The organism is Staphylococcus sp. HMSC14D10 (genome assembly GCF_001808125.1).
GTDB classification, from domain to species: Bacteria; Bacillota; Bacilli; order Staphylococcales; family Staphylococcaceae; genus Staphylococcus; species Staphylococcus haemolyticus.
Genome location: NZ_KV792237.1, coordinates 173,014 through 230,684, shown reverse-complemented (window position 1 = coordinate 230,684; position 57,671 = coordinate 173,014). Strand labels below are relative to the sequence as shown.

General features: G+C 31.7%; 57 protein-coding genes and 3 pseudogenes (2 of these 60 only partly in view). 28 read left to right on the top strand and 32 right to left on the bottom strand.

The window, feature by feature from the left end; translation table 11 throughout:
• From arcA to HMPREF3134_RS02930, 3 genes are all read right to left on the bottom strand, one after another.
• Positions 1 to 891, bottom strand: partial view of an arginine deiminase gene (gene arcA / locus HMPREF3134_RS02940; RefSeq protein ID WP_011274693.1) — the 5' portion only. Its footprint begins 345 nt before the window's first position; the window shows 891 of its 1,236 coding nt (coding positions 1-891); its start codon is at positions 889 to 891; the stop codon falls past the left edge of the window.
• Between the two features lie 356 nt (positions 892 to 1,247).
• A complete protein-coding gene (locus HMPREF3134_RS02935) occupies positions 1,248 to 1,712 on the bottom strand; it encodes an arginine repressor (protein WP_011274692.1) in 465 nt (154 codons plus the stop codon).
• 186 nt (positions 1,713 to 1,898) lie between these two features.
• On the bottom strand, positions 1,899 to 2,474 hold the full coding sequence (locus HMPREF3134_RS02930; RefSeq protein ID WP_070440563.1) for an immunodominant staphylococcal antigen IsaB family protein: 576 nt from the start codon (positions 2,472 to 2,474) through the stop codon (positions 1,899 to 1,901).
• A 385-nt stretch (positions 2,475 to 2,859) separates the two neighbouring features.
• Between HMPREF3134_RS02930 and HMPREF3134_RS12150 the strand changes: the two are divergent.
• Positions 2,860 to 2,982: pseudogene (locus tag HMPREF3134_RS12150) on the top strand (YolD-like family protein); the annotation flags it as partial.
• 86 nt (positions 2,983 to 3,068) lie between these two features.
• Here the strand turns inward: HMPREF3134_RS12150 and HMPREF3134_RS12405 are convergent.
• From HMPREF3134_RS12405 to HMPREF3134_RS02915, 3 genes are all read right to left on the bottom strand, one after another.
• Positions 3,069 to 3,317: an EamA family transporter gene (locus HMPREF3134_RS12405; RefSeq protein ID WP_070440561.1), complete on the bottom strand. Its 249-nt coding sequence runs from the start codon at positions 3,315 to 3,317 to the stop codon at positions 3,069 to 3,071.
• A gap of 275 nt (positions 3,318 to 3,592) precedes the next feature.
• Positions 3,593 to 3,874: an EamA family transporter gene (locus tag HMPREF3134_RS12400; RefSeq protein WP_256262258.1), complete on the bottom strand. Its 282-nt coding sequence runs from the start codon at positions 3,872 to 3,874 to the stop codon at positions 3,593 to 3,595.
• A 154-nt stretch (positions 3,875 to 4,028) separates the two neighbouring features.
• On the bottom strand, positions 4,029 to 4,922 hold the full coding sequence (locus tag HMPREF3134_RS02915) for a DMT family transporter (protein WP_176744122.1): 894 nt from the start codon (positions 4,920 to 4,922) through the stop codon (positions 4,029 to 4,031).
• Positions 4,923 to 5,064: 142 nt separating this feature from the next.
• On the opposite strand from HMPREF3134_RS02915, the gene HMPREF3134_RS02910 reads away from it, so the two are divergent.
• From HMPREF3134_RS02910 to HMPREF3134_RS02900, 3 genes are all read left to right on the top strand, one after another.
• Positions 5,065 to 5,784, top strand: coding sequence for an aminotransferase class I/II-fold pyridoxal phosphate-dependent enzyme (locus tag HMPREF3134_RS02910; protein WP_070440556.1), 720 nt, complete (start codon positions 5,065 to 5,067; stop codon positions 5,782 to 5,784).
• Positions 5,774 to 6,385 (top strand): aminotransferase class I/II-fold pyridoxal phosphate-dependent enzyme, encoded by a 612-nt coding sequence (locus HMPREF3134_RS02905; RefSeq protein WP_070440554.1) that lies wholly within the window; start codon positions 5,774 to 5,776, stop codon positions 6,383 to 6,385. The genes HMPREF3134_RS02910 and HMPREF3134_RS02905 overlap by 11 nt, the downstream gene beginning before the upstream one ends.
• Before the next feature lie 99 nt (positions 6,386 to 6,484).
• Entirely contained in the window at positions 6,485 to 7,114 is a 630-nt protein-coding gene (locus HMPREF3134_RS02900; RefSeq protein ID WP_070440552.1) for an NAD(P)-dependent oxidoreductase, read from the top strand.
• A gap of 193 nt (positions 7,115 to 7,307) precedes the next feature.
• Here the strand turns inward: HMPREF3134_RS02900 and HMPREF3134_RS02895 are convergent, their stop codons facing one another.
• Positions 7,308 to 7,604 carry a hypothetical protein gene (locus tag HMPREF3134_RS02895; protein WP_070440550.1) on the bottom strand — a complete coding sequence of 99 codons (297 nt, stop codon included), beginning with the start codon at positions 7,602 to 7,604 and terminating at the stop codon, positions 7,308 to 7,310.
• Between the two features lie 269 nt (positions 7,605 to 7,873).
• Here HMPREF3134_RS02895 and HMPREF3134_RS02885 point away from each other — a divergent pair, with 269 nt between their 5' ends.
• Entirely contained in the window at positions 7,874 to 8,284 is a 411-nt protein-coding gene (locus HMPREF3134_RS02885) for a YolD-like family protein (RefSeq protein WP_000612783.1), read from the top strand.
• 53 nt (positions 8,285 to 8,337) lie between these two features.
• Here the strand turns inward: HMPREF3134_RS02885 and HMPREF3134_RS02880 are convergent, their stop codons facing one another.
• Genes HMPREF3134_RS02880 through HMPREF3134_RS02865 form a run of 4 tightly spaced genes read right to left on the bottom strand, consistent with a single transcriptional unit; the run spans position 8,338 to position 13,259 of the window.
• On the bottom strand, positions 8,338 to 9,708 hold the full coding sequence (locus HMPREF3134_RS02880; RefSeq protein WP_070440583.1) for a hypothetical protein: 1,371 nt from the start codon (positions 9,706 to 9,708) through the stop codon (positions 8,338 to 8,340).
• A gap of 4 nt (positions 9,709 to 9,712) precedes the next feature.
• Complete coding sequence (locus tag HMPREF3134_RS02875) at positions 9,713 to 10,078, bottom strand: DUF6262 family protein (protein WP_000514484.1); 366 nt, start codon at positions 10,076 to 10,078, stop codon at positions 9,713 to 9,715.
• An 8-nt stretch (positions 10,079 to 10,086) separates the two neighbouring features.
• Entirely contained in the window at positions 10,087 to 12,144 is a 2,058-nt protein-coding gene (locus HMPREF3134_RS02870; protein ID WP_070440546.1) for a tyrosine-type recombinase/integrase, read from the bottom strand.
• A gap of 2 nt (positions 12,145 to 12,146) precedes the next feature.
• Positions 12,147 to 13,259, bottom strand: coding sequence for a tyrosine-type recombinase/integrase (locus HMPREF3134_RS02865; RefSeq protein ID WP_000706212.1), 1,113 nt, complete (start codon positions 13,257 to 13,259; stop codon positions 12,147 to 12,149).
• A gap of 193 nt (positions 13,260 to 13,452) precedes the next feature.
• Here HMPREF3134_RS02865 and HMPREF3134_RS11710 point away from each other — a divergent pair, with 193 nt between their 5' ends.
• Positions 13,453 to 13,737 (top strand): YolD-like family protein, encoded by a 285-nt coding sequence (locus tag HMPREF3134_RS11710; RefSeq protein WP_080363937.1) that lies wholly within the window; start codon positions 13,453 to 13,455, stop codon positions 13,735 to 13,737.
• A gap of 110 nt (positions 13,738 to 13,847) precedes the next feature.
• On the opposite strand, the gene HMPREF3134_RS02860 is transcribed toward HMPREF3134_RS11710, so the two are convergent.
• Entirely contained in the window at positions 13,848 to 14,378 is a 531-nt protein-coding gene (locus tag HMPREF3134_RS02860) for an immunodominant staphylococcal antigen IsaB family protein (protein ID WP_011274688.1), read from the bottom strand.
• Positions 14,379 to 14,579: 201 nt separating this feature from the next.
• On the opposite strand from HMPREF3134_RS02860, the gene HMPREF3134_RS02855 reads away from it, so the two are divergent.
• Positions 14,580 to 15,101, top strand: a complete 522-nt coding sequence (locus tag HMPREF3134_RS02855) for a hypothetical protein (protein WP_070440544.1) — start codon at positions 14,580 to 14,582, stop codon at positions 15,099 to 15,101.
• A 93-nt stretch (positions 15,102 to 15,194) separates the two neighbouring features.
• Here the strand turns inward: HMPREF3134_RS02855 and HMPREF3134_RS02850 are convergent, their stop codons facing one another.
• Positions 15,195 to 18,011: a YhgE/Pip domain-containing protein gene (locus HMPREF3134_RS02850; protein ID WP_070440542.1), complete on the bottom strand. Its 2,817-nt coding sequence runs from the start codon at positions 18,009 to 18,011 to the stop codon at positions 15,195 to 15,197.
• A gap of 209 nt (positions 18,012 to 18,220) precedes the next feature.
• Between HMPREF3134_RS02850 and HMPREF3134_RS02845 the strand changes: the two genes are divergently transcribed.
• Positions 18,221 to 20,383, top strand: coding sequence for an amidase domain-containing protein (locus tag HMPREF3134_RS02845; protein ID WP_070440540.1), 2,163 nt, complete (start codon positions 18,221 to 18,223; stop codon positions 20,381 to 20,383).
• Positions 20,384 to 20,463: 80 nt separating this feature from the next.
• On the opposite strand, the gene HMPREF3134_RS02840 is transcribed toward HMPREF3134_RS02845, so the two are convergent.
• From HMPREF3134_RS02840 to HMPREF3134_RS12630, 3 genes and pseudogenes are all read right to left on the bottom strand, one after another.
• Positions 20,464 to 22,038, bottom strand: a complete 1,575-nt coding sequence (locus HMPREF3134_RS02840) for a YfcC family protein (protein ID WP_016930623.1) — start codon at positions 22,036 to 22,038, stop codon at positions 20,464 to 20,466.
• A 363-nt stretch (positions 22,039 to 22,401) separates the two neighbouring features.
• Positions 22,402 to 24,495, bottom strand: a complete 2,094-nt coding sequence (locus HMPREF3134_RS02835) for a hypothetical protein (protein WP_080497793.1) — start codon at positions 24,493 to 24,495, stop codon at positions 22,402 to 22,404.
• Positions 24,496 to 24,611: 116 nt separating this feature from the next.
• Positions 24,612 to 25,224, bottom strand: a pseudogene (locus tag HMPREF3134_RS12630) (metallophosphoesterase).
• A gap of 151 nt (positions 25,225 to 25,375) precedes the next feature.
• Here HMPREF3134_RS12630 and HMPREF3134_RS02825 point away from each other — a divergent pair.
• The 5 genes from HMPREF3134_RS02825 to HMPREF3134_RS02810 all read left to right on the top strand — a co-directional run bounded on the left by HMPREF3134_RS02825 (position 25,376) and on the right by HMPREF3134_RS02810 (position 31,615).
• Entirely contained in the window at positions 25,376 to 26,248 is an 873-nt protein-coding gene (locus tag HMPREF3134_RS02825) for a LysR family transcriptional regulator (RefSeq protein WP_070440538.1), read from the top strand.
• A 330-nt stretch (positions 26,249 to 26,578) separates the two neighbouring features.
• Positions 26,579 to 26,746, top strand: a complete 168-nt coding sequence (locus HMPREF3134_RS12145; protein WP_174165701.1) for a hypothetical protein — start codon at positions 26,579 to 26,581, stop codon at positions 26,744 to 26,746.
• Between the two features lie 301 nt (positions 26,747 to 27,047).
• Complete coding sequence (locus HMPREF3134_RS02820) at positions 27,048 to 29,729, top strand: MMPL family transporter (protein WP_070440536.1); 2,682 nt, start codon at positions 27,048 to 27,050, stop codon at positions 29,727 to 29,729.
• Positions 29,730 to 29,752: 23 nt separating this feature from the next.
• Positions 29,753 to 30,697: a glycine betaine ABC transporter substrate-binding protein gene (locus HMPREF3134_RS02815; protein WP_070440534.1), complete on the top strand. Its 945-nt coding sequence runs from the start codon at positions 29,753 to 29,755 to the stop codon at positions 30,695 to 30,697.
• Between the two features lie 348 nt (positions 30,698 to 31,045).
• A complete protein-coding gene (locus HMPREF3134_RS02810) occupies positions 31,046 to 31,615 on the top strand; it encodes a TetR/AcrR family transcriptional regulator (RefSeq protein WP_070440532.1) in 570 nt (189 codons plus the stop codon).
• Between the two features lie 40 nt (positions 31,616 to 31,655).
• Here HMPREF3134_RS02810 and HMPREF3134_RS12140 read toward each other — a convergent pair whose 3' ends face one another.
• Complete coding sequence (locus HMPREF3134_RS12140; RefSeq protein ID WP_176744121.1) at positions 31,656 to 31,829, bottom strand: hypothetical protein; 174 nt, start codon at positions 31,827 to 31,829, stop codon at positions 31,656 to 31,658.
• 65 nt (positions 31,830 to 31,894) lie between these two features.
• The gene (locus HMPREF3134_RS02805) at positions 31,895 to 33,064 is read right to left on the bottom strand and encodes an MFS transporter (protein WP_176744124.1); all 1,170 of its coding nucleotides are present in this window, start codon (positions 33,062 to 33,064) and stop codon (positions 31,895 to 31,897) included.
• A gap of 233 nt (positions 33,065 to 33,297) precedes the next feature.
• On the opposite strand from HMPREF3134_RS02805, the gene HMPREF3134_RS02800 reads away from it, so the two are divergent.
• Complete coding sequence (locus HMPREF3134_RS02800) at positions 33,298 to 34,350, top strand: LLM class flavin-dependent oxidoreductase (RefSeq protein WP_070440528.1); 1,053 nt, start codon at positions 33,298 to 33,300, stop codon at positions 34,348 to 34,350.
• Positions 34,351 to 34,369: 19 nt separating this feature from the next.
• Entirely contained in the window at positions 34,370 to 34,729 is a 360-nt protein-coding gene (locus HMPREF3134_RS02795; protein ID WP_037538195.1) for a DoxX family protein, read from the top strand.
• A 70-nt stretch (positions 34,730 to 34,799) separates the two neighbouring features.
• Here the strand turns inward: HMPREF3134_RS02795 and HMPREF3134_RS02790 are convergent, their stop codons facing one another.
• The 4 genes and pseudogenes from HMPREF3134_RS02790 to HMPREF3134_RS02775 form a co-directional block, all read right to left on the bottom strand.
• Positions 34,800 to 35,639 (bottom strand): SDR family oxidoreductase, encoded by an 840-nt coding sequence (locus HMPREF3134_RS02790; protein ID WP_070440526.1) that lies wholly within the window; start codon positions 35,637 to 35,639, stop codon positions 34,800 to 34,802.
• Between the two features lie 141 nt (positions 35,640 to 35,780).
• Positions 35,781 to 36,257, bottom strand: coding sequence for a peptide-methionine (S)-S-oxide reductase (locus tag HMPREF3134_RS02785; protein ID WP_070440525.1), 477 nt, complete (start codon positions 36,255 to 36,257; stop codon positions 35,781 to 35,783).
• Between the two features lie 74 nt (positions 36,258 to 36,331).
• Positions 36,332 to 36,684, bottom strand: a pseudogene (locus HMPREF3134_RS02780) (hypothetical protein).
• Positions 36,685 to 36,751: 67 nt separating this feature from the next.
• On the bottom strand, positions 36,752 to 37,696 hold the full coding sequence (locus HMPREF3134_RS02775; protein WP_240565814.1) for a DUF4352 domain-containing protein: 945 nt from the start codon (positions 37,694 to 37,696) through the stop codon (positions 36,752 to 36,754).
• Between the two features lie 217 nt (positions 37,697 to 37,913).
• On the opposite strand from HMPREF3134_RS02775, the gene HMPREF3134_RS02770 reads away from it, so the two are divergent.
• The 3 genes from HMPREF3134_RS02770 to HMPREF3134_RS02760 are packed head-to-tail and all read left to right on the top strand — an operon-like array spanning position 37,914 to position 39,785.
• Entirely contained in the window at positions 37,914 to 38,105 is a 192-nt protein-coding gene (locus tag HMPREF3134_RS02770; protein WP_037538190.1) for a hypothetical protein, read from the top strand.
• Between the two features lie 21 nt (positions 38,106 to 38,126).
• Positions 38,127 to 38,783 carry a response regulator transcription factor gene (locus HMPREF3134_RS02765; protein WP_053036069.1) on the top strand — a complete coding sequence of 219 codons (657 nt, stop codon included), beginning with the start codon at positions 38,127 to 38,129 and terminating at the stop codon, positions 38,781 to 38,783.
• 3 nt (positions 38,784 to 38,786) lie between these two features.
• Positions 38,787 to 39,785 carry a sensor histidine kinase gene (locus HMPREF3134_RS02760; RefSeq protein ID WP_037552131.1) on the top strand — a complete coding sequence of 333 codons (999 nt, stop codon included), beginning with the start codon at positions 38,787 to 38,789 and terminating at the stop codon, positions 39,783 to 39,785.
• 327 nt (positions 39,786 to 40,112) lie between these two features.
• Here HMPREF3134_RS02760 and HMPREF3134_RS12385 read toward each other — a convergent pair whose 3' ends face one another.
• The 3 genes from HMPREF3134_RS12385 to HMPREF3134_RS02750 form a co-directional block, all read right to left on the bottom strand.
• The gene (locus HMPREF3134_RS12385) at positions 40,113 to 40,856 is read right to left on the bottom strand and encodes a glycosyltransferase family protein (protein ID WP_256262255.1); all 744 of its coding nucleotides are present in this window, start codon (positions 40,854 to 40,856) and stop codon (positions 40,113 to 40,115) included.
• Between the two features lie 36 nt (positions 40,857 to 40,892).
• Positions 40,893 to 41,252, bottom strand: a complete 360-nt coding sequence (locus HMPREF3134_RS12380; RefSeq protein ID WP_256262254.1) for a glycosyltransferase family protein — start codon at positions 41,250 to 41,252, stop codon at positions 40,893 to 40,895.
• 829 nt (positions 41,253 to 42,081) lie between these two features.
• Positions 42,082 to 42,564 (bottom strand): GNAT family N-acetyltransferase, encoded by a 483-nt coding sequence (locus HMPREF3134_RS02750; protein ID WP_053036071.1) that lies wholly within the window; start codon positions 42,562 to 42,564, stop codon positions 42,082 to 42,084.
• Between the two features lie 212 nt (positions 42,565 to 42,776).
• Here HMPREF3134_RS02750 and HMPREF3134_RS02745 point away from each other — a divergent pair, with 212 nt between their 5' ends.
• Positions 42,777 to 43,607, top strand: coding sequence for an LPXTG cell wall anchor domain-containing protein (locus tag HMPREF3134_RS02745; RefSeq protein ID WP_070440523.1), 831 nt, complete (start codon positions 42,777 to 42,779; stop codon positions 43,605 to 43,607).
• 129 nt (positions 43,608 to 43,736) lie between these two features.
• Here the strand turns inward: HMPREF3134_RS02745 and HMPREF3134_RS02740 are convergent, their stop codons facing one another.
• The 5 genes from HMPREF3134_RS02740 to HMPREF3134_RS02720 form a co-directional block, all read right to left on the bottom strand.
• The gene (locus HMPREF3134_RS02740; RefSeq protein ID WP_070440521.1) at positions 43,737 to 44,114 is read right to left on the bottom strand and encodes a magnetosome magnetite crystal formation protein family; all 378 of its coding nucleotides are present in this window, start codon (positions 44,112 to 44,114) and stop codon (positions 43,737 to 43,739) included.
• A 458-nt stretch (positions 44,115 to 44,572) separates the two neighbouring features.
• Entirely contained in the window at positions 44,573 to 45,400 is an 828-nt protein-coding gene (gene phnE / locus HMPREF3134_RS02735) for a phosphonate ABC transporter, permease protein PhnE (RefSeq protein ID WP_070440519.1), read from the bottom strand.
• The gene (phnE, locus tag HMPREF3134_RS02730) at positions 45,397 to 46,197 is read right to left on the bottom strand and encodes a phosphonate ABC transporter, permease protein PhnE (protein WP_011274649.1); all 801 of its coding nucleotides are present in this window, start codon (positions 46,195 to 46,197) and stop codon (positions 45,397 to 45,399) included. The genes phnE (HMPREF3134_RS02735) and phnE (HMPREF3134_RS02730) overlap by 4 nt, the downstream gene beginning before the upstream one ends.
• 1 nt (position 46,198) lies before the next feature.
• The gene (gene phnC, locus HMPREF3134_RS02725) at positions 46,199 to 46,972 is read right to left on the bottom strand and encodes a phosphonate ABC transporter ATP-binding protein (protein WP_011274648.1); all 774 of its coding nucleotides are present in this window, start codon (positions 46,970 to 46,972) and stop codon (positions 46,199 to 46,201) included.
• Between the two features lie 276 nt (positions 46,973 to 47,248).
• The gene (locus HMPREF3134_RS02720) at positions 47,249 to 48,208 is read right to left on the bottom strand and encodes a phosphate/phosphite/phosphonate ABC transporter substrate-binding protein (RefSeq protein WP_070440517.1); all 960 of its coding nucleotides are present in this window, start codon (positions 48,206 to 48,208) and stop codon (positions 47,249 to 47,251) included.
• A gap of 309 nt (positions 48,209 to 48,517) precedes the next feature.
• Between HMPREF3134_RS02720 and HMPREF3134_RS02715 the strand changes: the two genes are divergently transcribed.
• On the top strand, positions 48,518 to 50,059 hold the full coding sequence (locus tag HMPREF3134_RS02715; protein ID WP_070440515.1) for a bifunctional metallophosphatase/5'-nucleotidase: 1,542 nt from the start codon (positions 48,518 to 48,520) through the stop codon (positions 50,057 to 50,059).
• A gap of 73 nt (positions 50,060 to 50,132) precedes the next feature.
• Positions 50,133 to 50,696 carry a hypothetical protein gene (locus HMPREF3134_RS02710; RefSeq protein WP_016930610.1) on the top strand — a complete coding sequence of 188 codons (564 nt, stop codon included), beginning with the start codon at positions 50,133 to 50,135 and terminating at the stop codon, positions 50,694 to 50,696.
• Between the two features lie 68 nt (positions 50,697 to 50,764).
• Here the strand turns inward: HMPREF3134_RS02710 and HMPREF3134_RS02705 are convergent, their stop codons facing one another.
• Together HMPREF3134_RS02705 and HMPREF3134_RS02700 are read right to left on the bottom strand one after the other, a co-directional pair.
• Positions 50,765 to 51,934 carry an MFS transporter gene (locus HMPREF3134_RS02705; protein WP_070440513.1) on the bottom strand — a complete coding sequence of 390 codons (1,170 nt, stop codon included), beginning with the start codon at positions 51,932 to 51,934 and terminating at the stop codon, positions 50,765 to 50,767.
• A gap of 362 nt (positions 51,935 to 52,296) precedes the next feature.
• On the bottom strand, positions 52,297 to 53,217 hold the full coding sequence (locus HMPREF3134_RS02700; protein ID WP_016930608.1) for a DMT family transporter: 921 nt from the start codon (positions 53,215 to 53,217) through the stop codon (positions 52,297 to 52,299).
• A gap of 155 nt (positions 53,218 to 53,372) precedes the next feature.
• On the opposite strand from HMPREF3134_RS02700, the gene HMPREF3134_RS12375 reads away from it, so the two are divergent.
• The 7 genes from HMPREF3134_RS12375 to HMPREF3134_RS02665 form a co-directional block, all read left to right on the top strand.
• Complete coding sequence (locus tag HMPREF3134_RS12375; RefSeq protein WP_256262253.1) at positions 53,373 to 53,672, top strand: Rrf2 family transcriptional regulator; 300 nt, start codon at positions 53,373 to 53,375, stop codon at positions 53,670 to 53,672.
• 327 nt (positions 53,673 to 53,999) lie between these two features.
• Positions 54,000 to 54,203, top strand: a complete 204-nt coding sequence (locus HMPREF3134_RS02690) for a helix-turn-helix transcriptional regulator (RefSeq protein WP_053030654.1) — start codon at positions 54,000 to 54,002, stop codon at positions 54,201 to 54,203.
• Positions 54,200 to 54,919 (top strand): DUF3169 family protein, encoded by a 720-nt coding sequence (locus tag HMPREF3134_RS02685; RefSeq protein WP_070440511.1) that lies wholly within the window; start codon positions 54,200 to 54,202, stop codon positions 54,917 to 54,919. Before HMPREF3134_RS02690 ends, HMPREF3134_RS02685 begins: the two co-directional genes overlap by 4 nt.
• A 90-nt stretch (positions 54,920 to 55,009) precedes the next feature.
• Positions 55,010 to 55,855, top strand: coding sequence for an ABC transporter ATP-binding protein (locus tag HMPREF3134_RS02680; protein ID WP_037537568.1), 846 nt, complete (start codon positions 55,010 to 55,012; stop codon positions 55,853 to 55,855).
• Positions 55,855 to 56,490 carry an ABC-2 transporter permease gene (locus tag HMPREF3134_RS02675; RefSeq protein ID WP_053016247.1) on the top strand — a complete coding sequence of 212 codons (636 nt, stop codon included), beginning with the start codon at positions 55,855 to 55,857 and terminating at the stop codon, positions 56,488 to 56,490. Before HMPREF3134_RS02680 ends, HMPREF3134_RS02675 begins: the two co-directional genes overlap by 1 nt.
• A gap of 164 nt (positions 56,491 to 56,654) precedes the next feature.
• On the top strand, positions 56,655 to 57,440 hold the full coding sequence (locus tag HMPREF3134_RS02670) for an arylamine N-acetyltransferase family protein (RefSeq protein ID WP_070440509.1): 786 nt from the start codon (positions 56,655 to 56,657) through the stop codon (positions 57,438 to 57,440).
• Positions 57,441 to 57,488: 48 nt separating this feature from the next.
• Positions 57,489 to 57,671 carry the 5' portion of an ATP-binding cassette domain-containing protein gene (locus HMPREF3134_RS02665; protein ID WP_070440507.1) on the top strand. The gene runs 2,076 nt beyond the window's last position, so only the first 183 of its 2,259 coding nucleotides appear in the window; it begins with the start codon at positions 57,489 to 57,491; its stop codon lies off the right edge, out of view.

The following is a 57,671-nucleotide window of genomic DNA, read 5'->3' as shown; positions in this document are numbered from 1 at the left end:
CATGTTATTTTCTTCTTTGAAAATAGCTGAATGCACTGTGAATTTATCGTAGTCAATCATTGTGAATACTGTATCTAAATGCATGAACGTACGACTATTTGGAATTTCAATCGCAATTACTTTCTTGAATGTCGTAGATTCATCTTTAAATATATTACGTGCTAAGCGTTCAATTGCTTGTGCTGATGTACGTTCAGATATACCAATGGCTAAAGCTTCTTTAGATAGAATTAATTCATCTCCACCTTCGATATTAAATGGTGAGTTTCGGTCTAACCATACTGGTACATCTGCATCTTTAAATCTTGGATGATATTTTAAAATGTATGTCATAAATAGTGATTCTCTGCGACGTGCTCTCCAATACATTCTGTTAATTGTCATACCTCTACCTACTGATGCTTGAGGATCACGTGTAAAGTAAAGGTTAGGCATTGGGTCTAAATAGAATGGATATCTATCATCCATGTATTCAACGAGATGTGTTGTTTTTAGTTCAATTTCTTCTTTTCTCACACCAGCCATAATTTTATCGATTAATTCTTGATCTGATAACTTCGCAAAAAACGTTTTAATTTCAGCTTCATGTCCTAATACTGTTTTTTGAGATTCTGCAAGAATATCGTCAATGAACTGTTCTCGCACATCTTTATCTGCAATTGCTTCAGCTGCTAGTTTTTCTAAATAAACAACTTCCACACCTTCATCACGAAGTGTTTGTGCAAATTTGTCGTGCTCTTCTTGCGCCACTTTTAAATAAGGAATATCATCGAATAGCAAGCCACTTAAGTGATCTGGTACTAAATTTTCTAATTCTTTACCAGGTCGTTTGAGTAATACTGTTTTTAATCTACCGATTTCACTGTTTACTTGAATAGGTCCTTGTGTCATATTCATTTCCTCCTTTATTTATCTACAATTAGAGTATAAAGCGCTTTCAAAAAAGTTTATGTGATTGTTTTCACAAAATGAACGTGTGCTAGTTCATGCTTTCTGGTTATTCAATGCATATTTGTGATTGAATATACAAAATCATTGGGCATTTGGTGCTTTTTATGTATATTCCATTTATTTTCGTATGATAATATTTTTAAGAAAAGTTTTTTATGCATTATTCTGTATTTATAAACACCCGTGATTTGTATCTACAATTATATAACTACTTAGGTTATGAACATTATAAATTAGGTGTGTTACACTCTATTATAGATAATATAAAAAAGTAAATCCACATTATATTTTATACATTAATTTGAATATTTATGATTAAATAATTTATAATGCACATATTTAGCCATTTCTTCAGAATTAGTTAGTACCATCAATGTGTCATTGCCACCTACTGTCCCTAATATTTCATTAATATTCATTCGATCAATGAAATAATTAATGCATTGCGCAAATCCTGGAGATGTTTTGATAAGTATGTAGCTATCTTTTATTATGATACTTTTAATTTCACTGTCATAATAATGTAGCAGTTTCGTTTTAGCATCCATTTGTTGCGTATTATCTAACTTCTTATAATAGGATTGATTACTTACAGCTGGAACTTTAAAAATCTTTAATTCTTTCAAATCTCTTGAAATCGTAGTTACGCTATAGCGCACCCCGAAATGCGTATCAATGTAATCTGCAATCTCTTCCTTTTTGTTAAATCGGTTATTCTTAACTACCGTTGCGATGAGATCTAGACGTTTATTCTTTTTCATATTATAAACTCCCTCTATCCCTATACAGCCTACTGCTATATTTATGTTTTACTTTTAACGTATCATTTTTTTGTCTTTCTTTGTGTGGGGTATTTCATAAAATCTGTTATAAATTTAATTATTTACATAAAAACGCCCCAAAAGTAAGATTTATCATCCAACTATTGAGGTGTCTTTCAAGTTATGCTATTTTGATTCTTTCATAGCTTGTTTTACAGTGCTATAGCCCATTACCACGCGATCAACTTTACCGTTATCTACATCAAACCATACCGTCATTCCTTTTGAATTTGGTTGGTAGAAATAGATACCTGTTGTATTATGCTTTTGGTTATTTACCTTTTGTAAATCTTTACCGTAAGTTTTATTTAATTGATCCAATGTCATTTTACCCGTTACGTTTAAATCAAGTAATGATGCTGTTTTACCATCTTTCGAAACGTTTCTAAAATATTGATCATATTTTTTCACATTTTTAGATGATGTTGTTGCTTTCAATTTAATACCGTTGAATGTGACATTTTCAGCTTTTACCGCATTTTTAAAATGTTTATCTAATACAAAAGATACGTCTTGACCTGCATATCCTTTATAATTGTAATATGCAGATGTCGCATTCGCTTTAGAATGAGTTGTGTTTGTTGTAGCTTTAGATTCAGCATGTGCAATAGATGTTTCCGTCAATGCACTCGTAACACCTACACCAAATAATGTGCTTAGTGCTAATGTCGTTGCGACTAATGTTTTTGTAGTTTTTCTCAAATTAGAAGCCTTCTTTCTTTATAACTAAACATATCATACGCCATTCTTGATTGTTATACAATTTTGGTTAACTAATTAGAAGTGTTTAATATTTGATGTAATGTTGTTTATAATTACACAAAATTAAATTTCACAAATAGTTAAATAATTTTTTATATAAATTATGTTATACTAAATATAGGAGTAACATCCCCATTAACTCCTTCACAAAAAGTTATATTATGTAATAACTATAGCCATAAGTTTACTTCCCCTTTGTTAAACTTATGGCTCTTTTATATAGTCTTTTTTACTTTTCCAAAATAAATATAAAATTACTTTATATTGTAGAAAACCACTTCCAAAATGCGAACATATGTTCTATAATGAATTTGAGGTGGTTAACATGATTCCAAATCCTAATGCGCCAGATGAGTATAAATATGAAACAGATTATCGTAAAATACCAAGACAATATCTAGACGCTAACATTCCTCAAGGACGTGGCATGGTGAAGTGGGCTCCGTTTATTATATGTACTAATTTAATATAGTTACTGAATCTAAAAGACTCAAACATAATTTATATGTATATTATGTTTGAGTCTTTTAGATTTTAAATTTCTTTAGTTTTATCTTCATCTATTTGAGAAAGAATTAGAGATATTAGAACCAAAATAATTCCAATAACTGTATTAACATATAATGATTCATTCAATACTATAAAACCTATCAAGACACCAATTACTGGGACAATATAATTAGAAAGTGAGGCGTACAGTGCATCATATTTATTAACTAATATATTGTAGAGAACAAAAGCCAATGCCGCGTGAACAATACCTAAAATAACAAGCGCCCCCATTGATATACATCAAATTTAATATTAATAGTATTGGGTATTATTATTAATAATAGTAGTAACATTCCTGAAGCACAATAAATAATATATTTTTCATGTGGTGTATTGGTGCATTGCTTTTTAAGTTTTGCATCAATACTAATGATATTGCAAAACTTAATGATGCAAACAACAATAATCCAATAGATATATAAGATTGCATATTTAATTGCTGCGGCGTCCATGAAATAACTACTATACCAACAAAGCCTAAAAAAATTGCAAATGATTCTAATATTTTAATTTTTTTGCATTGTCAATACCATAATTAATAGAGTGAATATTGGCGTTAGTGCAATTATAATTGAAGTTATACCACTGTCAATAAAACGTTGACCTTGCGCAATGAATATAAATGGTATTACTACTTCAAACAACGCAATAAGAATGTATAGTCCATATTGTTTTTGGTATACTGTTTTTTTCAAAAATAAAGTTATAACCCACAAAAAAACAGCGCCAAGTAATGCTTTTATAAACGAAATAATTACCGGATTTGCATCATGAGTAATTAATGCCATAAAAAGGAATTGAGAACCCCAAATTAAACTTAACAAAAAGAGTAACAAATACTTTTCATTTTAAACCACCTTTACTTGCGATTATTAAATTATCTAAATGACTATATAAAATTAAATGTTAAAAGTTCTTTAGTTACATAATAAATCATAAGCCTTATTTACTTTTATGAGATTTCTTATTTACTAATATGACTCCTAATATAATAATAAGTGCACCTATAATGTGATAATAATAAAATTGTTCTTTTAAAATCAAAATACCTGAAAGAATAGTAATTAGCGTTGCTACATTATTAAAAACTGTTACCTGAATAACTGGCAACTTAGAAACGGCGTATATTGAAAGTAAAGATGTCCCAAAAGTAGAGAATACACCTAAAAATATAATAGCAACTAAATAATGTATTTGTGGCATTGATTGAGCATAGCCATAGAATGATCCACCTTTTAAAAAATAAACACTATTGAAGAAAACAAAACCAATTATCATGATATAAATTGTTACTTTTATTGGAGCGATTTTTTGAGTCACACTACGAGATAAAACTTGCCAAATTGCTGTAGCAAATATAGAGGCTATAATCAACATATTTCCGATAAAGTGTAATTCCCCTACACCTTGAGCATTCATTAGTTGAAGGAAAATAACACCCATGATACTTAACAATATCCCAAATATCTGTGCTTTTTTAACATTCTCTTTTAAAAATATGATGCCAAACAAAACTGTGATAGCAGGGGCAATTGCTTGAATAATCCCTGCTTCACTTACAGTTGTTTGGCTTAACCCTAAAATTTGACTGCTAAAAAATATAATTGGATAGAAAATTGAAATTATAAATACTATTAATAATTCTTTATAATTTAATTTTAAATTTATAGGTTTAATAATAATGAATATTAAAACTGCTATAAAAGCAAAGGTAAATCTTTGAGCAAGTACAAGCAATTCATTTTCGTAATTTATGGATATCTTCACAAACATAAATGATAAACCTATAATAATTGAAAAACCCAATGCTGAAAAAATCGCTCTACTCTCTTTCATTAACATAACCTCCTTTGTTAAATAAGGTAACGCAATTTTATTTATTAAAGGAATTTTAATTTCAAATATGTATCGATACATATTATACATTCAAATTATTATTGTAATTCTTTTATGTTACTCTTTTTATAGGGGGAATCTTATGAAAAAATACCAAATAGTTGCTGATCTCTTGATTCAATATATCGATGACGGATATTATACTAGTCGTCTTCCAAATATAAGAGAAATGATGAAATTTTTTGACGTGAGTCAATCAACTATTAATCAAGCTCTCCGTCAACTAATAAAATTGAATAAAATTTATAATAAACCTAATATTGGATATTTTATTATTACTAAAAATCCAAATAATTTTGACACTAATGATTACTTTGATTTTTCTACATCTTCTACTTCTTGGACCGACTTTCCTTTCGAAAGCTATATACAATGCCTAGAAACTTCTTTTCAAAATGAAAAACAACATTTATTTACTTATGGATCAGTTACTGGCAGTAATCTTTTAAAACAATCTTTTAAAAGTATATTAGAAGATGATCAAATTTTTACAAAAGAAGAACAAATTGTCATTACAAATGGAACCCAACAAGCCCTACATATCCTATCTTTAATGATAATAAATAATAATGAAAAAATTCTTGTAGAACAACCCACTTATCACCAAATGAATAACTTAATAGAACGTTTAAACATGAATTATACGATATATAGTCGTAATTTAGATGACATAAATATACTCGAATTTGAGAATGTTATTAAATCAGATAGACCCAAATATGTTTATTTAATGCCTAGACTTCATAATCCTCTAGGAACAACCATGAAAGAAACTGATAAGCCTTCTAAAAATGGCAAATAAATATGATTTTTATATAATTGAAGATGATTATTTAGGAGATTTTGAACAAAAAAACTCCTACAAATCAATTTATGAAATGGATAATAATGAACGTGTAATTTATTTAAAAAGCTTTTCCAAAATTATGTTTCCGGGTCAAAGACTTGGACTTGTTGTGCTTCCTATTAAATTAATTCAAAAATTTTTAGATATTAAAGAAATTGTTGACATCCAAACGAATGTAATTAGTCAATCCATTATGCAAACTTTTATTACTAGTGGATTATATAATTACCATAAAAATAACATCATTGATAAGCATCGACAAAAGGTTAATGTACTACGCCAATCATTAAATAAACATTTCACAAATTACGAATTTAATGATAACCATAAAATGCATACAGTAATTAAATTACCAAAAACAATTAATATGAACTCTCTTTATAACAACCTTTATAAGTCAAAGATTTTAGTCGATGATTATCAAAAAAACTATATTAAAAATTTTAAGAATAACTATAAATTTTTAAAATTAAACACTACTAATATCGCAGAAAACAAGATTGATATTGGTCTACAACTCATCAAAAAGTGTATAAATAGCAGTAAATCGTTTTAATTTTATTTATATATATCGATACAAAGTCCTAAATTTTTCCTGAATTAATACAAATATCTGTCATACTTTCTTTATATTATAATTTTAGGAGGAATATGAATGAAAATTGGTATTTTAGGAGCCAGTGGAAAATTTGGAAACCTTCTCTTAAGAGAAGCAATTAACCGAAAGCATGATGCTACAGCGATTGTTAGAGACGTTAACAAACTTGATTTTCCAATTGAAAATGTTATAGAGAAAGATATAAACTCACTTTCAACTGAAGACATAAAAATATTCGATGTTGTTATCAGTGCTTTTGGAGCACCTATTGGAGAAGAAAAACCTCATGTTTATGTAGGCAAAACACTTATAAATATATTTGAAGAAACAAATGTGAGATTACTAATTGTTGGAGGCGCAGGTAGCCTTTATATAGATAGTTTTAGTAATAAAAAATTGATCGATACAGGTAATTTATCAAGCGATGTACAAAAAACCGCTATAGGACAAGATAAAAATTTAAAAGCACTTAAAGAATCAAATATTAATTGGTCGTATTTTAGCCCATCAGCCAATTTTGACAAAGATGGTTTGAGAACTGGAAAGTATAGGTTTGGAAATAATGTATTACTTAAAAATGACTCTGGAGAAAGTTACTTAAGTTATTCCGATGCAGCGTTAGCTATATTAGATGAAGTAGAAACACCAAATTACATTAAGAAACAATTTACTGTAGTTTCAGAATAAATAAACCCAAAATTAAATTGTAAGAGAATTCAGAACGTAGACGAACTCAATGCAATCATTTGGATTGCGGTTTGTCTACGTTTACTTTCACCTAGTTATTTAACTTTTTCCATGTATTATCTAATTCTTGGTATCCTAATCCCATTTCTTTTTCAAAATCTATTAAGGTATGGATTTTTTCTTATTTTTTTCATCATAATATATTACTTTTAACGAATCTATTCTTTACATTAGTGTCTAATAAAAAGTATAATTCATATTTTTTTATTTCATTTGGCGCAATTATAAAAGAGTAAGAGTCATTATTTTCTAAAGGAATTCTATCTTTTGTGTAGTCATTTATTTGCAAAAAGTTATCTACCTTTTTATTTTTATAAAAAGCAACAATATTAAAATTTCTTATTGTTCTCTTTATTTCTTGAGTATTATGTATTTCAATCCATAAAGGAACTTGTACTCTATATGTTCCCATTTCTTTGAATCTATTCATGGGCTATACTATGAACATGTTTAAAATATATGTTTAACTTACCTCTTCTTTCAAATATGTATTTTACTATAATTTGTATTATAAAAATTATAGTTCCAGTAAAAATAGTTATAAATACTCCCAAAAATATATTTAGAATTTCTTTATTAGTTATAAATTCAATAATTTCATTCAATAATTTTCCTCCTATTACTAGTTAAAAAGTTTAATTTCAAAAAATCCTTGCGATAATAGAACATATGTTCTATTATTGTTTTGAGGTGATTTCTATGATTCCAAATCCAAACGCTCCTGATAGATATAAATATGAAACAGATTACAGAAAAATACCAAGAGAATATTTAAACCCTAGAATTCCTCAAGGACGTGGAAAAATCAAATGGCAGGCTTTTGCTACACTCCCTGAACAGTTTGAAATTTTAAACAAAATAATTCAAAATCAAGATAAAATTGAGAAACCTATATTAACAGAAGATACTTTGGATAGCATCAACTATATTTTTCAGGTAAAAGTAAAAAATGATGAACTATGTTCCATAGTATATTGGGAAAATGGTCATCTTTCTACTTATACAGGAAAAATTTTAAAAATTCATGAAATTAACAATACATTTTCATTTTGCGACTCTAACAATAATATATATAAACTAAATAATGCTAATGTTTGTAGTATTACTTAATATTCAACGATATTAAGTAATACTGTTTGAAATTTTAAATAGTTTATTATTAATTATTTTTTTCGAAATACTACTAGCAAAATCATTATAAGTATCAGACTGATATAAAATATATTATTTTTATCATTGAAAAATATATCTACTACCTGGAAGATTGATAAAAGACTTATTATTAACAAAAGTTTATTTAAATTTTCGCTTCTTTCTTCTTCCTTGTAAGACTGCTCCAATTCAATTAGTGATAATTCTTCTTTATTTAATTCTTCAATATCTTGAGGAGATTTAAAATCATTATTATTCTTTAGATACAAATATAAATATAAACTAGGTAGAAGCTCTGTTCTATAAATAATTGCAATAGATCTCTTGAAATTTAGTATCCATTGTCTAAAATATAGGGCTTCTTTTTTCCCATTTAAATTATATTGCTGATACCCATACAATTGTAATTCATTTAACATAGTTTCTAAGAAAAAGAAATTAGCGGAACTATGAAAATAAAGCGCCATTTTAGAACATTGTTCTAAAATATCTCCTTCTTGCTCATCCATCCAAACTACAAAAACTGATGCTTTATTTAAGAAATTTATATAATTATCGCTATAACCATCTTGCCTAAAATGCTTACTTTTTCCTTCAAATGAAATAATAGGCGCATTTACTAACCACTCTTGAATTTTCACATCTTCATAAAAAGGATCGTCTGCAAATTCATTTTCATTAGCTAAATAATAAACTTCAAACCCCATATTTCTAGATACTTTATATTCAAAGATATCATTACTATTATTTTTAATAATTCTATTAATTTGCCTAGAAACATCTCTAATATTTTTATATTGTCTATGCCCATACAATTGATACTGTCTTTGTCTATTATTATTTTCTTGATTAATTATAGGATATATCTTATCTTCAACAATTGAGAAAGTACTATACAAGTCATCTCCAAAATTTATACTCTCTAAATCTTCAACTATTTCTATAACAAAAGTACCATTGTTAAATATAGTTAAGGTCAAAAAAAATAAATTCAAAGTGTTTTCATGAGTAATTTCAATATATGGAGTGAATATATATTTTTTATATTTGTATCCATGTATATTATTTTGATCAAACAATCCTTTATTAATATTTACATTAGTAGCAAATTTTTCTAAAAATTTTTCTAGTTTTTTGTGATATTCTTTTGTGTACCTCTTATATTTTCCAGGTAAAGCCCAATAATCATAATTTAACGGCTTTTTGTCAGGAGATAAAATACGTATAACTCCTTTTAAATTAAATAGAATTGACTCAATTTTCTCAAACCAAGGGTTCATATTATTATCTTTTATATTTATAGCAGTAGCATATATATATGTCACTTTATAGCCTTTTAAATTATTAATATCTTCAAGAATCTTTTCATTTCTATTGTTCATCATTTTAGATATCCTCATATATCCTAGAATATAAAACGCTAATTTCTTCTTTCAACATTTCTTTCTCTTTTTCTAAAGAACTTACTTTTCTTTTTAAAGAAGAAATTAACGCATCTTTACCGTCACTTTTATTTTTATGAACAAATATTTCTTTGCTTTGTTCACGTAATTTTTCAATTCTATTTCGAATTTTATTATTATTGTATAAAGTAGCTTTAGATACATTTGAATGCTTAGCTACAATATTAAAGTTAATTTCTTCATTTTTTTGAACCAATTCATTTATTGCTTTAGAAACTTTTTGCTCGGTTTTAACTTTTCGTTCTGCATGTAACTGTTTTAATTGCTCTTGTCTATTAAATTTTCCCATCTTAACCTCTATACTTTTATTCTATTACTTCTCCCGAATATAATGTTTCCATCCTTTATATTACCTAATATTTCTTCGTATTTATTCAATATATTAGTATGCTTTTCAACCATATCTTGCCTATTATTATTCTTAGCCAATTCTATAGATTTGACCGTTGATTTGATATGTAATTCATATTTTTCCACATCTAAATCAGAAAAACCAATAGCTAAATCCTTACATGGTTTCCCAGAATTACAAGTTAAGCATGGCGGAGCTTCCATGTATGGACAATCACCACTCAATCTAGCATGACAAGTACCGTAAGGATTATCCATTGCGTTTAATTTATGCTCTTGCCATAAAGAATTCAATGCTTTTTCTGATAGTTCACTACTATGCTGAATATTTTTAATCTTACCGTCAACATCGAAACTAAAAGCCCCTTGATCAATAACTGATTCAAAAGCCTTTCTTTTTGTATCATCAAGTAACTTAGCATATCTGAGAGTCATTTCTGGTGAGGCATGTGCTAATAATTCTTGTATCGTTAATATATCTGCTCCACCATTTAGTAATTTTACTGCATAAGTATGTCTAAATTGATGAGTTTTGAAATGGAAAATTTCTCCTTGTTCATCAACAATATTTTTTGTTTTTGCTAAATGATTTAAGTGTGCTCTGACCATATGTTGTGTAAAAGGCATTCCTTTTCTTTTTCCTTTATAAATAGCAAAAATATAATTATTAGGGTTGTTATCTTTTGTACTTTTAATTTTAGAATTGGCTATTAAAACTGCTACTATATCAGCTAATTCATTATCGATTGGTATCCTATGTCCTTTAACAAAAGTTTTAGCAATATCAGTGATTATTGAAAACTTTCCATTAACTTTTGCAAGGCAATTATTTTTTAATGTTAATACATCAGAAATTCTTAGTCCTGTTTTAAAAGCTATCCAAACTACAGGTATTAAATCTTTGTGCAAATCATTTATATGCTCAAAAAGCTGTTCCAATACAAAATCTGGGATATAATCAATTTGGCTACTATTTTTCTTTTCGTGTTTAGGTAAGTCTTGTGGATAAATTAAAAATCGTATATCTTGGTACGGTGCTATAGCATAGTTTTGAGTTATAATATCGTTTAAGAATCTTCTAATTGTTTTTAATTCTTCTCTCACAAAGTTCTTAGTACTTTGCAAATTTTTATTAGTTGCATATTCAAATAAAAATTCTATATATGCTTCGATATGACATCTATCTAGTTCATTTAAACTATTCCTTGTTTCTTTATTTTTAGATATATTTTGAAAAAACCTAGTTAAAACTCTTATATAAAACCTTGCTGTAGCAAATGCTATATCACCAGTTATCAAACGATTTTTTAAATATATTTTTGCTGCTTCTCGCATTTTAATTGACTCAATTTTTTCAAAGTTCAAATAATTACCAGTTAGTGTTTTATTATAACTCAATCCATATTTTTCTAAATTTCTAATATCCCATTTATCTTTTTCCCATTCTTCTCGCTTATCAATAAATTTATTTAGATTAATATACATATTCTTTAAAAAAGAAGCTAGTGCACTTTTGTATTCATAATCACCAAAAACTATTGTTGATGATCTTCTTTTTATAGGTATATTATTTTTAGTCAACCAACTAAACCAGTACTTTTCTAACATATTAATATCACAATCTAGTAAAGAATTTAAATTTGGATAAACTTCATTAAAGAACTCAGCAATCTTGTTAAGTTTCACTGCTCCAGTATTAAATACATTAGATAAAGACCAATCCTCTTTAACTATAAGTTTCAAAAAAAGGTATTTAAATTCTAAATTTTTGCTTTTAATTCTAAAGAAAATATTTTTTCTTTTGTCTTTATAGTTCTTGATACTATCTTGAAATTGCTTGAACTTGTTAAAAGCTGAAATGTGCCATTCATCATTTTTTAAAAAGTAATCATCATATATTTCAGTTATTAACACTTCTCCTTTTATGTTTATAGTTCTACTTTGTAATGTACATAATTCATTAATCAGAGTACTGTTTGTAGGTAAATTAATTGGTATTGGCATAGTTATTCCCCTTTATTAAAAACTTGAAATTGATGCTTAACTTTATTCCAATCTTCACGTATATCTTCTTCAGTGGGATGAACATATAAATTAATAGTCGTTTGTATATTACTATGACCGAGTCTTTCTTGAACTTGTTTAATATCCTTAGTTTCATTATAAAAAACAGTTGCATGTGTATGGCGAAATAAATGAGGATGAACATTTATAGATGTTTTATGTTTTAGCCTTTTAAATAATGAATAAATATCACTATAATTCATAGCTTCTCCTACATTTCTCCCCTTTATTTTTACAAAAAGATAATCAGAACATATTGAAAGTTCGTCAATTATTTCGTAGACATAATCATCGTATAAATCAATTAACGATTGGGAAATAAATATTTTTCTTTCCCCAGTTTTCAAATAAGTACCATTATCATTAAATCTATTTTTCAAAACTATTTGATGGCCTTTTCTAAAATCAAATTTGATATCACCGATACGTAATGACAACACCTCACCTATACGTAATCCTGTTTCATATAATAATTGTATTAGGAATTTATCTCTAATATTATTAGCTGCTCCTAATAATTCCTTAACCTCAACACTAGTTAACACTTCTAGTTTTTTCTTTGGTTCTTTTACTTTCAAAATATTTTTTAACATTCCATAGTCCTTATTTACGTGATGCATGAAACTTTTATATTTTTTAGAATATTTACTTTCCGTATGTAAAAAATCATAGAAATTAACATCTAATTTTTTGCTCCTATAGAGATAGTCATAAAAATTAGATACTACTGTAATAGTCAGATTAATTGTCTTAGGACTAATGCTTGTTTGTTTTTGGTTATAAGATAGTACATTCTCATATTCAAAAGGTGTTTTCATCCATCTTATAAAATCAACAAAGTTATCAAAATTGACTTCTTTATAGCGTATCTCTTTAATTTCTAAGTATATAAAAAACTTTTTAAGTGCATAGGCATAGGTTTTTTTAGTATTTAAACTCTTCTTAACACTATCCAGATACTTCAAATAGCGTACTGCATCTACTATAGGTTCATTATTATTATCTAAAATCATAAAATTAATGCCATTCTTAGATTTTACTTCTACTATTTTCATAATAATCTCATTTCTAAATTTAATAGTATAAGTATACACTATTTTTTGTTTTTTACATTGACATACTAAACTTATTAAACATAATAAAATAAGACTACTTAATATTTATACTATGTTCATATTTTCTAAAAAATTAATTCATATTAAACAAAATAGTCTATATTTTTCAACATATATATAACCCTTTGCGACAATGCCAGAACAATATCAACGATTGAATGATTTTATTGAGGAACAGAATAAAATTGCCATGCCTTCATTGTCAGATGATCAATTCGAAGATATCAATCGACAGCTCACTTGTAAATTCACACAGCACCAACTGGCAATGATTAGTTATTGGAGAAATGGCTATATCCAATCAATTGCAGCGTATATACGTCGTATCGACTCGCTAAATCGCTGTATCACAATTAGTAACGAGAACGGTTCACAAACGATGAAACTCGATTTTGAGGTTATTTGTAATGTAGAGTAAGTGTGCTGCGTAATTAGTGACTCATATCATTGAAACATGAGTTTTATTTTAACTAGAGATAAATTAAAGCGCATAGATGAGGAAGTCCCATTTATGCGCTCTTCTAAATATTATTTACTTGTTGTAAAGCCTACGTAACTAATATCTACTTCTACAACTTTATTGTTATTAAGAACAAATGATGTTGCTAAACCATCTTTATTTGGTTTATAAACGTAAATACCGCTACCTTTAACATTATTGTTGCCTTTTACTTTTTTCAAATCTTTACCATAAGCTTTTTTAAGTTGACTGTACGTTAAATCGCCTTTAACTATAAATTGTAATTTATTCGCTTTTTTGCCATTGCTTGTTACGCCAGTAAATTTCTGATTATACTTTTCTTTTACAGTTGTGCTATTTGTTTTAGCAAGTTTGATACCATTAAATTTAATGTTGTCGTGTTTGATTGCGTTAATAAAGTTCTTGTCTGTTAAGAATTTAGCGTCTTTATCAACGTAACCATTATAAGAGTAGTAATACCCTTTAGTTTGCGTTGCTGCATGGGCAGTATCTTGTACTGGTAATACAGCGCTACTCACTCCTAAAAGTGTTCCAAATGCTAATGTTGTTGAGGCAATAGTTTTAACTACTTTATTCATGTTAGTCCTTCTTTCTATATTAGAATTACACTTCATTTATATTATCGCACAATACATACAAACATTCACTGTACTTAAGACCTATTTATCAAAAATTTTAGTAAACAAAATTTAATATTATAAAATTGTGTAAATACTATCTATTTTATGAAGTTTTATTATAATAAGATAAAGAAATGAATTAAGGACGGAGGATACACCTTGAAAAAAGTATTGGCAGGTAGCGTCATTTTATTACTTGTTGTTGCTTTAGGTTTTTCAATATTCTTTGCAGCAACTGGTACTAAACAATCAAATTCAAGTGATGATCATAAAACTGAGAAGCATGATAAAAAAGAGAAGAAAGATAAAACGAAAGAAGAACAAACTGATGAGCAATCTACTACATCTGATAATGGAGAAAATGCACAATCAGAACCAACGTCAAACAACACTGTAAACACGCAACAAAGTTATTCTACACAACAAAATAACTCGACAACTCGAACACAAGAATCTAAAACAAAAGAAAGCAGTTCAAGACAAAAGAGTTCAGAAAGTGCTACTTCAGAAAAAAATACTAAAGAAACTCAAACAACACAACAACCAAGTACACAACAACCTTCTACGCAACAGCCATCAACATCACAACCTAGCACACAGAATAAAACGACAACTAACAATAGTTCAACACAAAGTTCAAGTAGTTCTGGTAGTTCAAGTGATTCTAAAGATAAAAATTAAACATAGTAACAATAAATATATAGCACATAAAAAGCATTCTAGCCCATTTATAAGGTTAGAATGCTTTTTATAGTACAAATATCGTTTCCGTAACTACTCAGTTACTTTACTTTCAGCCACGCGCTTAGAAATTTTACGCATAATTGGATCTAAGACTGGTTTGACTAAGATACCTAAAATAAAGAATCCTAGTCCAAATAGTATTAAGATAATCATTTTCGTAATTAAAATTTCTGGTACAATGCCACCTACCGTTTCACGTAAAGAATCTATCACATACGTGAATGGTAAATATGGTGAAATCGTTTGGAAGAACTTAGGTGCAGTTACAACTGGGAATGTTCCTCCACCACCAGCAATTTGTAATACTAGTAAAATGATTGCAATAGCTTTACCTGGGTTTCCAAGTAATGACACGCATGTATACACAATCGTATTAAAGACAATAGCACCACACAGTGCGACTAAGATAAACAATGTCGGCGATTCAACCTGCGCTTTCAAAATAACCAAGTCACCAATCGTTACAATCAATGCTTGAATGATACCCATCATTATAAAGAAAGCACCTTTACCTAAATAAATTTGACGTTTCGTTAACTCATCTTCCAAGCCTTCATGTTTATTATCTACAGACAATAAACTTACTAGTAATAATGCCCCTACCCATATAGATAATGACGTATAGAATGGTGTCATACCTGAACCATAATCTTTAACTGGGAAGACATCTACTTGTTTCTTATGAATAGGATTCGCAACCACATCGGCTTGTTTCTTCAAGTCATTCTTCAACGCATCAATCACTTTATCTACCGCATCATCTTCATCTAATTTTTTAAATATTTTATTCGCTTTGTTTAAATCTTTTTCAATATCTGGCAAACGGTTTTCAGAGAAATTAGCTAAGTTTGCTAACGCTTCTTTCGCACGTGGTTGATTTTGATTTAATAAATCAACGGCATTGTCATACTTATTGAACAATGTCGGTAAGTTCGTATTTACTGTTGCTGTAGCATTCGCAAGTTGTTGCTCTAAATCTGGCAAATCATTACGAACAAAGTCAGCTGCATTCGCTACGTCTTTTTTCACTGTAGGGAAATATTTCTGAGCAGTTTGCATCGCATTAATATAGGTTTGTTCTAAAGCAGGTAATTCGCTTTGAATGTTAGCTATACGATTCTGTCCATCTGTAACTATATCCTGACCAGCAATGATAACACGATTAATCGTATTTAATTTAGATTGAACGTCTGATAACGTATTCTGACCTTTGTTTAATTCTTGTGTAATTTGATTAGATACAACTAACAAACGATTGTTTAAGTCGTTTTTAATGAAATCACGATAATTACCTAACGCTTTATTTAAATCTGGTAACGAACGCAATACGTTAACTGCTTCTGCTTTACCTGAACTACCATTTTTTAGTGCATCAATGAGTTGATTCGTTGAACGTAATGAATCGCTGATACGATTATTGACACTCTCAACTTGTTTAATTTGCGACGATAAATCGACATGTTCTCTTTTTTCTAATTCTTTTAACACGTCTATCAATTGTTGATTACTTTTCGAGCTATTTTCAAGACGTGTTTTTAAATTACGTAACATGTCATTAAATTCAGTCGGTCGATTAGAACCAATAACACCATAAGATATATCTTTTAAGGCTTTAATGTCTGACTGTGTTGCTTTCGCTTGATTATCAGAATTACTTGAAAGTGTTAATAATGCTTCTGCAAGCGCACTATTCATAGACTTCACGTCATTGTTTGAGACAATTTGATTATCATTCACAGTGTCCTGGCTACTATCTGTGCTCAACTTCTGAATTTGATATTGAGGAAGTCCCGACGTACTTTGTTGACGCAATGCACTATTGGCTTGGTTATTTACTTCTTGAGCACGCCCTGCCGCTTCTTGATAATCACCTACGCGTTGCTGAGCAGATGTAAGATAACCTTGTGCATCATTTAAACGCGTATTCGCTAAATCAAGCCCCTCACTAGCAATATCCACGCCTCTATTAATCTTAGGAAATTGTGCCGGTATATCATTAGAAGCTACATCTAATAGTTTCTCAATGTTCGGCATATATTCATTAAGTGCTAAGATGAGTTTTGCCTTTTCGTTAAGTGACGGAATGGCTGCATTCACATCATTAAGCTTTTGTTGGGCGTCTAAAATATCGCCTTTGTAACTACCTAATGCACGGAATTGATTTGCATATTTATCAAGATCATCCTGATGATCATTCAAATATTCAATACGATCCGCAATTTTATTGATTTGTGGTAATGAGTCATGTGCCGCATAAACTGCATTTTTTATTTTATTAATTGTAGGTACTTCATCTTCAAGTTGAATACCCACTTTGTTCGCTTCTTGTAGTAACGCTTTCGTGACGGTTTCGTTGAACTGTTTATTTGCTTCGTCAACGATGACCGTTGACCCTGTATCGGTCATTTTCGGTGCGACGGCATTGATTTTTTGATTAACTTTATATTCGATATCGGCTTTTTGTGGTTTCTTTCTTAATGTGCCAGTAATTTGATGCGAGAATTCTTTAGGTATGTATATGCCAGCATAATATTTACCCATTTTAATTTCATGGTCTGCCTTTTCCCGGCTAACGAATTGCCAATCAAATTTATCGTTTTTCTTAAGATTGTCTTCTAATGTATTACCAACATTAATTTTCTTGCCACGAACTTTGTCACCCTTGTCCTCGTTCACAACGGCAACCTTGATATGACCTGTATGGCTATAAGGATCCCACATAGCCCATAAGTTGAACCAAGCATAGAAAGACGGTAATATCGCAAGTCCTGTTAGTATAACCCAAACTGCTGGCGTCTTAGCAACTCGCTTCAAGTCCGTTATAAATAATTTTAGTGCGTTTTTCATTTTCACACTCCTAAAAATGAAATATTAAGATTTTATCTCAAAATGATATTAAGTATTGTTTTTTTCTTTATAGAGTTAGTATAATACTTTTATTGAGCAAAGTAATAATTAGTTGATACTTATCAACTAAAAATCATAATAAATATTATATCAAATTCTGATATATTCGCATACCACCATAGTTAATTTGATAGGAGGAAAAGAGCGTAATGTCGAAGCATAAATTCATGATTTACTTTTTAACAACAACGCTAGTATTGCCAACATTTACGACTAGCATTGCACATGCTGAAGACACAAACGAAGATGCTAAGATGAAATCATCTAGCACACAAGAAGAACAGACTGATCATAATGAAGATGTAAATGACAATAATACTAATGAACCATCTCAACCAGACGATACTCAGTCCGATAACACATCTTCTGAAGCACCTACTAAGGAAGATTCGAAGAACAAGATAAAACGAGAAAAGTCTAAGTCATCAAATACGTCATCAGAGGAGAAAGATGATGACAACACAAGCGTATCTCGCAGTCATCAAAAGCGTGATAAAGATACAAATAACACTTACCGTACACCCCTTTCTCCAATCTTTGACGCAACTCATTCTAGTGGTTTACCTGCTTCTAACTTTTTAAATCCTGATTTATATCAAAACGGATTTAGCCTAACTCATTTAATTGCATCATTATTTAATTTCGATAGTGATATTTCAGATTATGAGCAACCCGCAAGCACTAATGAAACAGATGATGACACGCATTCTACAAATGAGCAAGATACTGATTCACAAGACCAAGATCAAACAGAACATAGCGCTTCATCTTCTGACACAACGAATCGCGAACATGATGACGTACAGCAAAGTAGTGAGCAAGCTAACCAATCAGATAAGACTTCACGACAAGATGAGATAGATACAAAACAACAATCAACTGCCAATCAAGATAAGGACGATGCAAGTGTTAGTAAAGCGTTAGATGCCATTGATGATTTCGTCTCAGATGAAACAGATGATGATAAAGATAATCAAGGAAGTAATAATACAGATACCACTAATCATCAATCAGATAATGACGACACAAGCACTGACTCAAAAAATGATTCTAGTAAAACATCATCTTCTGATAGTAATAGTCTATCTGAATCTGCCTTAGACACTGTGCTCGATAAGTATAGTGAAGATGCTAAAAAGACGCATCAAGATTTCGAATCATCTAAAAAGGATAACGAAACAAACACATCTAAGGGTGAAAAAACAAAAAACAACACGACTAAAGTAAGTAACCCTCAGTTGCCAACTAAGAAGGAGCTTGAACATAAAACTACACCTGCACAGTCATTTGAAGATGACTTTAAGCAAAGTAATACGCGTTCAACTAGTTTGTTCCAAACATTACCTCAACTTAATGGTAGTGACGTAACGGATGGCGATATAACAGTTGTTGAAAATAAAGGTACGCGTGACTTTATTAAGTCTATCGCTAAAGATGCACATAAGATTGGTCAAGATAAAGATCTTTATGCCTCAGTTATGATTGCTCAAGCTATTCTTGAATCTAGTTCAGGAAACAGTACCTTAGCACAAGCACCTAATTATAATTTATTTGGTATTAAAGGTAGTTATAAAGGACAATCTGTAAACTTTAATACGCTAGAAGCTGGTAGTGACAACAGTATGTTTAGTATTAATGCTGGGTTCCGTAAATATCCAAGTACTAAAGCATCATTGGAAGATTATGCTGATTTAATTAAAAATGGTATCGACGGTAATCCAACAATTTATAAACCTACTTGGAAGCATGAAGCTATAGATTATCGTGATGCGACACGACATTTAAGTCGTACATATGCTACAGACCCTAACTATGCTACTAAATTAAATAGCTTAATCAAACACTATCACTTAACTGATTTTGATAAGAAAAAAATGCCAGATTTAGATCAATATACTAAACAAACATCTAGTGGAGAAGATACTTCAGGTAGTGAGTTTAAATCATTTGAAATCACAGATTCGTCATCACCTTATCCTCAAGGTCAATGTACATGGTATGTATACGAACGTGTTCAACAATTTGGTAAGAAAGTAGGTAGCGACTGGGGAGATGCCCATAACTGGGATAATCGTGCAGAACGTGACAACTATGATGTCAGTCAAACACCTTCTACACATAGCGCAGTCGTCTTTGAAGCAGGACAAGCTGGTGCGCATGATGTATATGGTCATGTTGCCTTTGTTGAAAAGGTAAATAAAGATGGCTCTATCGTCATCTCAGAATCTAATGTCAAAGGTTTAGGCATCGTGTCATATCGCACAATTGATGCTAGCACAGCTGAAGCCTTACACTATATTCAGCCTAAATAATGCTGATGTGAGTTAAATAAGATAACATATAAAAAAGGTGGTGCACCCGATTTGGGTGAACCACCTTTTTAATTCATCTATTATGAATAAATTAATACTTGAGTGATAAGCATGCCACCACCGAAGATGAATACGAAGGCAACGACTGGCCATACGAATTTCAACCAGTGAGAGTACTTCATGTCTAACATTTGTAATGTTGCCATTATCAATCCTGTTGGTGCTAAGAATAACATTGCATATTGACCAAATTGATATGCTGTTACGATAACAAATCTAGGAATACCTACTGTATCAGCAAGTGGTGCAAAGATTGGCATTGCAAGCACTGCTAAACCAGAAGATGATGGAATAATGAAACCTAGGAAGAAGAAGATAATCAACAATATTACAATGAAGATTGGTCCACTTACACCTTGTACAAGTGATGAACTGAAGTTCAAGATTGTATCTGAGATTAATCCATCATTCATAATCATATTGATACCACGTGCCAAACCAATGATTAGTGATACCCCTACCAAACTTGATGCACCTTCTACAAATGCATCGACGACCACTTTCTCGCCAAGTCCATCTTTACCTAATGCTACCATTAACATGATTACAATTGTAAATGCTAAGAACATTGAGGCCATGATTGGGAACCACCAACCTTGTGTCATAACGCCCCATACCATGATTGGGAATGGTAAGATGAATAAAATTAAAATGATTTTTTTGCGTAGTGTAAATGGTTTTTCTCCGCCATCATCGTTAATAACTGACCATTGATTTTCAAATTTAGTTTTATCTTCATATGTGTAAGATGCTTTAGGATCTTTTTTAATTTTTTTAGCGTACCAGTATAAATAACCTACTGTAAATATTGTTGCCACAATTAAGCCAACAATTCTCCAATATAAACCATCTACGAATGTTGTACCTGCTGCATTTGATGCGATAACAACTGAGAATGGGTTAACTGTTGAGAATGTACTACCTACAGAACTTGCTAGGAAGATTGCCCCAACACAGATAATTGAGTCATATCCCATGGCAATAAAGATGGGTACGAGTATTGGATAAAATGCTACCGCTTCTTCTTCAATACCACAAAGCGTACCACCTAGTACCATTAATACTGACACCATGAATACAAGTAAAAATTCATGACCTTTAGTTTTTTTAGTAAGTGCTAAAAGTCCTGATTCAAATGAACCACTCTTTTGTACAACACCAATGAGTCCACCTAATACTAAAATAAATACCATTACATCGACTGCTTCAATTGTACCGTTAACCATGCTTGATGTAATTTGATCTGGTCCAGCAGGTTTTTGTTCTAATCGTTCGTATGTTCCAGGAATTGAGATAGGTTTATTGATGGCACCTGATTTAAATTGGTCTACATCAATTTTTACACCTAATTTATCTAATTGTTCTTGTGTTCCAGGGACTGTTTTTGATTTATTATGAGCATCGACAATTTTAAATTCATGAGCACCGCCATCATAGGATAACTTAGAGTATGCACCAGCTGGTATCATCCACGTTGCCATAACAGCGATTACAGTTAAAATAAATAAAATTGTAAATGCGCCAGGCATCTTAAGCGAGAATCGTTTTTTCCGTCCTTTGCTAGTACTATTAGTAACTTCGTTAGTGTGTGTCATGCTTTTCAACCCCTTTAAGTATTTTTTATCTATGAAAATGCTATACACATTTAAAACGTATACTTTGTGAAAATTTGTTAATTAAGCAACTTTGTGAAAAATTTCTCAATTTCTTTTTCCACTATTAGTGTATGTCTAATGCACTTTACAATCAATATGAATATTAAATAAAATGTAAATATTTTAGATTATTCCATAATTATTTCACATAACTTTACCAATAATTTCTCAAAATTCACTTGCTATTTTCTAGGAATTGTGCAAGCGCTTTCCTAACCGATGTTGAGCCTCTTTTTCAAAAAATAGGCGTAGATAACATAAGTAAGTAATGATTACTCAGTTATCCACGCTTTAAGTTTGTATTTAATGTTTAGTGTTTTGTTGTTTACGACGACCTAACCCTATTAAAGTACCCCCAGCAATCACTAATAACACTGTTACTGGTAGCCAAGACTTTTTAACTACTTCTCCAGTATTTGGTAAAGATAGATTCCCTTCATCATCAAATAAGCCACTTAAAAATCCATCATCATCGCCTAATTGTCCCAATGATAATCCTTGTACAGGATTAGGAATATCTTCAATATTGTCTAACAGACTTCCTCCTGAATTAAGACCATCTAATAGACCACCACCAGTTAGTCCATCTAGTAAATGAGACCCTTGATTAAGAAGATTAGAACTTGATGTACTACCATTAATGCGATCAAATAGTGAAGGTCTATTGGTAATAGGATCTAAGATATAATTCAAATTATTTTTTGCAGTGTCGAGTTTATTTTGCAACTGTAATAAATCTCCACCTGTACCGTTTAATGCATTTTTCACTAAATCTAACGCATCAGCTTTATCCGTTTGAACTCTAGCGATAAGATCTGCCAACGCCTTCGCTTGTGTTTGATTTAACTTTGTAGCTAATAACGTTTCAATGGTTTGTTTAGGGGCTGACGATTTATCTAGTACGTCTTTAAGAATATCATCAGCTGTTACTGACTGATTTGCATTAATTTTTTGCTTCACTTGATTTACTAATTCTGAACTAGATAAATTCTCTTTAGCAAGCTGTTTAGCTATTTGTGATGCTTCATTATTTCCTAAACGTGTTGAAAGCAATGTTTTGATTAAAGCCTCTTTATCAGGTGTTTGATCAAACATGGATGCCAAAATATCATCACTTGTTGTCGTTTTGAGGTTGTCGATATGTTTCATCATTTGATCTGCTATTTGCTTATCTGACTGACCGTTAGTTTTAATCTGCTTGGCTATCTTTTGAGCTTCGTTTTTACTAAAGACACTTCTTAAGATTTGTTCGACTGTTGCTTGCTTATTTGAAGATTGTTCTAAGCGGCCACTTATTTGATCTCGGTTCGCTTTAACATTTTGTCGAACATTTCTAATATCTTTTTCAACATTTTGCTTTTGCTCATTAGTCAAATTGTTGTTTTGCTTTACTTGTTGTTCTAACTGTCTCAATTGCTCAAGTTTATGGTCACTGTAACGTTTCGATGTGTTATTTTGTTTATTTTCAACTTTTGTAATGGCTTGATCAATTTTTTGATTAGCAGATAATTCGTCAGTTAATGCATCAATATGACCCTCTTTTGAATCAATCTTGTTTGACTTATGGCTGATATCATCTTTATCTATCTGTTTGATACCACTTAGAATACTTTTATCTGATGCAGTATTAGTATTATCTTTTGAATGCGATTCTGTTGAATTGTCATCTTGAATGGATGAGTCAGTTTGATCTCGAATATCTTCTACAGATGAATGTGCACTTTCTTTAGTTGATTCTATGTCATTTTTAACATTATCCATTTCATCCAATATTGAGGTATCATCATTTTCTTCATTCATGTGATTCGTAATGTCTTGAGAAGATGCTGATTGTCCACTACTTATTTGGCTATTTTCACTATTATTTGTGGAACCTTGTTCCGACTTCATATCTTCACTTTGTTGATGGGTATCAACCTTTTCAGATAGAGAATCTAAATCGGCTATTATTTTATCTAATTCATCTAGCTTATCTCCTTCATTCGTTGATGATTGCTCAGCAGTTGAGAGTGAAGATTCATTAGAAGTGCTTGCTTTTTCACCAGTTTCTCTAGTACTTTCCTCATTTGATATACGGTCTTCTTCCTGTGCATCCCTTAAAATTTGATCAATTTCAGACTGATTACGTGCATCTTCAATATCTTCTTTATAACTTTTAATATCAGTGGCTTGTAGGTACTTCAAACGGTCAATTTTTGTTTTCGCTTTATCTATCGCTTTATCAAGTTTATTTTGAACAGATGTCATTTCACTTGAAACGTTGTCGATGCGGTCATTTGATTGTGCAACTCCATCTTTGGTAAATCCATAACCCACTAATGTTCCACTCATTAACAACACTGAACATGACACTTTTAAATACGAATTAAATTTAGAATGTTGTCTAAGCTTCTTCACGCATATCACCCTTTTTATTAATATTCCACTTCATTATATAACATTTAATTTAAAACTTATACTTCTGTTTTTTGAAAATTAATTAAAGGTTCCAAACATTGACCAGTCATAGATTTTTATAATTTTATACGTTTAGTGTTGATTTTTTTAGTATCTGTAACCTTAACAGAGTATTGGTACGCATTAGTTAAATCAATAAGAGATAAGAATTTATTATGACCAGCACCTGTATCAATATCTAGTATATTTTTCTTTTTATATAATTCATCGTTTTTTAACCCATAGCGATAATTAGGAATATGTCCATGTATCAAATATTTATTTTTAGGGATGTTTCTATTTAAATTATGGTTATAATGACCAGTAGTATATTCCTTAATCTGTTTATTTAAAGGTTTAGACGTATCTATACCAGCATGCGCAAATATGTAATTATCTATGACCTCGATTGTCGACAATTCTCTTAAAAATTTGTGCCAGCGTTTGATTTTTTTTATCTTTACTTTCTAACCAACGCATCTCATGATTGCCAGCCAAGGCAAGTGCACCTCGACGTTTTAAGCGTTTCACTAACTTCAAAGTCCCAAATGAATCGGGTCCATTATTAACATAATCTCCCATTAAAACGAGTTGATCTTTTCTCACATTAAAATTAACTGCCTTTAAAAGAGTGACGAGTGCCTTCCGATGACCGTGTATATCAGAAACCACAAGTATCCTTTCTTTCATACTTCCTTCTCTCCTAACCTACGACTTATTGCATATTAATATAAAATCACTGTTTAACTAACTTTAAACAAATTATTAACGTGTCCTCAAAATTCTTTATTTATTATAGAAAATAGTATAAACAAAATATATATTTTGGGGAAATCAATTTATGAATACAAAGCAATTACTCATCTTTAAACATTTCGTTGAGGCACAAAACGAAAACGCCGTCGCTGAAAAACTTGGTATCACACAACCAACGGTAACTTTTCATTTGAAAAACTTAAGCAAAGAATGTGGGTTACCTCTATATTTCAAAAAAGGTAAACATTTCAACCTCACTGAAGCTGGTGAATTACTCTATCGGAATGCGAATAAAATGCTTAATTTAATAGAAGAAACAACAGATATGATGGAAGATTTCAAACAATCTAAACGAGGAACTTTAAGAATTGGTGCGAGTCACGCTCCAATCTATAGCATTTTACCGTCAACATTTAAAAACTATATGCATGAACATCCAAATATAGATATTAACTTAACAGTAGATACTGCGCCAATTATTATCGAGAAAGTTAAAGACCGTAAGATTGATATTGCTGTCATAGCTGAAAAAGGTTTTAACGAGGGTGAACTACAAGTCAAACGTCTTCATGAAAATCCATTAGTGCTTGCTATGGACAAACGTCACCCACTTGCTCAAAAAGATCATCTTACTTTAGAAGATATTAGTAGTTACCGTTTTATCATTCATAATAGCGGAGCAACTCGAGACAGTATAGACGAATGGCGTAACAAGAACTTTATCAACTTAGACGTTCACATGGAAACCAATAGTATTAGCAGTATCCTTACAACAATAAAAGATTCAAATTACTTAAGTTTAGTCAGTGAAAATGCTATAAGTCATCATCCAAGCATTATTAGTAAGACTTTGCCTAATGCCCCAACCACAAGTTACATCTCACTCATATACCGTAATGATAGACATCTCACTTCTATTATCCAAGATTTCATCACATTAATATATAACACTAAATAGTTCCTGCAAATTTGAGCAATCACGTTGATTAAATATTTATTAACATGATTGCTCTTTAATACTATCCGTCCTTCTACAGTTACTTTCTGTTTCTTTTCTCAAAATAATTCAAATACGTATAGTTTGAAAAGTCAGTTTATTATTACCTTTATAAAATATTAAGAATGTATAAATTTTGTTAATAAACTTTCCAAAAAGTTATAACAATTTTACAATATATTAATAAATCGCTATAAAAAAATACGCTTACATAATATAATAGATTTGAAAGAAAGATATACATATTAATCAATTTGCTATTTGTACTTTTTTGATTAGGAGGTACGGTTAATGCTCGTTCTTTCCATCATTTTATTACTTTTAGGTCTAATTTTAATCGGTATTAGTAGATTTGTTGCATACCAACATGACATTGACCTCAGAGAAAAAATTTATATTCCTGGCGTAATTTTTGTCTTAATAGGTGCATTACTTCTCCTGTTTTATTTAATGAACTAACTACATCGCAAGTCTACATACCAAATTATTTTCAGGTATACCATCATCACGAGGTTACCTGTTTTCTTATATATCCCCTTAATACACGCTATTTTCACCAACAATTTTTCCAAAGTGTTGCATTTTCCAACGACGTAAAACTTTTAATGGTACCGAACGTGGGTATAACTTGTTACATTATCAAATGTAACATTTTAAATATGCTTAATTTGAGGTATCGATTTAATGTAATTGCTCACAAATCATCAACACATTACCCATACTTTAAGCGATATAAATTAATGAAATAGGGGGAAATGTCTTGGCAAAGCTATTATACAAACTAGGAAAATTTATAGCTAAGAACAAATGGCTAAGTGTTATAGGATGGCTTGTTATACTAGGTGTCATTATCATGCCATTAATGATAAACTCACCGAAGTTTGACAGTGACATCACTATGAACGGCCTTAAGTCATTAGACACAAACGATAAAATTAGTAAAGAATTTCATCAGGACAGTGAGAAAGCCTCGATGAAAATAGTCTTCCATTCTAATAAGAATGATGGACTCAATAATAAAGATACGAAGAAAGATATTGAAGATGCTTTAGACAATATCAGACAAAATGATGATTATATCCAAAATATCTCTAATCCATATGACAGTGGACAAGTTAACGATGAAGGCGATACCGCTATCGCTAACGTAAGTTATGTAGTTCCACAAACTGGATTAAAAGATTCTTCTAAACATATCATCGACAAAGAATTAAAAGATGTAACTGACAACCACAATGTGCAAATTGAAAAAACTCAAGGTGGCGCTATGAATGCTGAACCTGGTGGTACATCAGAAATTGTCGGTATTGTCGTAGCATTCGTAATCTTACTTATTACCTTTGGTTCACTTATCGCAGCTGGTATGCCAATTATTAGTGCAATCATCGGTTTAGGTTCAAGTGTTGGTATCATCGCATTATTAACATATATCTTTGATATTCCAAACTTCACTCTTACACTAGCTGTAATGATAGGTTTAGCTGTTGGTATTGACTACTCACTCTTTATTCTATTTAGATTTAAAGAACTTAAGAAAAAAGGTGTCGATACTGTAGAAGCTATCGCAACAGCAGTGGGTACAGCAGGTAGTGCTGTAATATTCGCTGGTCTTACAGTTATGATTGCTGTTTGTGGTTTATCACTTGTAGGAATCGACTTCTTAGCGGTTATGGGATTCGCTTCAGCGATTAGTGTGTTATTTGCAGTATTAGTAGGATTAACACTATTACCTGCCCTAATCAGTATCTTCCATAAAAGTATTAAAATTAAAGATAAACCATCTAAAAGTAAAGACCCTAAAGATCATCCTTGGGCAAAATTTATTGTTGGTAAGCCAGTTATCGCTGTTATTGTAAGTTTAATTATTTTAATTTTAGCTGCTATACCAGTCAGTGACATGCGTTTAGGTATTCCAGATGATAGTTTAAAACCAACTGACTCATCAGAATACAAAGCCTATAAATTAATCTCAGATAATTTTGGCGAAGGTTATAACGGACAAATTGTCATGTTAGTAAATACAAAAGATGGTGGAAGTAAAAGCACTATCGAACGTGACTTAAATAATATGCGTAGTGATTTAGAAGACATTGATAATGTTGATACAGTTTCAAAAGCACAACTAACTGACAACAACAATTACGCATTATTCACAATCATTCCTGAAAAAGGACCGAACTCACAGTCAACAGAAAATCTAGTATATGATTTACGTGATTATCATAGCCAAGCGCAAGAAAAATATGACTATGACACTGAAATTTCAGGACAAAGTGTTATTAACATCGATATGTCAGAAAAACTAAACAACGCTATTCCAGTATTTGCAGGCGTTATCGTTGTATTAGCATTCTTCTTATTAATGATTGTGTTCCGTTCAATCTTAGTTCCATTAAAAGCAGTACTAGGCTTTATCCTTTCATTAATGGCTACATTAGGTTTTACAACATTAGTCATTCAACATGGCTTCATGGGTAGCTTATTTGGTATTGAAAACACAGGACCATTACTTGCATTCCTTCCAGTAATCACAATTGGATTGTTATTCGGACTTGCCATCGACTACGAGCTCTTCTTAATGACACGTGTACATGAAGAATATAGTAAGACTGGCGACAATGATCATTCAATCCGTGTAGGTATCAAAGAAAGTGGACCTGTTATCGTAGCTGCTGCACTTATTATGTTCAGTGTATTCATCGCATTCGTCTTCCAAGATGACAGTGCAATTAAGTCAATGGGTATCGCATTAGGTTTCGGTGTGTTATTCGACGCATTCGTCGTACGTATGACATTAATTCCAGCATTGACGAAACTCTTTGGTAAAGCTTCTTGGTACCTTCCTAAATGGTTAGGTGCAGTATTGCCAAACGTTGACGTTGAAGGTAAAGCTTTAGAAGAAGATAATCATCACGACACATCTTCTGAAAAAGGTCATGTCAACGATAAAAATAATGAATACTCTAGACAAAACAAAGATAACTATGTTTATCAAAATGACAAACGTAACCACAATCGTAATTATAATGACGAAGATTATAACCGTTCTGTGCATTTAGATAATCATCATGACCAGCATCATCGCCAACACTACTATGATAATCAACGTGATGATATAGACTATGAATCACTTTATACTCAAGATGGCGACCATACTCACCATGATGAACGTAATTATAATGATCGACACTATCAAAACAATTACGATAGAAACGATGATTATCGTCATAACAATCATGATCAACACAATGATAACGATGATTATCATGATTCAAATTTCGATAAAACAACAAACTTATACAAAGAATTAACTGATAGCAATATTGATCAAGATGTATTATTCAAAGCATTAATGTTATACGCTCGTGAAAACAACAAAGGTGTTTACGATAGATATAACCGATCATCTCAACATCGTCATGATGACGAACTTAGAGACTAATATTAAAAAGGAGGAAACACGTTATGTTAAAACGACGTAGTTCGAAATTCTTAGGACTGCTAGCCACACTAGCCTTAGCCATAGTGTTAAGTGCTTGTGGTAATAGTGGTAGCGGTAGTGGTTCATCAGACGATAGTCAAACATCACTTGGTAATAAAGAAATCGAAATACCTTATATCGCGAGTGATAATTCAACACCACGTTCACTAGTTATAGCAGAGGTTTTGAAAAAAGCAGGTTATGATGTAACAACTACACCAGTAACAGCAAGTGGCCCGTTATATGCTACTGTATCAGAGAACTCTGATTCATTCCATGCATCAGGTATCTTCCCTACTACTGATAAAAGTTACTACGATAAGTTCAAAAGTAAATTAACAATTTATGATGATAAACATTTAATTGATAACGCAAAAGTAGGTTTAGCCGTACCTAAGTACGTGCAAGATGTCGACTCAATTAGTGACTTAAAAAACAGTGACTTCGGAAAATCTGTAGATTGGACAATTCAAGGCACAGACGCACGTAATGGCGTTATGCAAGAAACTAAAGATGAACTTGATAGTGACAACTTGGATAAATATAGCTTGAAAGAAAGTTCTGACCAAGACCAATTCAAGAAAATTCAATCTGCTTTTAAACAACAAGAACCTATCGTCTTCACATCAATGGAACCTAGCTGGTTCTCTAAAGAATTAGACGTTAAAATGTTGAAAGATCCAGACAACATTTATGGTAATAATAATCAACATATTGACTTAGTATTTAACAAAGACTTTAAAGAAGCACATCCAGCTGCATACACAATTGCAACACGTATGGCAGATGATTGGAGTAAATCTGAAGAAGACAAATTAGCTAAAAAAATCTTTGTTGATAACAAAAGTCCAGAACAAGTAGCTAAAGACTATGTGGATGATAATGATAATAAAGTAGATGAATGGTTAGAAGGTATTGAGACTAACTAATTGCATAGTTAAGAAAGACAAATAAAGCATATGCTCGTTTGGTGCAGCATATTTAAAACTTATAATGCAAATTTACAGTAGCAAACCGAGTTGAGAAGGCGCTTAAGACAATCTCTTCTCAATCGTAGCTATTATTGCGAGGGAGTGAAACTAAACTCAGTTTCGCTCTCTCTTTTTATATCGCTCTTATAGTATTAAACGTTTCAAATAACTCATTTACTCTTTTTTTATAAACAAATTTAAACGTGGTATCAGTTGTTATGTTTGGAAAAATCAACTTTATTGTGATAAATTACTCTTATTACGTCAGGCTATCTGACTAGATTAAATATATAGGAGAATCAGATAATGCCGTCAGCAAATCAAAAACGTATGATTAAACATATTCATGAAACAGTGTTTATACTTTTACATGACTATCATTTTGATGAAATCACGGTTCAAAAAATATGTGATATTGCAGAAATCAACCGCAGTACGTTCTACAGATACTTCCAAGATAAATATGAATTACTCTACACTTTACCTGACTTTATTACACAACAAATTATAGCTAAAGATGACACATCAGCAGACATTACAACCCCTGAATCATTTGAAGACTTTATCTATTACATTGGTAATAATAAAAAGATTTTCAAACATCTATTAGTTTCGTCTCGACAGGCAGATGTATTTAGAAGTTTAACGAATGTGAGTCGCGAAATGATGTTAAATAACTCAACTCGTAAGCGCGCCCCCTTAGCGCAAAAGATTAGAGAAAGTAAACATCCTGAAATTGTAGCTGATTTTTACAGTAGTGGCGTAATAGAAGTACTACGACGTTGGGTAGAAAATGACTATAACTATACAGTTGAAGAAGTGTTTGAAACATTAAATAATGTGCTTGAAACGTCATTATATTGTTATGATAAATAAAAGCAATCTCACATAAATTAAGAGTGAGATTGCTTTTTTGTCATTTGCGTTTTTTAACGTCTACTGTCTTGTAAACCATAAAAATACTATTAGCTATGATTAATAATGCTAGAATGACCATTGGCCAAATACCTATATTAATCATATTAAATATAATGAGTACTATAATCAAAATAAGATTTAATGCGTTTGAAATCATTAATGATTTATCCACTGAAACCACCTCTTATTACGTTATAACCTAATTCACTAAATTTAATTAGAAATTGGTTACCTCAATTAATATTTCCTACGTGGCATGCATAGTGCAATCATAATAGCGATAATACCAATCATAGCTATAATGTTAAATTGTACTGTGAAACTTGAAATCGTATTTAAGACAATGCTTAGAATAGGTGCAATCGCAGTACCTAAGAATAAAATAAATGTGTTTACTGATAAGAAGAACCCTTGGTTACCTCGAACAGTTAAGCCTACTTTAGAAATTGTTGATGGAATTGCGAAGGCGATACCACTTACAAACAGCACACTCCAAATAATTAGTAACACGATGTTTGTTGTTACAGACATTAAGATAAGTGCTACTGTACTCACAACTAATGAACTTAAAATAAGATTTTTAACACCTATGCGATCACTGATTCGTCCTGCAATTAGGGACAACAACATACCAATAATACCAAACAGTTTAGCATTAATCCCAGTTGTTTCATCCCCACCAATTGTATCGGAAGTGACGTAATGATTAAACACTGTATACATACTAATAAACATCGTCAACAATGTTAGCGACACCCCATAGCATAAGAGCACGGCTTTATTCGTTTTAAAATCACTAAAATTATTAAAGAATTTAAGTAATTGGATGTTGGGGTTCTTCACAGGACTTTCAGGAATTTGTCTATGAATAACGAAAGCTAAGATGATATATAGCACCGTTAAAGTGAAATAAACCATATGCCAATTTGAAAAACCTACTATGATCTCACTTAAATTTTGACCAATAATCCCTGATAACATGAAACTCGTACTGATGAAACTAATCGCAGTCATACGTTTGACCGGTGAATAAGTTTCTGTCACGTATGTGATAGATACTGGTGAAAAGGCAGCAGCAAATATACCTTGTATCGCTCTTAAAACGACCAGTATTGCGAAAGAATGTACAAAACCTATAACCATACAAATCATTACAAGCCCACAAATTCCAAATAATATGGTGCGAATTCTCCCATATTTTTCTGAAATAGTCCCATAAAACAAACAACTTACTGAATATGTAACGGAAAATGCAACACCATTTAAAGTTGCAACTGATTGTGGAATTTTAAAGTCTTTAGCAAACTCTGCAGTTAATGGAATTGCCGTATATAAACTGCTCATTACTATAATTCCTGCAATAAAGAATATGGTTGTTATTTTGTTATAATTCATTGTTTTTTGGATAGACATTTGCTTCTCCCTTCTTTTTATTTTCTACAACATTCCTATTATGACACTTTCACCTATTTTCCAAAAGACTATTTGAAATTGACAAAATACTTTTAAAGTTCTTTCATTTAAAAATCACATATTCGCTTTTTAAAATAAAAATCTCTAATTCGAAGCATTTCTATTGACTAATCTTAAAATAAGGACTACAATTCTAGTATAAAATTTATACCAATGAAGGTGACGTGTTGAAAATAGAATTAGGATTGACTTCATTTGCAGATAATGGAGATATGGTTATGCCTGATGGTACACAAGCTGCTGTTTCAAATGCTCAGAGAATTCGCGATATTGTAGAAGAAATTGAACTAGCTGATCAATTAGGATTAGATATATATGGATTAGGTGAACATCATCGTCCTGATTATGCTGTATCAGATCCAGTGACCGTACTTGCTGTTGCAGCATCAAGTACTGAGCATATTAAATTGTCATCTGCAGTAACTGTGTTATCATCAGATGACCCAGTACGTGTGTATCAACGATATGCGACATTAGACGCCGTATCTAATGGACGTGCTGAAATTATGATTGGACGAGGGTCATTCATCGAATCTTTTCCATTATTCGGTTATAATTTAAATGACTACGAAGACCTATTTAATGAAAAGTTGCAATTATTACTAAAAATCAACGAACATGAAGTTGTAAGTTGGGATGGTAAATTACGTCCAAGTTTCGACCCAACAGGTATTTATCCACGTGTCGAACATGGTAAGTTACCTATTTCCATAGCAACTGGTGGTACACCTGAATCATCATTAAGAGCTGGCGCCTTTGGGTTACCAATAACGTATGCGATTATTGGTGGTAATCCTAGACGATTTACACGCCATATTGAGATTTATAAATCTGTCGCAGAATCTTACGGTCATAATCCAGACGAATTATCCGTATCGGTACACTCATGGGGATACATCGCTGAAACAGACGAGGACGCTAAGAAAGAATTCTTCCCTTCTTTAAAAGCACACCATGATATTTTAGGTCGTGAACGTGGATGGCCTAGCTTTGACGAGAGTATGTTTGAAAGAGAAGTAGGAAGTCAGGGCGCAATCTATCTGGGTAGTCCTGAGACAGTTGCCCAAAAAATTATTGAAACTGTTGAAACGTTAGGTCTTAACCGTTTTATGATTCATACACCTGTAGGTTCAATGCCTCATGAGTATGTAATGAAATCAATCCGTCTATTTGGCGAACGCGTTAAACCTATTGTTGATAAATATTTTGAAAACAAATAAAAAGGAGATTTTTTAAATTATGATTTTACGTTATGCTGCAAACTTAAAACTTGCTAAAGAATTATACACTGCTTCAAAACCTAAATTAAAAGGTGACCAAGAAATGAAAGATACATTCCAAAATGTATTCGGCTTACCAGAAAGCTCAGTTAAATTAGCTGGTACAGTAGAAGCTGCTGCCGCTGCTTTTTATGCTGCTAGTTTCTTAAACAAAAACTTATCTCGTTTAGGTTCAATTGCTACTTTCGGTGTATTAGGCGTTGCTGCTTACAAACACTTTGAAGCTGGACATGGTAAAGAAGGCGCTCAACACGCTTTAGACTTATTAGGTTTAGCTGCATTAAGCTTTGCTGATACTTTCGATTGCGATAACAAATAATATCGTTAAACTTTATAATATAAGAGTAGGACGTGCGATGACTATCATCACACGTCCTATTTTTTATTGTTCACTTTTTTAAAAATTCTGGGAAAGTTTGTGGTTTATCATGCACTAATTGTTCAAAATCATTTGAATGTTGATCAAGTAACCCTCTTGCACTTGCTTCGTACATTGATGCAAGCAATGCACCAAACCCTTTAGGTTCATCATACATTTCTGAGAACTTTTCCAAAGAAACAGGACTATATTCAATCTTAGAACCTGCTGCTTCAGACAAAATTGCTGCTAATTCTGTCATAGAATAACTATAGCCAGATAGTAAATATCTGTGTCCAAATTTATCTGGTTGTTGTAATAATGCTACGATACCTCTAGCAATATCATCTCTAGAAATATAATTAATACGGCCATCACCCGCTGGATAAATGAGTTTCCGCATATCTGCAAGTTCTGGTAAATAAGGTTTCAATGGATCCATATACATCGCCATTCTGACATAAGTATATTTAAGACCACTAGATGCAAGTAAACGTTCAGCGTAGCCAAAGTATGGACTCATATGGAAAGGATTATTATGTTGATCTGCATAGTATCCAATAAACATAATATGTGAGACATGTGCTTTATGAGCTGCACTAACTAAATTCTCCACTTCTGGGAGTCGCTTAAATGACGGATGAATGATACTCGGAATAAATATAACCGTATCAATACCTTTGAATGCACGAACCATACTTTCCTCATTAAAATAATCTAATTCTCTAACGCCTACTTTATCTTTCCAGTGTGATGGCATTTTATCTGGATTACGTATCCCAATATTAAAATCAGACACCTGTTCTTTAACTGCATGTTCAATGATATGTGACCCAAGATGCCCGGTTGCGCCTGTAAGTAAAATTGTCATTACTATCGCTTCTTTCTTTTATAATTTAATTACTTTCTATAGTACTGTATTGACCAAATTTGTCTGGATATACGTATTCTTAATGACATTGTTTCGAACTAACCTACACAAAATAGTGATTATTGTAACAGCTCATATTTTTCAAAGATATTTTTTCAACATGTCAGGCGTAACATGACAGTATGAGATATCCTCTGGATGTTTATCGAGTCTGTCTTGATGTTCCTCAGCACTTGCAACGTAATTATTTAAAGGTAACACTTCTACGGCAATTCGCTCTTTATCAGGTCGTTTTGAGATGAAGTCGCGTGCTTCTTCAAGATGCTTTCGTTCATCACTATAAATACCTGTACGATATTTGGGTCCTTCATCAACACCTTGTTTGTTAATACTATATGGATCTATAATCTCAAAAAGATAATTCATTAAGTCAGTAATTGATGTCTGCATAGGGTCGAATGTCGTTTTGACACATTCTGCATAGCCGTCATATTTGTCACTAAGTGTTTCAGATATCCCATTTGCACGTCCCGCTTCAGTCGATAAGACACCTGGCAATGTTTTTATAAACGCTTGAACTCCCCATAAGCATCCACCTGCAATGTACACAATTTCCATCTTTAACACCTCATTTCGAATCATAATTAAAAAAATAAAAGGAACTTTGTCATAGTTCCTTCTATTCTATCAAATTATTTCCTAACTAATGCGATAATTCCAGCAACGAGGATTAGAATACCTGATAAATAACCAAAAAATCCTAATATATATGAATTATTGCAGCAACAATAAGTATAATACTAATTAAAACACGTCTTTTATTAATTAAACAGCTTAATGTTAAAGTTATTGCTGATAAAATAATAGAGCTGGTTGCCACAATAGTCATTAATCCAACTAGTTCTGAACCATAACTTTTATCATAGTTTGTTAGAATTAGTGCAATCAATCCACCAATAATTCCAAATATATTTCCTGTTATTCCAAGAATCATTTCAATAATTCTGTTAGTTGGCTTAGGTTCATTCATATAATTATGTTCCATTGTTGTCTCCTTTTCTATGCTGCGTCATCTTCAGAAGAAGTATCTTCTGTATCTTCTGTTCCACTGTCTAATGATGAATCATCAGAACCAGGACCATTTGAAATGTCATCAGATTCAGATGCTTCATTTTCAGCTTATTCTGCTTGTTGTTGTTCATATTCTTCTTGAGCCAATTGGTCTTCATAATCTTGCATTGCTTTTTCGTATTCTTTTTCGCTTTAGCATTTTCTTTCTCATACAATGCTTCTACACGATCTTCTAATTGATTATACTCAATTTCTAACACATCTTTAGATACATGGTTCATCTTTTCACCATCAGTGAGTGAATTATATTCATCTACTAAAGCATTATACATATAAGCAGGATATGTCACGCCCAAGCCCGCTTGATCAGAATCATCATTTTCTTTTTTACTAGAAGATGTTGTATCTGATTCGTCCTCAACATCTGTAGTTGAGCTAGCCGAAGTATCTTTAGTGACATTTAAATTCTTAATTTCTGATTTATTAATAATCCATTGTGCCCTAACTTTGTTGAAATTAGGTACGGTATCTAATTCTAAAGTATAATGATCACTATCCGGTACATCATAAGTAATGTAGCCTGATGCAGTGTTATGCTGATTTAATTGGTGGCTAAATCCTTCATGCATATCTTCACTACCATACCATTCTTCATAATTCTCGTTATTTACTTTCATACTGAAATCAGTATTATCCATTAAAACTTGATCATCGTTATTATTTCTAAACTTTATGTATACTCTCAAGGCTTTGCCATTTACAGGCGCACTATACTCATCATGGTTATCTACGAATTCTACTTTAACTACTTTAATATCTACACCGTCATCATCCACGACTTGACCTATTTTAAATTTTTTCATTTTGTCTGTAGCTTTAGCCTTGTTATTGGCTTTTTCACCTTCTGCTTTATCTTTGTTGTCACTGAAGGAACATCTTCCTAAAAATACTAAAAATATAATACTTATAAAAAATAATCTTTTCATATTAGCCTCCTCATCTTTTTGTAAATTGAAAAGATACTATTTACATATATTTTTTTATACTTGATTTAAATTTTTTAGTGACATAAATAATTAATTGTTATCCCAACCTTTCATACTCTTTTATATGAATTTAAGAAGATAATACGAATTATTCATAACTTTTTCAGAATTAGTTTTTAAACTGGAATTACAAATTCAGATAAAGGAGTGCATATGAATGACTGGTATCATATCATCAGTATTATTACTCATTTCAATGGGGAGTTTAGCAGTAGCTTTTTTAACAGGAATATACGAAATACTTTCATGGTTAAGAGATAAAGATTATTCTCCTACATTTAAAATTCCCGTATTATTCTTTGGTTTATACGTGCTATTCTATATACCAACATTTATATTAATTAATTAATAAAACATGGAGGTGAAATATATGGAGGGGTTTCATATTTTATTAGTAGAAGACGATGAAACCATCGCTAAAAATTTAAAACAAATATTACAACAAAAAGGTGCACAGGTGACATTAGATAGAACTGGAGATAGCGTTTTTAACGTATTGAATGACGTTCATATCATTATTATGGATATTATGTTACCCAATAATGATGGTTTGTCTATCACTGATGGGATAAGAAGCATTTCTACTATACCTATTATTTATTTATCAGCAAGAGTTGATATCGATTCTAAAGTTAAAGGTTTGAATAATGGCGATGATTACCTTACCAAACCTTTCAATCCGAGAGAACTTATTTCTAGGATTAATAATCTTTTAACTATCCATTATGCTGATAAAGAGGCTCAATTTTATGAGTTTAAAGTTAATGCTAAAGACAAGATAATCAAATCTAATGATGGAAAGCAATTATCTTTAACTAAAACGGAACGTCGATTATTTTTCTATATGTATGAAAACAGAGATTTGATTTTAACTAAGGATCAAATTATTGATTACGTTTGGCAATTTGAATCCGCTTCTGAAAATACTTTGAACGCTTATGTAAAAAAATTAAGAACTAAGTTATTAGATTCTGGAACAATTATTGAGACAATTTATGGTATTGGTTATAGATTAAATGGGGGCTAATTTATGAGACTATTAAAAAAATACTATATGTTCATGGGATTGGGTTTATTATCGATACCTCTAGTTTTTTTAGCTATCAATAGTATGATACTACTATGTATTCTATTTATTGAAAAAGTCTTGGGTTATCCAATCGGTTTAAATTTTAAATCCAGTGGTCTTACAATAATTTTTTATATCTTTTTCTTCTTAATTCTAATTACTTTAGTTATTATTGCTTCACGCTATGTATATAAAATTGTGGATCGTTTACGTTTACTTAATGATAAATTATTAGACATTGCTAATAGTGACAAATTACCTAATAAATTAGACATACCTACTCATATAAATGACGAAATTGATGAAGTTGGCCAATCTATAAATATCTTAATAGACAGACTAAGATATAGAGAGTTAGAAATCATCGAAAACAAAAAGCAAGAACAAAATTACATTAATCAACTTGCCCATGATATTAATACGCCTCTAACTGCATTAAATTTAGAGTTATACCAACTCGGATTTCAATACCAAATTAATGATAATGATATAGAGTTATCTTATGAAAAGATAAACTATATTTCTAATTTAATTAAAGCATTACCTAACAAAGATGATATTTCTAGATTTTATACGTTTAACCACCAAGTTGATATACAAGCATGTATAAACACAACAATTGATAAATGGCACTATCTATTAGATTCAAAGAACATTCTAACCATTCTAAATGTTGAAGGTAACCCTATTTATTGGCTTGGTGACCAATTATGGTATGAGCGCTTATTTGATAACATTATTTCTAATATTTATAAACATTCTGATTCATCGCGTATTACCATTTTTCTAAACGAGGATTATATTACTATTCAGGATAATGGTATTGGCTTTAATGATATGTCTACTAAATCTAAAGGTTTAACTATTATTAAAGATATTTGCGAAAGATTCTCTTTAAAATTAAATATTAAATCTGATTCTAACGGTACTATAATCACTATTGAAAACAACAGAGAGTAATTATTTATATAAATCATTTATTTGTTAAAACTAGATATACTTTCTTAAAAATTGTTTTAAATTAAAACTACATAAGAAACATAAGCGTTCACATTCTTTCGTGTGTAGTTCTAAGATAGATTACGAAACATAGTTGCGAAGACTCCTAGGGGAGCATCCCAACTAAAGTGGAATGATGAACCTAAGTGCTATGACACACCAGGAACGCGTATCAACTTATTTGAGTAATCATCTATCTAAGAATACCTTTACAAAACAAAAAAGCTTTTGAATAAAAGTAGACTTTTTGTAAGTCTTCATTTATCTCAAAAGCTTTATTATCCTCATTTAATGATTTAACGCATTCGTAATGACATTTTTAAACGTAGTTTCTTCAATACGATTATTCTGTTCTTGTTGTGCATTGACTCGCTCTTTAAATACACTTGGTTCCTTAACAATTTCATTTAATATATCAATTAATTGTTGAGGTTCGTCTTGCTTTGCAATATTCTTTTTAGCAATAAATGAACGACGATGCGCAGTTTCATCATAAGCCAAAATTAATTGATTATGGAGCATTGCACGTTCAATAGCATTAACGATTTCTCCACCTTTATTGATATCTAAATAAACATCACATGTTTGGAATAATTGATCAATCTTCGCTTGGGTGATTGTTGGATAAAGTTTAACGTTATCATATTTACCCAAGCCCATTAATTTAGCTGACATTTCGGTAATAGCACCAATATGAAATTCATAATCTTCACACTGTCGTATAATTTCTTCTAAATTGGGAAGATCATCAGAATTCGTTAAATTAAGTACTTGCTTGTTATAATTATTAGACTTCTGATAATCATACAAGTAGCCCAATTGACTGATGAAAGGACGATACTGCGCCTCAACATTTGATGTAATAGCCTCAAATTCTGCACTATCTGGGATAATTACTTTTGAATTCAGCGTCTCTTTATCTAACAATAACTTCATATTTCCCGGGACATTACTATGACTTTGTTCTTGCCAGAATAACACTGCATTCGACATATGATTCGATTGATATAACACGAAAAATGGTGTTGCCAATGAATTGATGAAGACAGTTGAAGTATCAACATCTATTTAGTCTAAATAGAAGCTAATGAAGTCTTGTTTTGACGCAAAGAAATGCGATTGACCTTGCCAATCTAATATAATATCTTTTGTGACAAAGTTTTCATATAATACTTCTTTCCCTTGACGATCGACGTAAGTCTTCAAGATGGGCTTTTTATTTAAATCATATACCGTTTCCGCAAATTTAAATCCATCTTTGTTATAAAAATCGACCGAACGCAAACGGTCCTTTGTATCAAACCACTCCACAAAACTCACAATTCGATTTTTAAAATGCTCGCGATAAAATATTCGCCCTCTTACATTACCATTATCTATAATTTCTGCATGATTATAATTACCTTTAATTTCCCATAATGGTGGCACTTGAACCTCATTAAAAAAGCTGGTTTATCGTCATCGTTTCGTTTATAATTTGCAAAAAATTGATACGGCGTCATGACGTTATCGGGTAAAAAACCGTCATCATCCATTACAATGGTCTCATGTTTAAATCCTGCAAATTGAAGTGATTGTTGAAGTTTTTGTGATGCTTCATCAAATATTTCAAATAAATTACACTTACTTCCCAATTGACTAATTGACCACAATTAATTTGAATGTACATCATTATAATTCACTTTACATGTAAATTGCAACAGAATTAGAACATCTATATATATATAGTTTTTCTAGGTTTCATTGCACAAAACTCAATAACATTCAATCATCTATTCAAAATTGATTTTAGTGTTAATCTTGCAATACGTATATGAAGCTTGATTTAATAAGATATAATGGCAAAAATAACCTCAACCAATAAACATAACCACTTCAATGATTAGGGTTAAAATTCATTAAACTGCATGTAAATACATAGAATTAAACTATATAACAATTTTGTAACTATCCTAATTTTATTCATCGTATTTAAAATAAGAATGTATTGAAGAATTATTATTGAATACAGAATATTTAAGTTGAAATAGAACTAGTTTCCTCTTATTAAAATATAGTTTTCTTATACTTTTAAAATTGAAATTTAAAAATTAATCAAAAAGCTTTAAGAAGAAAGTATTATTTAATTACTGGAGTGAATGTCCAAAGAGGGAAATATCTATTTAAAATGTGAGAATAAAAAATGTTAGAACACTCAAGAAATAAATTAAACATAATATAGATTTAAGGTTGAAACGTATTCGTCTCAACCTTATCCTTACACTTCTTTAACCATGTTATACCACTTTATACCAGCATGTTGTGAGGTTGACTCTCCCTCATTGTTGTAGCCATAACGTTCATACAATGACACTAAAGCTTCTCGACATGTGAGTGTCACACCGCATCTTAATTGTTGCTTCGCCAGTTTCTCAAATTGCTCTAACAGTTTGCCCGCAATCCCTTGTCCTTGATAATCTTTGTTAACGACTAGACCTAATACACTAAGATAACCACCACTGTTAGGGTTGGATTGAATCTCTTCAAATAAGTCGTCGGTTATATATCGTTGATTAATTACAGGTCCATTAATATATCCGATTATGCGTCCTTCCTTTTCAGCGATAATGAATGTATCAGGTATTTTATTGATTCTCTGTTTCAAAGTTTTTGGCGTTGCCGCTTCATCTGGCGTAAAGCTCTCATTTTCAAGTTTAATAAGTGAGAACAAGTCTTCTTCTGTAACTTTGCGTAATTGCATTAAAACACCCTCTCTTAGTTTCAAAAAGTTGATTATATAATAGCTTACGCTTGTCTTAAATAAATGTATGACAAAACTGTCATTCAGTTGATAGAAGATATTAAGGTTTAAATTATTATGTTAAGTTATAAATATACATATTTATGATATTTTTAATTATTAAATAATCATCTTTATGTATGAAGAATGCTTTTTACTAAGGAGTGAATAAATTGATTAAAAGACGTTTTAAATATGCTTTTGGAACAACATTGGTAACATCATCACTATTACTTATGTCACACGGCCATGCTTTTGCAGCAACAAATAACATTGACCAAGCGTTCAACCATGATAACAATGGTCAACCAATTACATCCCAAGATAATAACAACAATGTAGATCCTGGATTTAACCACGATGTTGATGACAATAACGATACTGATCCTGGGTTCAATCATGATGTAATTAACAATAATGACGCTACTAAACACCAAGCTGAAGATAACGACATGGGATTCAATGGCTATGCTGAGCAAAATGGTCTAGTTAAACAAACATCTAAGTCTAATTCTCAACAAGATCCTACTAAACACCAAGCTGAAGATAATGACATGGGATTCAATGGTTATGTCGAGCAAAACGGTCTAGTTAAACAAACATCTAAGTCTAACTCTCAACAAGATCCTACTAAACACCAAGCTGAAGATAATGACATGGGATTCAATGGCTATGCTGAGCAAAATGGTCTAGTTAAACAAACATCTAAGTCTAATTCTCAACAAGATCCTACTAAACACCAAGCTGAAGATAATGACATGGGATTCAATGGCTATGCTGAAAAGCATCATTTAGTTAAACAACAAGATCAATCACCAAAATCACAAATGAATTCGACACTTAGTAAACAAGCAACTCGTTCTCAAGAAACGAGTCAAACTTCATTACATCACGAATTACCTATGACAGGTGAACGCGCCTCAACGACAACGTTTGTTTACAGTTTTATAGCTTTCATATTAGGCGTAGGTGTCATTAGTCTCAGACGTAAATTTTCGAAATAAGCAATAACTATATTTTTCTAATTATCTGTTACTTTTATTACTAGAGCATTTCTTTTATGCATATGAAAATGAAGAGGCTATCATTAAAGGTGTATTAACCTATAAGCGATAGCCTCTTTTTTATAACTTCTAAACTAATAATAATTTAATGCCTCTAATAATATTTTTAATGAACAAATAAACGCCTACTACCACCAATACAACTGCAATTGTCCATGAGCCAAATACAATCCAGCTTTCTGTATTAGTTGATGCATTGCCCATAACACTAGCAGATAGCATCAATGCTAATGGCGCTAATGTAAAGCAAACCCAAGTAAGTATATGGTTAAATAAAGCTTTACGTGCATGAGTTGATACAGATTTGTCAGCGATAATCCACATTACAATAGGTAATAGTATCGGTGCAAAAAACACACTTAAATAACTTATAGATGATGCAATATTTTCATTTCTACTACCATAGAATTCATCGTTTCTATATTTATTACTATTTACATTTTCCATATTTACTCACCTCACTTATATATAAACATATAAAATAGGAGACTTTTAGGAAAAGCGTCCAAAATTACAACTCTGTAAGTTTCGGATAGTTTATAATTTTGTAGAAATGTGAGACATAACTATGGCAAATAAATTAGTGAATGAATGCTTAAAATTTATATCTTAATGCAATAACATTTCAAAGCAGTTAGAACACAATGCTGTAATTCATCGACAAGGTTATAATGCTGACAAACGTGATGCTTATGCTGCGATGTCAAAAAGGTTCGTCATTCCTACAATGAAGTCAAAATCATTTTTGAAAACACTTTACATAGGGTTTTTAAAACATAAAAAATAAACCATGGTAATGGGACGCCACTCATATCAAATGCATTGTCCTATCCCCATGGTATATTTTAAACATTTAGAGTATCGAGCCGATTAAATATACTTTAATATTTACTCGACTCTCTCATCTATACAATTCGCTTACGTATTGCTCCTGAAATTAAGTCAACAATTGCTACCATAATAACTAATCCGATTAATATGATACCTACCCTGTCCCAAGAACGTGTTTGAAGTGCAAAAATTAATGGTGTACCGATACCTCCAGCACCGATAAGTCCTAGAATCGAGGCAGAACGTAAATTCAATTCAAAGCGATATAACACAAGCGATAAAAATGATGGTAATATCTGTGGTATAACTGCAAAGATCAAAGTTTTCGTCTTGTTAGCACCACTTGCTTTCAATGCTTCGACTGACGTGAAATCTAACCTTTCAATATCTTCAACGAATAATTTTCCTAGCATCCCTACTGAATGTATACCTAAAGCTAGTACACCTGAAAATGACCCCGGACCAACCGCTTTAATGAAAATTAGAGCCATAACAATCTCTGGAAATACACGTATCACACTTAATATAAATTTAGTGATACCGGTTACTGGACGAATTTTGATTAAATTCTGTGCACCTAGAAAGGCAAATGGAATACAGATAATAGCTGCAATAAACGTACCAATCACCGCAATCGCAAACGTTTCAAGTAATCCACGTAATAAATCTTCACCAGCAGGAATATATACATAACCCCAATCCGGATGAAAAAGTCCGTGAAAAATAGATTTTAAAATTTCAATGGATTTGAATTTTAATTCTAATGCGGGCATTCCTACAAAACCCCATGCAATAATAGCCAAAACAACAATTGCAATCATCCAATTTTTAATTACTTTTTGCTTATGCTTTTTTGATTTAATAGGAAACTTTTGTTCTAAATTATCTTTATTTTGTGTCATGCGAGTTGTTCCCTCACTTTCGAGCTTACATAGTCAATTATGACAACAATAACTAATGTAAATAGAATAATCATCGCAGTTTTAGGATATTGGAATAAGCCTAAAGTAGAATCATAGAACAATCCAATACCGCCAGCGCCTACAAGACCAAGTACCGCTGAAGCACGAATGTTAATTTCAAAAGCGAACAACACATATGAGAAGAAAGTTGATAATATTTGTGGCACAACGCCGAAGACAATCCATTTCGTTTTATTTGCCCCAACTGCCGTCATGGCTTCCATTGGTCCTGGATCTATGGTTTCAAGTGCTTCATATAATAACTTTGCAATAACACAAATAGTTAAGATAAATAGTGCTAATACACCTGGAATTTGACCAATACCAAAGACAGCTACAAATATAGCTGCTAGTAATAAATCTGGTATCGTACGCACAATATTTAAAATAAAACGAGCGGGAATTGAAATCCATTTCGTTTTAACAATATTACTTGCACAGATTAAAGCAATTGGGATAGATACAATCGCGCCTAGAAATGTCCCAACAATAGCCATGCGAATGGTATCTAACATAGGTTTCAATATTGTATGTATATATGCCCAGTCTGGCGGTACCATTTGTCCAAAGAATGAACCAATTTGAGGTAAACCTACCATTAAATCGGCAAAACTAAAGCCAGTATATAAGAAACTCCATATTATTAAAGCTAATACTAGAAAAATAGTAAAACTCGTTTTAAGCGAAAACTTTTTATTCAAATATTCATCATATTTACTCGTTGTAGGTGTCGTCATATTATTCAACCCCTAGCTTCTCATCATCTTTAAGTTTACGACCGTAAATATCATTAAACACTTCTTCAGTTGCTTCACTTGCAGGGCCATCGAATACAAGTTCACCAGCACGAAGCCCTATAATACGCGTACCGTATTCAAGTGCTAAATCTACAAAATGCAAGTTAATAAGAATCGTAATACCTAATTCTTCATTTATCTTCTTTAAATCATCCATCACTTGTTTTGTTGTTAGAGGATCCAAAGATGCTACAGGTTCATCAGCTAAAATAATTGCTGGTTCTTGTGCTAATGCACGAGCAATTGAAATACGTTGTTGTTGACCACCAGACAATTCATCAGAACGTTGGTCGTATTTATCCAGAATATTCACTCGCTCTAAAGCATCCATGGCTTTTACTTTATCTTCTTTTGGAAAAAGACCTAACACCATCTTCCAAGTTGGATGATAGCCTACTCGTCCACTTAACACATTGCGTAATACAGATGATCGTTTTACAAGATTAAAATGTTGGAAGATCATCCCAATATTACGGCGCATCATTAGTAGATCATTACCTTTAGCTTTCGTAATCGATTTACCTTCAATAAGAATATCACCAGATGTTATATCATGAAGTCGATTAACTGATCTTAATAGCGTTGATTTCCCTGCACCTGACAAGCCTACGATAACTGCGAAATCTCCCTTTTCAATATTCAAATTGATGTCTTTTAGTCCTACATGCCCATTTGGATAAACTTTATTGACATCTTTAAATTCAATTTGACTCATTTAAATAGCACCCTTTATTTTTGCAAAGAAAGACGTGAGACAGAATTGTTAACGAATTCGTTTTCTTACCCCCGCAAGGAACACAAGAACTGAGAAAGCTAGATTTAAGAGCTATCTCAGTTCAGTCAGCTACTGCGAATTTGTTGAGTAGCCTCAAAAATATTATTTTCGACCTTGCTCCTCTTTGCTTTTATTAATCTACAATGTTCATTAGTCTAAGTTTAGATATATTGTGATAATATTAAAACTTCAATTTCGTTTAATGATGTTCTAATATTATTTCATATCTTGAACTTGTTTTTCATATTTTCTTACAATATCAAAGTCTGAATCTTTGGCATCTGTGTATCCTACATGAGAATATACTTCACTGATGATTTTGTGACCTTCTTTTGTTTTTGCGATATCTTTAAATGCTTTTTTAAGTTTATCTTGGAATTCTTTATCCATATCTGGACGAACTGAGATTGTGTCATTTGGAATAGGTTCTGTTAACTTAATAATCTTAGTGTCTTTAAATACGTTAGGTTGATCTTTTTTAACAATGTTACGTGCATCTTGGAATACTGCTGCCGCGTCAACATCACCATTGAGTAATGAAATAACCGCTTGGTCATGCCCTTTCACATTTACAATCTTCATATCTTTAGTAGCGTTAATGCCAGTCGCTTCTTTAAGTGTCGCAATTGGGAACGTGTAACCTGCTGTAGACGTTACATCTTGTAATGCGATTTTTTTACCTTTTAAGTCTTTTAAATCTTTAATTCCAGAATCTTTTTTGACCAAAATTTCTGATTTATAATCTTTAACTAATTTGTCTGAGTTAGACCCATCTTTGTTAACGCCATAACGTTGAGCTTGTAACAATAAATCTGCTGCTTTTTGATCATGTGCTAAAGTGTAAGCTGTTGGAGGTAAGAAACCTACATCTACTTTTTTAGACTTCATCGCTTCTACGATTGTATTGTAGTTAGTTGATACAGATACTTTTACTGGGATATCTAATTTTTTAGATAATAATTTTTCAAGTGGCTTTGCTTTCGCTTCAAGTGTGTCCGCGTTTTGAGATGGCACGAATTGCACTGTTAATTCTTTAGGTTTGTAACCATCTTTACCAGAATCAGAACCGCTGTCAGAACTTTTGTTGTTGCTATCTAATGAGCTATTATTTCCACATGCTGCCGCAAAAATAATAACTGTTAAAGCTAGCACTAAAAGATACTTCATTTGCTTCATAACTGTATTGCCCCCGTTCGATATGTATAAAATCGTGTAATTTGTCAATTTATATGACAATATAAGATTATCACAATATTAATTCAAATAATATTTAATTAATGTGAAATTTATATAAAATCTATTTATATCATTAAGATATTGTAAATAATTCCTAAAAATTCTTTTTAAATCTATTCTGTGTAGCTTTTATACTATAATTTTGCTATATAAAGATATAATTATTTTGAAAACGAATAATGATTGATTAACATGCATACCTTATAATTATAAATATTAATCACTGTCATTAATGAAAGGATGGTACTTATGACTCAACTTAGCTTTTATATCGTTAGTGATGTTCACGGCTACATATTCCCAACTGATTTTTCAAAGACGAATCAACAGTTACCTATGGGTTTATTATATGCTAATCAACTTATCGAACAATCAAGCAAAAACGACGATATTTACTTCAAAATAGATAACGGGGATTTCTTACAAGGGTCACCTTTATGCAATTATTTAGTATCTGAGTTACGCTCTAGCAAACCGTTAACAACGATATATAACCGCTTAAATTTTGATTTGGGAACGATTGGTAATCATGAATTTAACTATGGCTTACCATACCTTATAGACACACTACAAAACCTTAACCATCCAGTGCTTTGTGCTAATATTTTAGACTCAAAACAACAACCCTTTACAGGTGAAGGCGTGCATTATTTTGAAAAGGAAGGACTAACAGTAGGCGTCATCGGTTTAACTACGCAATACATTCCCAACTGGGAACAACCACATCATATCGAAGGCTTAACTTTCAAGAGTGCGATTGAAACACTTACCCAACTATTACCTAATGTCCGTGAAAAAGCTGACATCGTCGTCGTTTCATATCACGGCGGATTCGAACGTGATATAGATACAGAGGAACCAACTGAAGATTTAACTGGTGAGAATGAGGCTTCCGAAATTCTACATCGTTTCCATGAAAGCATCGATGTATTGATTACAGGTCACCAACATCGAGATATCGCGACAGTTAAATATGAAACTGCCGTTATTCAACCTGGTACACGTGCAACACAAATAGGTAAAGTAACGCTAACGATTGGCGACAATAATCAGATTATTGATACGCAAAGCGAATTGTTACCTGTAGTGGGAGACTCAGAATACAGTCTATTATCGGAAGATTCTAAGCTATTAACACATCTAGAAGACTGGCTAGATACTGAAATCACGACCTTACCTGAACCGATGTTAGTAGAAGATCAATTTGAGGCACGAATGAAACCTCATCCACTTATTAATTTAATAAATGTTATGTTATTGGAGAAAAGTGGTGCTGATATTACAAGTACGGCACTCTTCGACTCAGCAGCAGGATTTAATAAACGTATTACTATGCGTGATATTATTAATAATTATCCTTTTCCCAATACATTCCAAGTTTTAAAACTTACTGGTGCAGGCATTAAAGACGCTTTAGAAAAATCAGCAAGCTACTTCACGCTTAACGATAAAAATGAAATAACAATCAACGATGCATTTTTATATCCGAAACAACAGCATTTTAACTATGACATGTATGGCGGTATCACTTATACCATTCATGTAAGAGAACCTATTGGTCAACGCGTAACTGATATTAAGGTTGGCAATGAACCACTTATCAGTGATAAAACTTATACCATTTGTGTCAACAACTATCGTGCTGTAGGCGGTGGTAATTATGACATGTTCGCTGAAGCACCTGTAGTTAAAGATATACAAGAAGAAGGTGCACAACTTTTAATTGATTTCATTACCAATAACGATATATCTAACATACCTCAAGTTCTTAACTTCAAAGTCGAACTATAATTTTCCTCTTACATTATTTAAATAGTGTACAATATAAATGTAAATATTCTCACTAGAAAAGGAGTTCATTATTATGAGTGAATTTTTAGCTGCCATTGTCGGAGGTATCTTTGCGCTAATTGGGACATTTTGGGGGATTAAATATCAAATCACTAAAGAGAAAGAAGAAAAACGTGAAGATTATAAAAATGATATTTTGAGTATGATAGATTTAACTGCTTATAAAGCATCTAAAATAAGTAAAATTCATTTAAGTGAAACCAATGCTCTAATAAACAAGCCGCAAACGTTAGAAAAATGCGATGACGTGGAGGAACTTTTTGTAAAATTAGACGATCAAATTCAAGAATTATTGGGTACTATGAGTCACCATGAAGAAGAATCTAATAAGCCTATTCGTGATTTGCTAAATTGCTATGAATCACTGGAGAATTATATCTCTAAATTTTCTATAGCTGCAAGAATCTATAATGATAAATACGAAACAAACTCTGACGATAAGCGCGTTATCATCGTGAGAACCAAAGAGAAATTAGATCGTAACATAAATACGTTCATAAATGATTTACGTCAATTTTCTAAACATCACTTCAATCACGATATGTACGAACCAACATTAAAATTCGAATCTGAATAACTATAATAGAACACCTCCAACATCGGTATAAAGATATACTGACATTAGAGGTGTTTTCAATTTAACTATTATTCTTCAAATTGAATGTGTTTCTTTTCATAAAAATAATTAATTGCATTAATTAAAATACCTAAAATAATTATTCCCCCTGACACAAAGGTAATCATTAAATAAGGTAAACCGATTGATAATAAAATTGAACCGATAATGGCACCTAAAAAATTTGCCACATTAAAGATAGACGCCGCTAATGTACTCGCAAGTAATGGTGCTTCTTTGGCACTTAATATAATCTTACTATTTAATAACGGTGTCGTACCAAATGTTCCAAATCCAAATAAGAAACATATAATAATGGCTAAAATCGCATTATGCACGAAAGTGACAAATAATATGATAGTTAAAAATAGAAATAAAAACGTATAAAATAGATATTTTGTCAGTTTAGGTTCTGGCACATTCCCTGTGATTAAATTGCCTAACACACCGCCTAACCCAAACATAAATAGACAAATTGTTAAGCCTACTATTTTAAAAGGTGCGAAGTCATGTATCATTGGTTCCATAAAAGTATATGTTGTGAATACGCCAGAATAACCAAAGACGATAATAGACATCACGATTAAAATGTGTGGATTTTTAAATACTTTTAATTCATTTTTTAAATTAGATTCTGTACTTAGAGATACATCTGGTACAAACTTCAACATACCTAGCATTGTAATAATCGCTAAACCAATCATAACGCCAAATACAGCTCTCCAATTCGCAAAGCCACCTAAGAATGAGCCGAATGGCACACCAATCATAACCGCAATTGTTAATCCTGCTTGGACTAATGCGATGGCTTGCGGTTGTTTACCACGAGGTGCAACGGCTGCAGCCACACTCATACACACGCCAAAGAATGGTGCGTGCATTGAAGCTGACAACAATCTTGATAACAGCAATACTTGAAAATTGGGTGCCAACATCCCTACCACATTACTACCTATAAATATGGCAACTAAAATGGGTAATAAGCGTTTGGCACGAACATTCATTGTGAATATACGCATAAATGGTCCAATTAACGCAACACTCACAGCATATACACTGATTAATAAACCTGCACTTGAAATAGACACTTTCATATCACTTGCGATTTGAGTTAATAATCCCATTACAACATACTCTGCCATTCCTACTGTAAATGTACCTAACATGAATATGAAGAACATCATTCTGTTACCTTTCATCATTGCTACCTCCTTTTTTTATCGCTCTCAAAAATAATACGAGTGCTATATTACAAAAAATTAGATACCATGTGAAGAGGTTTGTTCAGACTCTTTTATTTTCTTACGTCAGTGTTCGCAAGTTTTCATATATTTTCATTGTATTAAAATTAAGACAATTTCAAGTATGTAGTATTTCGAAAACCTTCCATATATGTAACATTTTCAATCAAAATGTCGCTATGTTAATCTAACTAGCATAGGAGTGAAATGATGTCTGAATCTAAAAAAGATAAATCCAAACAGCCACTTTGGGAACTCATAATTAATATTATCCTAGAACTATTTAGTGCGATCATTCGATTTTCCAAACATTTAATACCTTAATTACTTAAGTGATGTGGTGAATAATTAATTGCAATCAATGCGACCACAACACATAATCCACCTATCATAATGTGCACTGTGAAAGGTTCACCTAACCCTATAATTGAAAAAATAGTCGAAAATAAGGGCACTAAAAATAGAAAACTGCTCGAAATCGTAGCACCTCGTAAATTTAAACTGGTAAACCATAATCCAAATGATCCAATAGACGCAGGAAATACAAGCCACCAAAACCATAACCATCCCCAACCATTCAATTGTCCAATGTGATAGCGCTCTCCTAACAATTGGCTAATCAAGAACATGATGATGCCACCAAATAATAGCTGCCATCCCGTTAATACCCAGGCACCTTTATCAAACTTAAATTGCTTAGTCACGACAGTATTACATGACCAACATAGTGAACCAAGTAATGCGACACACGCACCCCACCCTAGCAATGAACGGTCTAACCCTAGACATATCGTAACCCCAATCACACCAATCACGAGTGCAACCACTTTAATCATTGTTAAACGCTCTTTCAGTATAAAATGCGCAAGAACAGCTAACCATAATGGATTGGTAAACAGTAAAACGGCAGACATTGAAGAGGATACACCCAATGACATTGCTATATTTAACAATCCCATTGTTCCTGCCGTTTGTAATAATCCGATGGTAGCGACAAATATAAAGCCTTTATAACTATTATGATCAATTGATGGTAATACATATTTAACGCCCCTTTTCAAAAATAAAACCAATAAGATAATGAATCCCGCGATGGTAAAACGCCATCCGCCTAGTAACATAGGTGGCACGTGTTCAATTGAGATGAGGTACTTCCCAGTTGGAAAAGAAGAGCTCATACATATGGTCGTTAAAATAATACATATATAGAAGTATAAATGCGAACGTTGATGTAAATTCATAGATGTCATCTCCTAGTCATTTATTAAAGATAATTAAGATATTCGTTGTCTTTAAATAGTATTATAATGCACCCTTTCTATTTTTCAATCTTAATATATAAAATTTTTATATTATATTTTATAATAAAAGAAACGTCTATCATTGGAGGAGTATTATGAAATTATCTAAAGGATGGGAGCAAGCTGTCTATGTTCTATTAATTCTGAATCTACTACCAGAACATAGCGTGATGACCTCTACTGCTTTAAGTGATCGTTTAAATGTTTCTGATTCTTATTTAAAGAAGATTATTAAAGCACTTGTTAAAGAAGGACTTGTCAATTCTACTACGGGCAAGCATGGTGGTTTCTCGTTAAGCAAACCTTTAAATCAGATCACGTTTTATGATATTTTTCTAGCAATAGAAGGTCGCGATACGATTTTTGCAAGTCAGCAATTATTGAAACCCTTCTAAGGTGAAAATGAAGGCCAAAAAGCAGAAATGTGTGTAGTTAGTCATGCATTAAATACAATTCAACATACACTTATCTCCACTTTATCTTCGATTACATTGGATGAAGTAAATCAAACCATCGTCACAAAATATCATCTTAACGATCTTAATCAATGGGTCTTAACAAATAGCAAAACACTGTAATACAAGCCTTCAGGATGTCTTACTTCAGACAACCCGAAGGCTACTTTTTATATCTAATTTGACAAAAATACAAGTCTTTTTGACTAATATACTAGTCAAAATGACAAAGATAATGTAACATAAAAGCCAAGGAGTTGATGAATATTGCGAAATCGTCTTAAAGAATTACGTGCTCGCGATGGCTTCAATCAAACACAACTCGCTAAACAAGCCGGTATCTCACGGCAAACAGTTTCTTTGATTGAACGGAATGATTTTATGCCGTCCATTTTAACAGCCGTTAAAATTGCACGTATATTCAATGAACCAGTTGAAAATGTCTTTATATTTGAGGAGGAAGATTTATGAAAGTGGGCAGATATTTACTCTATTTATTGATAGGGGGTATTATTGGTGGAATGATAGGAGCCTCAATAGGAATGCTAAGTGATGGGAACATCTTTGATATCTTACATTTCGCTTCATACAATTTCACGATTATCGTTACCATTATCGCTTCATTAATTAATATTGGACTTATCTTAGCGATTTGGAAGACCTCTCAGACATCTTTAAAATACAAACATAAAACTGAAAATGCCAATGATGCCAACCTCGATCAACATGAACAAAAAGCTAATTTAACTTTCATGAGAACTGGCACATTATATTACATTACAGTATTAGTCGCTTTATTAAACATATTTATTATTGCCTTAGGTAATGGCCCATCGTCTATTTTATTTTTAGTCATTGTGCCTTTTATATTGACATTAATTCCGTCAACCATGCTTGGTTTCTTTTATAGAAAATTTGATACCCGTATGCCTAAACAAGGCGAAGCCAATTATACAGAACGTATTTTACAAAATATGGATGAAGGTGAGCGTCATATTGCACTTGAATCAATGTTTAAAGTATATCACGTCAATATTTCCTTAATAATGGTAGGCGCTATATTCTTAGGTATCTTTTCAATCATTACAGGTATTAACCAAGCAGTTGGCATTGGCATCTTAATCATTTTATTCGCTTACAACACATTTGGTTATATGTTAAAAGTACGTAAATTTTACAAATCTTAGTTATTTATTAATTAATCTATATTATGATAAAAGTAACTAATCTTTAATTGAATTAAATCTAATACTAATCAACAGAAAGAGAGGATTACTATGGAACATCTATTGCAAGTGCAACATCTCAACAAGTCTTATAAGAAATCGAATTTCCATTTGAAAGATATTTCTTTAACACTTCAACCTGGCGAAGTTATTGGTTTAATTGGTAAGAATGGTTCAGGTAAATCAACATTGATTAATACATTAGTTGGTAACCGTTTTAAAGATTCTGGAGATATTTCATTTTTTGATCAAGTTGTCTCAGATAAGGATTATGCATACAAAGAGCATATTGGCGTTGTATTTGATGACTTACGTGTGCCTGATAAACTCGAAATTAAAGATATGGATAAAGTTTTTGCGAATATTTTCAAAACATGGAACAGTGATCGTTTCTTTGAAGTCATTCAGCGTTTCGAATTACCAACTAACGCACAAATTAAGACGTTCTCAAGAGGAATGCGTATGAAAGCAGCCTTAGCCATGGCTCTAGCGCATGATACAAAATTACTCATACTGGACGAAGCAACTGCTGGTATGGACGTATCAGGACGTGAAGAAGTCATTGAAATGTTGGAAGACTATATTTCTGAGGGGAATGGCATACTCATTTCATCTCATATTTCCGAAGATATAGAACATTTAGCTACAAAATTAATCTTTATGCGTGATGGTGAAATTGTACTTCAAGAAAGCAAGGAAGAATTGTTAAATCAATATGGTATTGTCGAAGTTGATGAGCATGTTGATTTAGACATTCCACAAGACATCATCATTGCATCAAGAGTGAGACAAGGTCAACGCCAAATCTTAATCAAGGATTGGTCTAGTGTAACGAACGCTCACCCACTTAGCACTATTGATGACGCAACAAAATTAATTATGAGAGGTGATAAATAATGAAAGGTCTAATTTTAAGTAGTTTCTATGCATCTAAAAAGTCACTTATCACATATTTAATTGTAGCCATTGTAGCAAGTTTCTTATTCGCTTTTATAAATCCAGCAATGGCATGTTTCTTACCAATGATTTTCTTATTGTCACCAGTGACGGATAACTTAAAGCGTGAAAAAGATTCTAAGTGGATGTATTATATTTCAACATTGCCAACACATCGTAGTGCTTATATTAAAAGCTATTTCGCATTTTATGGCATACTCATCTTTATCGGATTAATTATTGGTTTAATTGCAGTATTAGCGATACATCAGAATTTAATGTTAACACTTATTTCAGGTTTAGTAGGTATTGGTGCTGCAGGCACATACGCTATCATGTTCCCGTTAACATTTAAATTTGGTCCTGAAAATTCAAATGTCATCATGATTTCAACATCGGTTATCGTTCTTATTTTATTCTTTATTACTTACTTTGGTGTTATTATGTCTGCCATTGTACGTTCAGGTTCATTCTCTGATTTAGGAACAAATCCTACAGATATCCTCTTCATCGGATTATATGCAATACTCGGTTTAATTTGTTTAGTGGCTTCTTATTTCATTTCAATAGCCATTTTCAACAAACAAGAACTGTAATTTTGAATCATAACATAGTTTAATATATTAATACTGGTTCTAAACACGAGGCATCAACTGCTATCAAGTGTTTAGAACCTTTTTCGTCTCTATTCTTACATGCGTCATTTCATCATTATAGGGTATGGATTACTAAAAGCTTTTAACAAAGGAGACCTCATCTTATGGATATTCAAGCTATCGAACACTATTTAAATATAGATGCATCAAAATATAATGAACCTTCACTTGAAGCGCTCAATTATTACATTAAACGCTATATGTTGACGGTTCCTTTTGAAAATATCAATGTCCAAAATGGCGTACCTATATCTGTAGAAATTAATGATTTGTATGATAAATTGATCAATCAGCAACGAGGTGGTTTCTGTTACGAAATGAATCATTTCTTTGGGACTTACCTTGAAGAAAAAGGCTTTACCGTATATCGTATGTCTGCGACTGTTGAACAGCCTAATGGCAATCGCAGTCCAGAAGGTTCACACATGTCACTTGTTGTTCCAATTAATGATGTAAATTATGTTGCAGATGTAGGCTTCGGTGACTTACCTTTACAGGCCTTACCTATTACAAATATAGATCCAACTCATCCAGTTACAGATATTACAGGTGAATTCCGAGTAATTTCAGAGCATGAAGGAACTTATAGCATTCAGAAACTCGAAGACGATAGTTGGAGCACACGTTACGAGGCTCGCTTCCAACCTAAGCAAATAGAAGATTTTGAAGATATGATTCAATATAATTCACAACATCCAGATTCTATTTTTGTACAACAACTTATCGTTACTCAACCACAATCATACGGACGTGCTACGATGTCCTTACAACATCTAACGCTAAGTAAACAGGATGGTAAAGATAAATATGATGTAACTTCAGATAACTACCGAAATATTTTAAAAGAATACTTTAATCTTGATGTTAAAATCAAACCACTCGAAGCATAATTTAATATGACCAACATGTGAGTTAATCTAGGTTTAAGAGGTGTAATTATGACTAATATAGAAATTATCGGTGCCAAACAAAATAACTTAAAAAATATAAATGTAACGATTCCAAAGCATCAATTAACAGTATTTACAGGTCGTTCAGGCTCGGGGAAGTCTTCCCTCGTCTTCAATACTATAGCTGCAGAATCTGAAAGATTGTTAAATGAAACATATTCAAGTTATGTG

What these genes read in the sequence shown, in the direction of transcription:
- HMPREF3134_RS02935 (WP_011274692.1), bottom strand. Translation starts at nt 1,712, where the DNA reads ATGAAAAAGAATAAACGTCTAGATCTCATCGCAACGGTAGTTAAGAAT.
- HMPREF3134_RS12405 (WP_070440561.1), bottom strand. Translation starts at nt 3,317, where the DNA reads ATGGGGGCGCTTGTTATTTTAGGTATTGTTCACGCGGCATTGGCTTTT.
- HMPREF3134_RS12400 (WP_256262258.1), bottom strand. Translation starts at nt 3,874, where the DNA reads ATGGCATTAATTACTCATGATGCAAATCCGGTAATTATTTCGTTTATA.
- HMPREF3134_RS02915 (WP_176744122.1), bottom strand. Translation starts at nt 4,922, where the DNA reads ATGAAAGAGAGTAGAGCGATTTTTTCAGCATTGGGTTTTTCAATTATT.
- HMPREF3134_RS02910 (WP_070440556.1), top strand. Translation starts at nt 5,065, where the DNA reads ATGAAAAAATACCAAATAGTTGCTGATCTCTTGATTCAATATATCGAT.
- HMPREF3134_RS02905 (WP_070440554.1), top strand. Translation starts at nt 5,774, where the DNA reads ATGGCAAATAAATATGATTTTTATATAATTGAAGATGATTATTTAGGA.
- HMPREF3134_RS02900 (WP_070440552.1), top strand. Translation starts at nt 6,485, where the DNA reads ATGAAAATTGGTATTTTAGGAGCCAGTGGAAAATTTGGAAACCTTCTC.
- HMPREF3134_RS02895 (WP_070440550.1), bottom strand. Translation starts at nt 7,604, where the DNA reads ATGAATAGATTCAAAGAAATGGGAACATATAGAGTACAAGTTCCTTTA.
- HMPREF3134_RS02885 (WP_000612783.1), top strand. Translation starts at nt 7,874, where the DNA reads ATGATTCCAAATCCAAACGCTCCTGATAGATATAAATATGAAACAGAT.
- HMPREF3134_RS02880 (WP_070440583.1), bottom strand. Translation starts at nt 9,708, where the DNA reads ATGAACAATAGAAATGAAAAGATTCTTGAAGATATTAATAATTTAAAA.
- HMPREF3134_RS02875 (WP_000514484.1), bottom strand. Translation starts at nt 10,078, where the DNA reads ATGGGAAAATTTAATAGACAAGAGCAATTAAAACAGTTACATGCAGAA.
- HMPREF3134_RS02870 (WP_070440546.1), bottom strand. Translation starts at nt 12,144, where the DNA reads ATGCCAATACCAATTAATTTACCTACAAACAGTACTCTGATTAATGAA.
- HMPREF3134_RS02865 (WP_000706212.1), bottom strand. Translation starts at nt 13,259, where the DNA reads ATGAAAATAGTAGAAGTAAAATCTAAGAATGGCATTAATTTTATGATT.
- HMPREF3134_RS11710 (WP_080363937.1), top strand. Translation starts at nt 13,453, where the DNA reads ATGCCAGAACAATATCAACGATTGAATGATTTTATTGAGGAACAGAAT.
- HMPREF3134_RS02860 (WP_011274688.1), bottom strand. Translation starts at nt 14,378, where the DNA reads ATGAATAAAGTAGTTAAAACTATTGCCTCAACAACATTAGCATTTGGA.
- HMPREF3134_RS02850 (WP_070440542.1), bottom strand. Translation starts at nt 18,011, where the DNA reads ATGAAAAACGCACTAAAATTATTTATAACGGACTTGAAGCGAGTTGCT.
- HMPREF3134_RS02845 (WP_070440540.1), top strand. Translation starts at nt 18,221, where the DNA reads ATGTCGAAGCATAAATTCATGATTTACTTTTTAACAACAACGCTAGTA.
- HMPREF3134_RS02840 (WP_016930623.1), bottom strand. Translation starts at nt 22,038, where the DNA reads ATGACACACACTAACGAAGTTACTAATAGTACTAGCAAAGGACGGAAA.
- HMPREF3134_RS02825 (WP_070440538.1), top strand. Translation starts at nt 25,376, where the DNA reads ATGAATACAAAGCAATTACTCATCTTTAAACATTTCGTTGAGGCACAA.
- HMPREF3134_RS12145 (WP_174165701.1), top strand. Translation starts at nt 26,579, where the DNA reads ATGCTCGTTCTTTCCATCATTTTATTACTTTTAGGTCTAATTTTAATC.
- HMPREF3134_RS02815 (WP_070440534.1), top strand. Translation starts at nt 29,753, where the DNA reads ATGTTAAAACGACGTAGTTCGAAATTCTTAGGACTGCTAGCCACACTA.
- HMPREF3134_RS02810 (WP_070440532.1), top strand. Translation starts at nt 31,046, where the DNA reads ATGCCGTCAGCAAATCAAAAACGTATGATTAAACATATTCATGAAACA.
- HMPREF3134_RS02795 (WP_037538195.1), top strand. Translation starts at nt 34,370, where the DNA reads ATGATTTTACGTTATGCTGCAAACTTAAAACTTGCTAAAGAATTATAC.
- HMPREF3134_RS02790 (WP_070440526.1), bottom strand. Translation starts at nt 35,639, where the DNA reads ATGACAATTTTACTTACAGGCGCAACCGGGCATCTTGGGTCACATATC.
- HMPREF3134_RS02785 (WP_070440525.1), bottom strand. Translation starts at nt 36,257, where the DNA reads ATGGAAATTGTGTACATTGCAGGTGGATGCTTATGGGGAGTTCAAGCG.
- HMPREF3134_RS02775 (WP_240565814.1), bottom strand. Translation starts at nt 37,696, where the DNA reads ATGAAAAGATTATTTTTTATAAGTATTATATTTTTAGTATTTTTAGGA.
- HMPREF3134_RS02770 (WP_037538190.1), top strand. Translation starts at nt 37,914, where the DNA reads ATGACTGGTATCATATCATCAGTATTATTACTCATTTCAATGGGGAGT.
- HMPREF3134_RS02765 (WP_053036069.1), top strand. Translation starts at nt 38,127, where the DNA reads ATGGAGGGGTTTCATATTTTATTAGTAGAAGACGATGAAACCATCGCT.
- HMPREF3134_RS02760 (WP_037552131.1), top strand. Translation starts at nt 38,787, where the DNA reads ATGAGACTATTAAAAAAATACTATATGTTCATGGGATTGGGTTTATTA.
- HMPREF3134_RS02750 (WP_053036071.1), bottom strand. Translation starts at nt 42,564, where the DNA reads ATGCAATTACGCAAAGTTACAGAAGAAGACTTGTTCTCACTTATTAAA.
- HMPREF3134_RS02740 (WP_070440521.1), bottom strand. Translation starts at nt 44,114, where the DNA reads ATGGAAAATGTAAATAGTAATAAATATAGAAACGATGAATTCTATGGT.
- phnE (WP_070440519.1), bottom strand. Translation starts at nt 45,400, where the DNA reads ATGACACAAAATAAAGATAATTTAGAACAAAAGTTTCCTATTAAATCA.
- phnE (WP_011274649.1), bottom strand. Translation starts at nt 46,197, where the DNA reads ATGACGACACCTACAACGAGTAAATATGATGAATATTTGAATAAAAAG.
- phnC (WP_011274648.1), bottom strand. Translation starts at nt 46,972, where the DNA reads ATGAGTCAAATTGAATTTAAAGATGTCAATAAAGTTTATCCAAATGGG.
- HMPREF3134_RS02720 (WP_070440517.1), bottom strand. Translation starts at nt 48,208, where the DNA reads ATGAAGCAAATGAAGTATCTTTTAGTGCTAGCTTTAACAGTTATTATT.
- HMPREF3134_RS02715 (WP_070440515.1), top strand. Translation starts at nt 48,518, where the DNA reads ATGACTCAACTTAGCTTTTATATCGTTAGTGATGTTCACGGCTACATA.
- HMPREF3134_RS02710 (WP_016930610.1), top strand. Translation starts at nt 50,133, where the DNA reads ATGAGTGAATTTTTAGCTGCCATTGTCGGAGGTATCTTTGCGCTAATT.
- HMPREF3134_RS02705 (WP_070440513.1), bottom strand. Translation starts at nt 51,934, where the DNA reads ATGAAAGGTAACAGAATGATGTTCTTCATATTCATGTTAGGTACATTT.
- HMPREF3134_RS02700 (WP_016930608.1), bottom strand. Translation starts at nt 53,217, where the DNA reads ATGAATTTACATCAACGTTCGCATTTATACTTCTATATATGTATTATT.
- HMPREF3134_RS12375 (WP_256262253.1), top strand. Translation starts at nt 53,373, where the DNA reads ATGAAATTATCTAAAGGATGGGAGCAAGCTGTCTATGTTCTATTAATT.
- HMPREF3134_RS02685 (WP_070440511.1), top strand. Translation starts at nt 54,200, where the DNA reads ATGAAAGTGGGCAGATATTTACTCTATTTATTGATAGGGGGTATTATT.
- HMPREF3134_RS02680 (WP_037537568.1), top strand. Translation starts at nt 55,010, where the DNA reads ATGGAACATCTATTGCAAGTGCAACATCTCAACAAGTCTTATAAGAAA.
- HMPREF3134_RS02675 (WP_053016247.1), top strand. Translation starts at nt 55,855, where the DNA reads ATGAAAGGTCTAATTTTAAGTAGTTTCTATGCATCTAAAAAGTCACTT.
- HMPREF3134_RS02670 (WP_070440509.1), top strand. Translation starts at nt 56,655, where the DNA reads ATGGATATTCAAGCTATCGAACACTATTTAAATATAGATGCATCAAAA.